This is a genomic window from Vibrio sp. 10N.261.54.E10, from assembly GCF_002877735.2.
Lineage (GTDB): Bacteria > Pseudomonadota > Gammaproteobacteria > Enterobacterales > Vibrionaceae > Vibrio > Vibrio crassostreae_C.
In genome coordinates, this window is record NZ_MCXE02000002.1 from 1325990 (window position 1) to 1383660 (window position 57671).

The 57671-nt window shown below is 43.4% G+C and carries 57 protein-coding genes and 4 pseudogenes (2 of these 61 running past the window's edge); 32 read left to right on the forward strand and 29 right to left on the reverse strand.

The window, feature by feature from the left end; all coding sequences use genetic code 11:
• A protein-coding gene (locus BCU07_RS17130) for a phage repressor protein CI (protein WP_016799972.1) crosses the window boundary here: on the reverse strand, positions 1–164 show its 5' portion. It extends 463 nt beyond the left edge of the window; only the first 164 of its 627 coding nucleotides appear in the window; it begins with the start codon at positions 162–164; the stop codon falls past the left edge of the window.
• A gap of 91 nt (positions 165–255) precedes the next feature.
• Between BCU07_RS17130 and BCU07_RS17135 the strand changes: the two genes are divergently transcribed.
• The 5 genes from BCU07_RS17135 to BCU07_RS17155 all read left to right on the forward strand — a co-directional run bounded on the left by BCU07_RS17135 (position 256) and on the right by BCU07_RS17155 (position 3444).
• A complete protein-coding gene (locus BCU07_RS17135; protein ID WP_029203682.1) occupies positions 256–468 on the forward strand; it encodes a hypothetical protein in 213 nt (70 codons plus the stop codon).
• A gap of 203 nt (positions 469–671) precedes the next feature.
• Positions 672–1094, forward strand: coding sequence for a phage regulatory CII family protein (locus tag BCU07_RS17140; RefSeq protein ID WP_318276423.1), 423 nt, complete (start codon positions 672–674; stop codon positions 1092–1094).
• A gap of 371 nt (positions 1095–1465) precedes the next feature.
• Positions 1466–1783, forward strand: coding sequence for a hypothetical protein (locus BCU07_RS17145; RefSeq protein WP_016799975.1), 318 nt, complete (start codon positions 1466–1468; stop codon positions 1781–1783).
• The gene (locus tag BCU07_RS17150) at positions 1780–2946 is read left to right on the forward strand and encodes a replication initiation protein (protein ID WP_016799976.1); all 1167 of its coding nucleotides are present in this window, start codon (positions 1780–1782) and stop codon (positions 2944–2946) included. The genes BCU07_RS17145 and BCU07_RS17150 overlap by 4 nt, the downstream gene beginning before the upstream one ends.
• A 267-nt stretch (positions 2947–3213) precedes the next feature.
• The gene (locus BCU07_RS17155) at positions 3214–3444 is read left to right on the forward strand and encodes a hypothetical protein (RefSeq protein WP_016799977.1); all 231 of its coding nucleotides are present in this window, start codon (positions 3214–3216) and stop codon (positions 3442–3444) included.
• Between the two features lie 143 nt (positions 3445–3587).
• Here the strand turns inward: BCU07_RS17155 and BCU07_RS17160 are convergent, their stop codons facing one another.
• Complete coding sequence (locus BCU07_RS17160) at positions 3588–4160, reverse strand: DUF2913 family protein (protein WP_016799978.1); 573 nt, start codon at positions 4158–4160, stop codon at positions 3588–3590.
• A 233-nt stretch (positions 4161–4393) separates the two neighbouring features.
• Here BCU07_RS17160 and BCU07_RS17165 point away from each other — a divergent pair, with 233 nt between their 5' ends.
• The 11 genes and pseudogenes from BCU07_RS17165 to BCU07_RS17215 all read left to right on the forward strand — a co-directional run bounded on the left by BCU07_RS17165 (position 4394) and on the right by BCU07_RS17215 (position 12067).
• A complete protein-coding gene (locus BCU07_RS17165) occupies positions 4394–4651 on the forward strand; it encodes a type II toxin-antitoxin system Phd/YefM family antitoxin (RefSeq protein WP_016799979.1) in 258 nt (85 codons plus the stop codon).
• A pseudogene (locus tag BCU07_RS17170) lies at positions 4639–4871 on the forward strand (type II toxin-antitoxin system RelE/ParE family toxin). The gene BCU07_RS17165 and the pseudogene BCU07_RS17170 overlap by 13 nt, the downstream one beginning before the upstream one ends.
• A 198-nt stretch (positions 4872–5069) precedes the next feature.
• The gene (locus BCU07_RS17175; RefSeq protein ID WP_240700347.1) at positions 5070–5312 is read left to right on the forward strand and encodes a hypothetical protein; all 243 of its coding nucleotides are present in this window, start codon (positions 5070–5072) and stop codon (positions 5310–5312) included.
• Positions 5313–5776: 464 nt separating this feature from the next.
• Positions 5777–5911, forward strand: a pseudogene (locus BCU07_RS17180) (ParA family protein); the annotation flags it as partial.
• Positions 5912–5955: 44 nt separating this feature from the next.
• On the forward strand, positions 5956–6549 hold the full coding sequence (locus tag BCU07_RS17185) for a ParA family protein (protein ID WP_413286174.1): 594 nt from the start codon (positions 5956–5958) through the stop codon (positions 6547–6549).
• Positions 6550–6565: 16 nt separating this feature from the next.
• Positions 6566–6865, forward strand: a complete 300-nt coding sequence (locus BCU07_RS17190; RefSeq protein WP_016799982.1) for a hypothetical protein — start codon at positions 6566–6568, stop codon at positions 6863–6865.
• A gap of 508 nt (positions 6866–7373) precedes the next feature.
• Entirely contained in the window at positions 7374–7883 is a 510-nt protein-coding gene (locus tag BCU07_RS17195) for a hypothetical protein (protein WP_017059569.1), read from the forward strand.
• Between the two features lie 8 nt (positions 7884–7891).
• On the forward strand, positions 7892–8209 hold the full coding sequence (locus BCU07_RS17200) for a hypothetical protein (protein WP_017059568.1): 318 nt from the start codon (positions 7892–7894) through the stop codon (positions 8207–8209).
• A gap of 403 nt (positions 8210–8612) precedes the next feature.
• Positions 8613–9098 carry a RadC family protein gene (gene radC / locus BCU07_RS17205; protein WP_017059566.1) on the forward strand — a complete coding sequence of 162 codons (486 nt, stop codon included), beginning with the start codon at positions 8613–8615 and terminating at the stop codon, positions 9096–9098.
• Positions 9099–9503: 405 nt separating this feature from the next.
• The gene (locus tag BCU07_RS17210) at positions 9504–9746 is read left to right on the forward strand and encodes a hypothetical protein (protein ID WP_017091124.1); all 243 of its coding nucleotides are present in this window, start codon (positions 9504–9506) and stop codon (positions 9744–9746) included.
• Between the two features lie 5 nt (positions 9747–9751).
• Positions 9752–12067: an AAA family ATPase gene (locus BCU07_RS17215; RefSeq protein WP_017091125.1), complete on the forward strand. Its 2316-nt coding sequence runs from the start codon at positions 9752–9754 to the stop codon at positions 12065–12067.
• A gap of 330 nt (positions 12068–12397) precedes the next feature.
• Here BCU07_RS17215 and BCU07_RS17220 read toward each other — a convergent pair whose 3' ends face one another.
• Positions 12398–12880 carry a MepB family protein gene (locus tag BCU07_RS17220; RefSeq protein WP_017091126.1) on the reverse strand — a complete coding sequence of 161 codons (483 nt, stop codon included), beginning with the start codon at positions 12878–12880 and terminating at the stop codon, positions 12398–12400.
• A 270-nt stretch (positions 12881–13150) separates the two neighbouring features.
• Complete coding sequence (locus BCU07_RS17225; protein ID WP_102429049.1) at positions 13151–13972, reverse strand: NAD-dependent epimerase/dehydratase family protein; 822 nt, start codon at positions 13970–13972, stop codon at positions 13151–13153.
• A gap of 540 nt (positions 13973–14512) precedes the next feature.
• Between BCU07_RS17225 and BCU07_RS17230 the strand changes: the two genes are divergently transcribed.
• From BCU07_RS17230 to BCU07_RS17240, 3 genes and pseudogenes are all read left to right on the forward strand, one after another.
• Positions 14513–15163 (forward strand): hypothetical protein, encoded by a 651-nt coding sequence (locus BCU07_RS17230; protein WP_016800250.1) that lies wholly within the window; start codon positions 14513–14515, stop codon positions 15161–15163.
• Positions 15156–15911, forward strand: coding sequence for a DUF3307 domain-containing protein (locus BCU07_RS17235; protein WP_102429048.1), 756 nt, complete (start codon positions 15156–15158; stop codon positions 15909–15911). Before BCU07_RS17230 ends, BCU07_RS17235 begins: the two co-directional genes overlap by 8 nt.
• Positions 15912–16155: 244 nt before the next feature.
• Positions 16156–17010 (forward strand): annotated as a pseudogene (locus tag BCU07_RS17240) (Rpn family recombination-promoting nuclease/putative transposase); the annotation flags it as partial.
• Positions 17011–17100: 90 nt separating this feature from the next.
• On the opposite strand, the pseudogene BCU07_RS17245 reads toward BCU07_RS17240, so the two are convergent.
• Positions 17101–17531 (reverse strand): annotated as a pseudogene (locus BCU07_RS17245) (IS5/IS1182 family transposase); the annotation flags it as partial.
• Positions 17532–18000: 469 nt separating this feature from the next.
• On the opposite strand from BCU07_RS17245, the gene BCU07_RS17250 reads away from it, so the two are divergent.
• From BCU07_RS17250 to BCU07_RS17270, 5 genes are all read left to right on the forward strand, one after another.
• Positions 18001–18357, forward strand: coding sequence for a hypothetical protein (locus tag BCU07_RS17250; protein WP_017060516.1), 357 nt, complete (start codon positions 18001–18003; stop codon positions 18355–18357).
• A 38-nt stretch (positions 18358–18395) separates the two neighbouring features.
• Complete coding sequence (locus tag BCU07_RS17255) at positions 18396–18782, forward strand: hypothetical protein (RefSeq protein WP_102429047.1); 387 nt, start codon at positions 18396–18398, stop codon at positions 18780–18782.
• A gap of 78 nt (positions 18783–18860) precedes the next feature.
• On the forward strand, positions 18861–19196 hold the full coding sequence (locus BCU07_RS17260) for a hypothetical protein (protein WP_050651850.1): 336 nt from the start codon (positions 18861–18863) through the stop codon (positions 19194–19196).
• A gap of 54 nt (positions 19197–19250) precedes the next feature.
• On the forward strand, positions 19251–19694 hold the full coding sequence (locus tag BCU07_RS17265) for a lytic transglycosylase domain-containing protein (protein ID WP_016800257.1): 444 nt from the start codon (positions 19251–19253) through the stop codon (positions 19692–19694).
• A gap of 554 nt (positions 19695–20248) precedes the next feature.
• Complete coding sequence (locus BCU07_RS17270) at positions 20249–20608, forward strand: hypothetical protein (RefSeq protein ID WP_029224421.1); 360 nt, start codon at positions 20249–20251, stop codon at positions 20606–20608.
• Between the two features lie 20 nt (positions 20609–20628).
• Here BCU07_RS17270 and traI read toward each other — a convergent pair whose 3' ends face one another.
• From traI to BCU07_RS17300, 6 genes are all read right to left on the reverse strand, one after another.
• Positions 20629–26409 carry a conjugative transfer relaxase/helicase TraI gene (gene traI / locus BCU07_RS17275; RefSeq protein WP_102429046.1) on the reverse strand — a complete coding sequence of 1927 codons (5781 nt, stop codon included), beginning with the start codon at positions 26407–26409 and terminating at the stop codon, positions 20629–20631.
• Positions 26410–26596: 187 nt separating this feature from the next.
• Complete coding sequence (traD, locus tag BCU07_RS17280; RefSeq protein WP_016800260.1) at positions 26597–28636, reverse strand: type IV conjugative transfer system coupling protein TraD; 2040 nt, start codon at positions 28634–28636, stop codon at positions 26597–26599.
• Between the two features lie 342 nt (positions 28637–28978).
• On the reverse strand, positions 28979–29437 hold the full coding sequence (locus BCU07_RS17285) for a hypothetical protein (RefSeq protein ID WP_102429045.1): 459 nt from the start codon (positions 29435–29437) through the stop codon (positions 28979–28981).
• Positions 29438–29529: 92 nt separating this feature from the next.
• On the reverse strand, positions 29530–30144 hold the full coding sequence (locus BCU07_RS17290) for a hypothetical protein (protein WP_102429044.1): 615 nt from the start codon (positions 30142–30144) through the stop codon (positions 29530–29532).
• Between the two features lie 117 nt (positions 30145–30261).
• Complete coding sequence (locus BCU07_RS17295; RefSeq protein WP_102429043.1) at positions 30262–30726, reverse strand: hypothetical protein; 465 nt, start codon at positions 30724–30726, stop codon at positions 30262–30264.
• A 573-nt stretch (positions 30727–31299) separates the two neighbouring features.
• Positions 31300–33615, reverse strand: coding sequence for a hypothetical protein (locus tag BCU07_RS17300; RefSeq protein WP_102429042.1), 2316 nt, complete (start codon positions 33613–33615; stop codon positions 31300–31302).
• Between the two features lie 388 nt (positions 33616–34003).
• Between BCU07_RS17300 and BCU07_RS17305 the strand changes: the two genes are divergently transcribed.
• Both BCU07_RS17305 and BCU07_RS17310 read left to right on the forward strand, forming a co-directional pair.
• Positions 34004–34156, forward strand: a complete 153-nt coding sequence (locus BCU07_RS17305) for a hypothetical protein (RefSeq protein ID WP_016800262.1) — start codon at positions 34004–34006, stop codon at positions 34154–34156.
• Entirely contained in the window at positions 34146–34745 is a 600-nt protein-coding gene (locus tag BCU07_RS17310; protein ID WP_016800263.1) for a Fic/DOC family protein, read from the forward strand. The genes BCU07_RS17305 and BCU07_RS17310 overlap by 11 nt, the downstream gene beginning before the upstream one ends.
• A 200-nt stretch (positions 34746–34945) precedes the next feature.
• Here the strand turns inward: BCU07_RS17310 and BCU07_RS17315 are convergent, their stop codons facing one another.
• The 4 genes from BCU07_RS17315 to BCU07_RS17330 form a co-directional block, all read right to left on the reverse strand.
• On the reverse strand, positions 34946–35407 hold the full coding sequence (locus tag BCU07_RS17315) for an RES family NAD+ phosphorylase (protein ID WP_017093449.1): 462 nt from the start codon (positions 35405–35407) through the stop codon (positions 34946–34948).
• Positions 35404–35847 carry an antitoxin Xre-like helix-turn-helix domain-containing protein gene (locus BCU07_RS17320; protein WP_016800265.1) on the reverse strand — a complete coding sequence of 148 codons (444 nt, stop codon included), beginning with the start codon at positions 35845–35847 and terminating at the stop codon, positions 35404–35406. The genes BCU07_RS17315 and BCU07_RS17320 overlap by 4 nt, the downstream gene beginning before the upstream one ends.
• A gap of 432 nt (positions 35848–36279) precedes the next feature.
• A complete protein-coding gene (locus BCU07_RS17325; protein ID WP_016799983.1) occupies positions 36280–36732 on the reverse strand; it encodes a hypothetical protein in 453 nt (150 codons plus the stop codon).
• Positions 36733–36818: 86 nt separating this feature from the next.
• Complete coding sequence (locus BCU07_RS17330; protein ID WP_342203004.1) at positions 36819–37556, reverse strand: hypothetical protein; 738 nt, start codon at positions 37554–37556, stop codon at positions 36819–36821.
• A 309-nt stretch (positions 37557–37865) separates the two neighbouring features.
• Between BCU07_RS17330 and BCU07_RS17335 the strand changes: the two genes are divergently transcribed.
• From BCU07_RS17335 to BCU07_RS17355, 5 genes are all read left to right on the forward strand, one after another.
• Complete coding sequence (locus tag BCU07_RS17335; protein ID WP_102360602.1) at positions 37866–38435, forward strand: hypothetical protein; 570 nt, start codon at positions 37866–37868, stop codon at positions 38433–38435.
• 61 nt (positions 38436–38496) lie between these two features.
• Positions 38497–39423, forward strand: a complete 927-nt coding sequence (locus BCU07_RS17340) for a hypothetical protein (RefSeq protein WP_102360601.1) — start codon at positions 38497–38499, stop codon at positions 39421–39423.
• 27 nt (positions 39424–39450) lie between these two features.
• Positions 39451–40359, forward strand: a complete 909-nt coding sequence (locus tag BCU07_RS17345; protein ID WP_102360777.1) for an AbiJ-NTD4 domain-containing protein — start codon at positions 39451–39453, stop codon at positions 40357–40359.
• 137 nt (positions 40360–40496) lie between these two features.
• Positions 40497–41375: a hypothetical protein gene (locus BCU07_RS17350; RefSeq protein ID WP_102360778.1), complete on the forward strand. Its 879-nt coding sequence runs from the start codon at positions 40497–40499 to the stop codon at positions 41373–41375.
• Positions 41376–41693: 318 nt separating this feature from the next.
• On the forward strand, positions 41694–42422 hold the full coding sequence (locus BCU07_RS17355) for a zeta toxin family protein (protein ID WP_017091786.1): 729 nt from the start codon (positions 41694–41696) through the stop codon (positions 42420–42422).
• A gap of 432 nt (positions 42423–42854) precedes the next feature.
• Here BCU07_RS17355 and BCU07_RS17360 read toward each other — a convergent pair whose 3' ends face one another.
• A complete protein-coding gene (locus BCU07_RS17360; RefSeq protein ID WP_413286175.1) occupies positions 42855–43253 on the reverse strand; it encodes a hypothetical protein in 399 nt (132 codons plus the stop codon).
• Positions 43254–43297: 44 nt separating this feature from the next.
• Positions 43298–44119: a restriction endonuclease gene (locus BCU07_RS17365; RefSeq protein ID WP_016799990.1), complete on the reverse strand. Its 822-nt coding sequence runs from the start codon at positions 44117–44119 to the stop codon at positions 43298–43300.
• A gap of 331 nt (positions 44120–44450) precedes the next feature.
• Between BCU07_RS17365 and BCU07_RS17370 the strand changes: the two genes are divergently transcribed.
• Positions 44451–44723: a helix-turn-helix domain-containing protein gene (locus BCU07_RS17370; RefSeq protein WP_102429245.1), complete on the forward strand. Its 273-nt coding sequence runs from the start codon at positions 44451–44453 to the stop codon at positions 44721–44723.
• 166 nt (positions 44724–44889) lie between these two features.
• On the opposite strand, the gene BCU07_RS17375 is transcribed toward BCU07_RS17370, so the two are convergent.
• The 12 genes from BCU07_RS17375 to traC all read right to left on the reverse strand — a co-directional run.
• Complete coding sequence (locus tag BCU07_RS17375; protein ID WP_017091788.1) at positions 44890–45333, reverse strand: hypothetical protein; 444 nt, start codon at positions 45331–45333, stop codon at positions 44890–44892.
• A gap of 85 nt (positions 45334–45418) precedes the next feature.
• Positions 45419–48127, reverse strand: a complete 2709-nt coding sequence (locus BCU07_RS17380) for a conjugal transfer protein TraG N-terminal domain-containing protein (protein WP_280604886.1) — start codon at positions 48125–48127, stop codon at positions 45419–45421.
• Between the two features lie 12 nt (positions 48128–48139).
• Positions 48140–49426: a conjugal transfer protein TraH gene (locus BCU07_RS17385; protein ID WP_241904846.1), complete on the reverse strand. Its 1287-nt coding sequence runs from the start codon at positions 49424–49426 to the stop codon at positions 48140–48142.
• A gap of 71 nt (positions 49427–49497) precedes the next feature.
• A complete protein-coding gene (gene traF, locus BCU07_RS17390) occupies positions 49498–49935 on the reverse strand; it encodes a conjugal transfer protein TraF (protein ID WP_016799993.1) in 438 nt (145 codons plus the stop codon).
• Positions 49936–49950: 15 nt separating this feature from the next.
• The gene (gene traF / locus BCU07_RS17395) at positions 49951–50760 is read right to left on the reverse strand and encodes a type-F conjugative transfer system pilin assembly protein TraF (RefSeq protein ID WP_170962434.1); all 810 of its coding nucleotides are present in this window, start codon (positions 50758–50760) and stop codon (positions 49951–49953) included.
• 12 nt (positions 50761–50772) lie between these two features.
• Positions 50773–50976 (reverse strand): hypothetical protein, encoded by a 204-nt coding sequence (locus tag BCU07_RS17400; RefSeq protein ID WP_016799995.1) that lies wholly within the window; start codon positions 50974–50976, stop codon positions 50773–50775.
• Positions 50977–51000: 24 nt separating this feature from the next.
• Complete coding sequence (gene traN / locus BCU07_RS17405) at positions 51001–52761, reverse strand: type-F conjugative transfer system mating-pair stabilization protein TraN (protein ID WP_017061844.1); 1761 nt, start codon at positions 52759–52761, stop codon at positions 51001–51003.
• Positions 52758–53444, reverse strand: coding sequence for a type-F conjugative transfer system pilin assembly protein TrbC (gene trbC, locus BCU07_RS17410; protein ID WP_016800267.1), 687 nt, complete (start codon positions 53442–53444; stop codon positions 52758–52760). Before trbC ends, traN begins: the two co-directional genes overlap by 4 nt.
• Positions 53445–53456: 12 nt before the next feature.
• Entirely contained in the window at positions 53457–54458 is a 1002-nt protein-coding gene (gene traU, locus BCU07_RS17415) for a conjugal transfer pilus assembly protein TraU (protein WP_220503519.1), read from the reverse strand.
• A gap of 11 nt (positions 54459–54469) precedes the next feature.
• Positions 54470–55192 (reverse strand): type-F conjugative transfer system protein TraW, encoded by a 723-nt coding sequence (traW, locus tag BCU07_RS17420; protein WP_017061842.1) that lies wholly within the window; start codon positions 55190–55192, stop codon positions 54470–54472.
• Between the two features lie 4 nt (positions 55193–55196).
• Complete coding sequence (locus tag BCU07_RS17425) at positions 55197–55544, reverse strand: TrbI F-type domain-containing protein (RefSeq protein ID WP_016800271.1); 348 nt, start codon at positions 55542–55544, stop codon at positions 55197–55199.
• Positions 55541–57671: the 3' portion of a type IV secretion system protein TraC gene (gene traC, locus BCU07_RS17430; protein WP_016800272.1), read on the reverse strand. The gene runs 413 nt beyond the window's last position; 2131 of the gene's 2544 nt are visible here — the last part of the coding sequence; the start codon falls outside the window, past its right edge; its stop codon occupies positions 55541–55543. Before traC ends, BCU07_RS17425 begins: the two co-directional genes overlap by 4 nt.

Below are 57671 nucleotides of genomic sequence, written 5' to 3' on the forward strand. Positions count from 1 at the left end.
GTAAGGTTTCTCTGTCGCCAAGTCGCGATTGTTGATTTTGGGATGCCAAATACGTCTGCTACGTCCTGTTGGCGGTCTGAATTCGTGATATCTATCAACTTCTTGATAATATCTCTACCTCCCAAATACGATATTTGGTCTATTTTAAGTTGCTTGTTATTCATATGTGATCAATAATCGCAATTGAGTTCGAAATGGTGGGGTGCAACTCGTCATTCCGAAATTAAACATTCAATGACCAAGCAGGATATCATTATGCTCTCATATCAAGTAGTCCTAAATACGCCTTTCATGACGTACGACCAATACTCTCAGTTCTCCGGAATGCCGAAACGCACCATCATGGATTGGGTAGCTGATGGTCGCTTACCTATTAAAACTAAAGCAAAAGGTAAAGAAACCCCTCTCATCAATATGGTCATGTTGCTAGAAATGGCAACGCGTGAAACGTTGGAGAGAATGGGGTAAATAGCCATGCGTTTATCTTTCATAACTTCGACCAAAGAGCTTTGTCCGTTGGGGCTAACATTCTTGGTTGGAGTTTCGTTGTCATCTCGTCTTTCTTCAATTGAGTATTGGTTATGAACGGAATTGACTCAATAGGCGAATTTTCTCGCACAAAACAAGGGGCCTTTAATGAGGCGTGTTGCGTGTTCGCTAGGTCAGAGAATATGGCTAGGCTGGCAGAGGTCATAGGGATGAGTCCGACCATGCTGCGGAATAAACTTAATCCTGATCAGCCTCATGTCCTGAGTTGTGTTGAAGCCATCACTCTCGCCAAAGTGAGCGGTAATCACATTATTGTAAACAGCTTACTTCTTGGACTTGGGGTGGTCACCGCTTATATACCGCCCAACACTACCGATGATGCCTTTGTTTTGTGCGCACTAGAGAGCTCGACCCATTCGGGTGAGTTGTCTCGAATGGCTTTGGAGTATGCAGGAAAGCCTAGGCTTACTCGGGCACAGAAATATGAGATTGTTCAGACCGTACACGCGAATATCAGCGGTCAGGTTTTGCTCCTCAATAGTTTGGAAAAACTGAATCAAGGTGTTGGTCTGCTCAAAGCGATAGGGCGGAAAGGTGGGCGCTAGTGGTATATCAGTTTCAAGTATTCATTCGGAGGGGTGATGCTCATTGCTCCGGATCATAAGCCATCTTCTGAAAGGTCTGGTCATGGATTAACAGAGGAAGATAAGCGAAGAGGCCTTCGCTATATCAGGCGCATCCGACGCGAGTTATGTGACCGTCAACTTTCGCCATTATTGGTTGAGTGGATGAGGTTAACGTATCAATTAAGGCATTCGAATCGGGTGTTTGAACAAGTACGGCTGCGAATTCGTTTATTCGGTCTTGAAAAGCGAATGCAAAGAATCAGACAGCGTTGGCTTTAACGCGTTGTCCTTAGCCTGAGTAACGTCATTGGCTGCTCCCAAAGGAGAGCCTGTTAGCCAAGGAAAACGTGATGAATAATCATGAGTGGGCGGTCATAGGCGGTAAGGTGCTTCAAATAAGCCAAGAAGCGGTCTTCTATCTAGCGGTAGTGAGCGAAGACCAATGGCGTGATGCATTCCGCTGTCCTGTGAAAAGCGGGGTGAGGGGAAATGACGAACACTTAACAATTGAACGCCTGAATGGAAAGGATTCATCAGGTTCGACAGGCTTATTGGGCGCCACTAAGAGCGTCAACTCGGTCGTAACGTACGAGGCCTTGGAAAGGGTGTTTATCCAGAGCGAGTCAGGAAGTCAACGTGGACAAGGGACGGTGAGGGCGAGCCGATGACGGCTCATTCTGAATACGCTGCGTCTTCGTCTATGTCGTGTTTGAGCCGGTTGCTTGAGGAAGCGCCTTATTTGTCGAGGTGCAGTGACAACAAAACCGCGATGCTAATTCGACCTCGAAACTACGCCGTCAGATGGCCCTATATGCAGGTCAATCGAAAAGAGATGCAGGCGTGGATGGTTTTCGATATTGATCATGAACACCGAGCTTTCCCCAATCCCTACATTTGGCAAGATGAAGGGTTGCCGCCCCCCAATATGATTGTCCGAAACCGTACCAGTAATAAAGCCCACCTTTTTTATGCCATTGTACCGGTTTGCACCAGTGATCAGGCTCGCTCCAAACCCATTCAGTACCTCAAAGCCATTTATCGCGCGTTAGCCTTGCGATTGGAGGCGGACTTGAGTTATTCAGGGCCTGTTGCCAAAACGCCCTTTCATCCTTGGTGGCAGACAACCGAACTTCACCGCAGTGTCTATGAACTTAACGAGTTAGCGGATTCGCTTGAACTGGAGAGTACGCGGCCGTGGCTTCGTCAAGAGAGTGACGTTTCTTATTCCCGGAATTGTACTTTGTTTGAACGTACTCGCCGGTTCGCTTATGACATCGTCGACGAAGAAAGGGAAAAGGGCAGCTATACGAATTTTAAAGGCCGTGTAGAGAGCTTTGCACATATCAATAATGCCAATTTGGTGGGTAAGCCGTCTTTGCCATGCAGTGAGGTGTTAGCGGTGGTAAAAAGCGTCTCTCGTTGGACCTGGGATAAATATTGTGCTCGGTCAGACTGCCAGCGAGGTGTGATGAGGTTGGATAGTGGATTAAGTTTACAGGAAAGGCAGCGTAGAGCGGCCAGAAGAACTCATAACCTTCGTCGGACGAAGACCACTCGCCGAATTATCCGCGCCTGTCTGTTTCTGTTACGCAAAAATCAGGAGCTCACGATTGGTTTGGTGGCGCGTAAGGCGAACTTGTGTCGCCAGACCGTCAGTCGTTACGTCTATCTGTTTGAATGGGTCAAGTCTGCTTTATCCGAAAGTAGGCGAAATGGGCCAGAGCCTCGTGGTAATTATGCTGTTCATCAGATATCTGCCCCTATAACGTTAGAGAGGGCGGAGTATGAAGTAGGGAAAAAGAAGGCGGTGCTTGAGTCGGCTTTTCCTTGAGTTAAATAATAATGAGTAACTATCGACTAAAAACGAGGTCCCTTAGTAAATTCAATTATGGAGTTGAGACTAGGTTGCATTTATTGGACACCCGATCATCTCCTCTCTTACTTTTTGTCCGCGAGCTCCTTTTTAAAGACATGAAATGTGTTCTAAGGGTGAGTCGACATGACCCTGTTCAATGTGATTGATGTCTCAATTTGTTTAAATATGGATTCACCCGCTCCATATTGCTGTATATTTACACAGTAACTTAAGGGAGGAGTTATGTCTTTTAAAGATAAAGAGACACTGTCAACAGGAATTGAATTCATTGTTGAAGCCGTAGCGGTGAAGACGAATGGCCAAGATCATTCAGCGTTAGGCTTATATCTGATCAGCTTACTGTTAGAAGATCAAAAGATTGGCCTTGATTGTGATGAAAAAAGGACGGTAGTACCGCTTGGTAAATCGCGTACAACACATCTTGATTTGGGCTGGAAGTGCCCAACGTTTTAGATTTGGTTGTGTTAGTTGGCGCTTCATATAGCTGTGGGACAATTACTAAGGTACAGGATAGACAATTGATGGAAAAGTACAGGTAAGCACTCACAAGAGTCTTGGACCAGTTAAGGCTAAACAGTGTGTGATAAGCAGTATGGTTAGCTAATTGGGTGGACTTTGTAATGATAGTTATTCAACTCTTCACTTGCTTGGCACAACTCATATGTGAAATAAGGTTGGGTTGCTAAGCTCTTAGTGAATCTGTCTAATTCATTCGTATGTATAAACAGCGAAATGGGTGCAATCTGACGGTTTTCATTATCGAAGCAATGATCAATATGTGCTCTGTCGATATAAACAACGTCCATTTCCTGCTTAGGGGTCTCTTCAATAAGTTTTGTTTCTAATCCGCTCTTCTCAAAGCGTTCTAACAAGGCATAAAGCTTATCAACGTCGTTTTTGCTCTCTATCGCTGAATATTGAGATAAAACGCTTTCTAAGTGTTTTTCGATTGAGCCAAATTTACTCTTCATCAAACAAACAGTTTTAAGCTTTTTCTTGATAAGGCTATATCGAGCTTGTTTGATTTTTGGCTTTAAGAAGTCAATGATGATCTTGTTTCGTTGCTCTTCTTTAACAAAGTGACTGGAAGTTTTTACTTTGAAGTAAAGGTGAAGAAGAGTGTTTTCGAAGGTCGACTTAAGAAGTTGATGGTATGAATGTTCTGACATTGTTCACATCGATTATTTTCTGGTGAGGGTATCTTATCACAAGAATAGCAAGGCTCTAAGGCCGAAACCCAAGTGACGCCATTTGCTGTTTGTGTGTTGTTGAGTGAGTTTCCTACTCATAAGAAGCATGACTTAAGAGTGATTCTTAACGCTCAATATCTCTGCGCTAAACCTGGCACCTTGAAAGTGATACGACAGTATCACTTTATTACTCTTATTTTGGAGTTACTCTTATGAAAGTCGAGATCGTTACTTCCCTCAAGCGTCAAGCGTCCCAAATCCTAGCGGACTTACACGACACCAAAGAACCTGTGCTAATCACCGAACACGGTAAACCTTCTGCGTATTTGGTTGATGTGGACGACTATCATTTTATGCAAAACCGTTTGGTTATCTTTGAAGGGATCGCATGTGGTGAGCGCGCCATTTCACAAGGCAAGTCCTTGAGTCAGGATGAAGCTAAGGACAAGATGTCAAAATGGCTGAAGTGATTTGGAGTGAGCCGCGTGATCGGACCTCAAGGATATCGCGAAATACATTGCCCTTGAATATCTGGTTGCGGCCAAGCAGATGATTCAAAATATTTTCGACAAAGTTGAACACCTCAATTACCGAGAAGTTGTGGTCAACCCTTGTCGTGTTTTTTGCAAGCAAGACGGGGACAAGGTGTACATCTTGTTTGTGATGCGCGCGGAGCAAGGTTTATGTTGATTTTTGTATGAGCAAACAGTCAAGCGTCTGTGCCACCTCTGATAAGCTGATGGTCTACATCCGTTAAGACTCGAGTATGGCGAAAAAGAAAAAAAGGAACGCCAATCTAGGCGCCTCGCCAAACCAGTACTTTCATGGACGGAGGTTAAACTGATCACCAGTCGACGACATCGTATCGAGGGCGCATTAAGCTTCAGGGTGTCGACCATCTCTAGACAACAAGTCTTACCCGAATACGAGCGTATTTGGGAACAAACCATCGTCGAAGAAGCTTACCAACAAGCGATGGGCGAGTTATTAGATCAGGGCGATGTCGTGTTAAGAGTAGAAGACTCAATGGGCTTCTCATTCATTATGGGTATTTTCTTTTGGGAACACCTTTCTACAAACAGCCGCAATGAACAGTGGGATTTCACTTCCATGACTCTGCCCAGTGGGTGACTCAATCTTGTCGTGGCGTTCAACCAGTTGGCGCTGCTCATCACGCCAGTAGGCAAAACTTAGCCATTCTTTGGGTTTAAATTCGCGTCTTTCTGGTGTGAGTCAGATAGCTCCAAATATCGATGGCGCGTCGGGACTTGATGAATCCGATTCATGCTTAAACAGTGTCCCCCGTCGTAGTCACAATATTTTCAATTTCAGAACTGACTTTGATTCTAGTGTTGGGATTAACTTAACCAAGAAGTTTTGGTTGGTGAGGAGCCTAATAACTTGATTCATACGGATAGTGATCTCGCGGCTGGTGTCACTTTCTTTAGGATTTTTAGTGTCTTGACATCATCGACTGGTAACGGGGGAATAACTTTAAGTGTTGATAGAAAAAGTGTATTACATATGTAATACATTGACAGTGTGCTTTTTGTTTTTTATTGTGTATTACACATGTAATACATGAGGTGTTTATTATGAAAACTAAGATCATCAGCGCGGCGAACCAAAAAGGTGGCGTTGGAAAAACCACGACTCTTGTCAATTTAGGGGCTGAGCTTGCACGAAAACGAAAAGTGTTAGTTATTGACCTCGATCCTCAAGGAACTGCTCTAAAACGTTAACCGGACAACGTGATTTTAAGTTTGAAGAGACGGTGGCTGCTTTGTTTGATAAGCCTAAAGTTGTGTCCATTGTCGATTTAATTCAACCTGCACAGATTAATGGGAACTCTATTGAAAACCTCTATGTCGTTCCCGCTGATGTTCAGTTGTCACGTGTCATCGAAACATCACTGACAAAGATTAATCGTGAACGAATTTTAGAAAAGCAATTAGCGAAGTTAGGTGATACCTATGATTTCATTCTTCTTGATACTCCACCAAACTTATCCCTAACGACTCTTAACGCAATCCAGGCTTCAGACCTTATCTTGATCCCTGTAGATTCAGGTGCATTTTCATTAGACGGCATTAGCTCTTTACTCGAAGCTGTCTATGAAATTAAGGAGGATGAAGGCAATTATCTGATCTTGAGGAACGAGGTCGACTCAAGAAACACTATTATTAATGAGTTCATTGATGAGGAATTGGAGGTAGTACAAGATAAATTGCTACCAGTATCTGTCCGTCGTTCTGAGCATGTTGGACAAGCTAATGCCGTTTCCTCTCCTGTGCGCTTTTATAAATCGGGATCTCTTGTTAATAACGATTACCGAAAACTGGCTGCGTTTCTTTTGAATTTGATGTAATACATAGGTAATACATATGAGCAAGTTGAAAAAACGAGGAGCTATAACAGCTATCTCTACTGACAAGAACGAAGGTTCAAGTAAGTCGACTGGAATTACGACTGTCAAAAAGAAAGTGACGACATCTTATATGGTGCCTCCTCTGACTCTTAGAATGTCACTTACTGATAAAGAACGGATAACCGATTGGGTAGCAAATCTGCAAGAGCAGACAGAGAGAAATGTGTCTGCAGCGAAACTGTACCGAGCTTTGGCTTTATATCGAGACAAGATAGATGATGAAGAGCTCGTTGAGTTGATTAATAAAATGAATTGAATATGTATTACCTATGTAATACATATTTGCTTTTAAGGCTCTGTATCTATTTTAAGACATTTCATAGAGCCTTAGTTTGGACTTAACTTCTAGCACGGATGAACATGACACTTGAAGCGTCTTATTACCTGTTCTGGGCCTTCTCTCCTTGTAAAGACTAACACTTTAAACGTGTCTTTAATCATGACTCTTATCGTTGCCTTGGTTCCCCTGCAGCTAGGCCTTGTTTGAACCCCGTTATTGTCCTAAGAGTCATAGCGCCTTGTCGTTTCCTCCTCGTTGTTCTCTCTGTCTTCGAATAAGTTCGTGTAAGGGCTTGTTTTCTTATGCGCCGATTTTCTTTCACTCGCATCATTTTCGGGCATGCAGGCTGTTAACCGTTTCTCCCCACAACCTGCTTTACAAGGGAGGCTTCGCCGCTGCGCGCCCTTGCAAAGCAGAACGATGTTGAGAGAGCGGACAGCCAAGCGGCTCCGAAAAGTGATACTCAAACAGAAAGGAAACTCTCATGGCGCAACAAAACTCAACCCCAACTCTCTCTAATTCAAATTCATCGACCAGCGTTTCGCCGCTGGGGCACGAAAGCTCACCAAAAAATGATGTCTCTAGTCCTTTGGCGGTATTGAAGTTGCGCTCTCAAGTCAAAAAGTGTCGTGATGAGGCGAAAAGAAAGTCTGATTGGGTTTCCAAAATCCAGCGTTTGAAAATGTTCAGTCGTCGCCAGTCGCCAGAGCAGCAGGCTGATATCGCAGCGTTAAAAGACCAAGGGTTCGTTGAAGCTATCAAGCAGCAGTTTCCGCTATTGGGATCGCGTCGTTTTGCTTTCCATGAAATCCGTGATTTTTTCATCGAATTAAATGGTGCTGGCTTTGGTGAATGGTTTCTTCACGAGCGAGTGGATCACATCATTCTTTACACCACTTACGGTTCTGTGTTTCCCGCGTTGCGCTTTGTGACAACGGGAGAGGGGACGTTTAAGTGCTCAGGGTTTTGTTTTGATGTGCGTTTTGGCGCTTAGGGGGTCACATGAAAGTGCGTTCTACAGTATCCGCTGACATATCCATGCACGTGATTTGGGTGAATTCGACCGACTTTGATTCCACCGTAAAGGCCGTCAAGGTTCATGAAATTTTGGTGAATGAGTTTGGGTATACCGACGCCTTAATACTAGAGCAAGGCAACCGAGGCAAGGGGGTGAGTATCAGTGTGTGTGACCTGACTACCACCATTAAACAGATGCGAGAAGACTACGGCTACGCAAAGAAAGCAGAAAGGACGATAGGAACAACCTCTGAGCATCGCACGTCGGCTAAGGCTTTACTCTCTTGTCTGTATGACGACTAAAGTCGGCAGATGCGTGACGGCTCAAATACTCATCAGATCATCAATCTGTCTGAATTTTGTTTCGATATTCCAACTGTTTGCGGTATTCAAGCGGTTCGTGTTTATAGACGAGCAACGCCCTGTTCGGTCTTGTCCTAAGTAGCCAAGGTTATCGAGTGGCGCAAGTCGAGTAACCAGCAGGGCGCTCTCTTGGTGGGGAAGGGACATTTCTACCTGGGCGACGTACTTTGGGTTGAGATATTGGCTTAGGCTGTCCTTTTGGCTTGTTGTCGCGACTTCCTTTAAACCGTCCCATTTGAGAACCCTCACGCAAGGGAGGCTTCGCCGCTGCGCGCCCTTGCGCTGCAGAACCTGCAACTGGGTACGGACAGTCAGACGCTCACCAAGACCGAAAGGAAATACCATGTCAGCACTTGTTCAATACTCAAATGTTTCGTTATTCACATCAGAAGAAAAGGGCACCCTTGACCAGGCCGCAAGCATTCTCAAATCCAAACTGTTTATTTCAGAACAAACGCCATTAACCTCGCCTGAATTGGTGAAATCGTTCTGCCAAACGTCCTTGGCCGCTTGTGAGTCTGAAGTGTTTGGGATTATCTTCCTCGATAATCAACATCGAGTGTTGCGCACCAAAGAGATGTTCTACGGTACCGTTAATGCCGCTTCGGTCTATCCGCGTGAAGTCGTGAAAGCGTCGCTGGCCGCGAACGCGAGTGCGGTTATTCTCTATCATAACCACCCAAGTGGCGACGCCACCCCAAGTCAAGCTGACCGACGCATTACCCGTCAACTGACGGATGCGTTGGCATTGGTTGATATCCGAGTACTGGACCACTTTGTGGTTTCATTTGAGTGTGTGGTGTCTTTTTCTGAGCGAGGCTGGATTTAAAAAAGCGGCTTATGGCCGCTGATTGAAACAGGGTAGGAGACTACCCTTTAACACATTTTTGGACAGAAATGCGTTAGAGCAAGGAGTCTAAAGTTGGGTCGTAGGATGAGGAAAAATATGGTACTCAAATAAAGTTTACCCTGCACCCCACATATCCATGTTATCAATCAATATCATGAGTTCGGTAACTAGGAAATAGATAAGTAACTGATACCGAGAAGCTCAAGAAAGAGCTTGAGCTATTGACTGATGATATTCAAGACTGCCTAGATTTAGATGATAAACTACCTACAGTTGTGACTTTTTCACAAAGTCCTGATTTTTTACAGGGCTTTGTGTTTTCTCCTATTGAAATAATATACAACGGACACCATATCGTTATTGTCTATTTCACAGGATAATATTATGAATACTAAGAAAACCTCTAAATCAGTTGCTTCAAAAGCAGCTAAGGCCCTTTCTGATCCTAATGCTTCAAAGATTCAAAAGTCACTAGCTGCTAGCGCAATGGCTCAAGCTAGTTCATCAAAGCAAACAGGCAAAGACATGGAGACTAAAGCCTCAAAGGTTCTTCAGTCAGACAAATACAGTGACGATACCAAAGAGTTTGCTGCTTCGGTGCTAGCTCAGTCAAACAAGAAGCGATAGGCAATATGATTAACGGCATTAGTAAAATCAAGAGTCTTCGCTCATTCGGAATTTATGAGAATTACATCAATGATGGTTGTGATGAGTTTGCGAAATTTAATCTTATCTATGGTTGGAACGGTTCAGGTAAATCGACATTATCTCGATTGTTCCGTTGTATTGAAAACAAGAGCTTAGATGGCACCAACTACACCGAGTCAGCATTTGAAATCGAGTACAGCTTGGATGGTCAAGCTCAGAGTGTCCTTACTCAACAAAACCTCTCTCAGAATCAGCTAAACATTCGGACATTCAATAATGATTTCGTTCGTGAAAACATCGATTGGAGTGGCACTGTTAAGAGTATACTGCTTGTTGACCAGCAGAAAATCGAAGAACGAAAGCAATTAGATGAACAGAATAAAACTCTCAAACTAAAAGAATCAGCTTCAGAAAAAGAAACAAAGATAGCTGATGACCTCGATACCGAGATTAACAAATTCCTGTCACGCACAGCGAAGAGTATCAAGACGAGCTTAAAGGTAATTGGGACCGAAGATAGTAAGTACCTTAACTACAACAAAACCTCACTTGAAAATTTGATTAGAACTAGCTCTGCGGAAGTTGTGGATTCTGCGTCAGTTCTTACCGATGAGCAAATCATTCTTCATACCAAGTCAGCTTCTCCTGTCGAAAAAGATAAAATTTCATTTGCAGCAAATACAATCAGGCAAGATTATTTTGAGTCGGGCTTCAATGCGCTAACTAAGTTGCTAAGTAAGTCAGCGGTTAATGAAGTCATTGAGTTTCTTAGAGACAACCCCGATGTTCAAACGTGGGTATCAAGTGGTATGGCGGTTCATGATGAGCATAAATCGGAAGAATGTCACTTTTGTGGAAATAAGATAGATGAATCAAGGCTCACTAGTTTAAATAATCATTTTAGTAATGAATTCAAACTATTGAAGCAGGAGATTACTGAGGCAACAAAGTACTGTTGTGATTTACCTGAGCTTACTTTACCTGGTGTTGAGTCATTTTTTGATGAGTTTCAGACTGAGTACAAAGAAGTAGTAGCTCCTTTGGAGGGTGTTGTAACTGAAATCAATATTATCGTAGAGCAGTGGCGAGAATGTATCGATAAAAAATCAAATAATCCATTTGATATCTCTCAAAAGATTTCGTCTGTGACAGTGGATTTGATAGACCAATATAACAAAGTGATTCTTGATATCGCTGCTTGTGTGAAAAAACACAATGACAAATCAGGAAACTTCCAGGCTGTTACGACCACACATAAAAAAACACTTGAGCTCCATTACGCCGCTGATGAAGTTATCGATTTTGATTACAGTAAAAAAGTAGAAGATACAAAGGCCGCAAATGGTACTGTGCTGAAGTTGAGTGACGAAATTTCTGCAATTAAGAAAGAAATACAGAGACTTGAAGCAGAATTATCGAATGAGTCAATTGCCGTAGATGCTTTCAATGCTGAGCTAGCGAAGTTTATTGGTAGAACTGAGTTAACTTTGAAGTTTGATGCAAAGCAGAAAGGTTACCGAATTTCACGTAATGGATCCGATAGGCACGCTCAAAACCTGAGTGAGGGTGAGAAAACCGCCATAGCATTTGTCTACTTCGCGACGAAACTCGAAGAGCACGATAATGATATTAAGAATACGATTGTCGTGATTGATGACCCAGTTTCTAGCTTTGACTCTAATCACTTGTTCCACTCGTACTCATTCTTGAAAAAACACTGTGAGCAGGCAAAGCAGTTGTTTGTAATGACGCACAATTTTTCCTACTTCAAGTTGGTTCGTGACTGGATGCTGAAGAAAAATAAGATGCGTAAACAACCGCCAGTGATTAAAGCAAGAGCATATACGATTGAAAGTAAATCTGACGGAGTGCGTCAGTCTAAATTGGTTAATGCTGGTGGTTCATTGACTGATTATAATTCCGAGTATCACTACCTGTTCTCTAAACTTTATTATCTCAAAGAGAAACAAGAGCTTAATCTTGATGAAGTGTATTTGTGTGCGAACTTGTCAAGAAAGCTGTTGGAATCTTTCTTGTGCTTTAAGTTTCCTAAAAAGAGAAGTGATTTTAGACAGTTGGTTGATGATGGTGTTAGGCATTACCCAGCAATCAAACCTGAAGATGTTGAAAAGGCATATCGCTTCATTAATAAATATTCTCACAACCAAGAGATCGAGTTAGAGGATAACGCTGATAACTTGCTTGGTGAGTCGCCTGCGATTCTCAATATCATATTAGGTATTGTTAAGACTATCGATGAGGCACATTACACTGAGATGGAAACAGTAGTTACTGCTTGATAGTATCAAAAGGGAGTCTTAACGACTCCTTAACTTATCCGTAATACCTTTCTCGATAAGGCGTGTTGTCACTCTTTCGTGAAAAGGGGGAGTCAGAACCGCAATTTTTACTCTAACAAACTTCAGGTCGAACGGGCACTTTCGTGTTGCAATGCCCCCAGAAACTGTGAATCTCGCTGACTCAACGCTGGACAAAAATGAGCCAGTAAATTTCCTATATTAGCAACTGATCAATAACTTTTTGTATGGAAAAACGGGTTTTAGAAAGCTAGTGTGACGAATAAAATCGCATCACACCAGTAAAAATGTTTGGTCTAGGGGGGAGTAAACCTAACTTAAATTACTGAAAATATTATTGAATTTTTCTAAGTCAACAATCTCATTATCTTCAATCCATAAAAAGAAATTACTCTGCCACCTCTGAGTTTTCTTTGCTGAATCGGAAAAAACTTTAGATTTCAACTCTCCACGGCTTGAAGTCCACGGCGGAAAAACTCTGAAGGCCATTTTTCCTTTAGCTTTGTTTGAGGTTACAACTCCCTTATCAATCAAAGCAGTCAACGGGAAGATATAAATACCTCTCTTCGATATGTCGTAATCACTAACCTCAACAAAAAGATAATCTAAATCATGTTCTTCGTAAGGCATCGTCCTTCTCGGATCGGTACTATTTTCATCAGGTCTCTTCCATATTGATAGAAAATTACCTGGTCTATCTGGTGTAACATTCCCCTTTCTATAAAGTATTTTTTTTCCATCTATTGAGAACTCAAGAGCTTCATACTTACTATTCTGAGGATATCGATCTAACACGACGTGACTGGTTAACTCGCATCCTTTAGAGATGAAGTTATGACGTATAAACACACTTACCTGATTAAGATACTGACACTGAGACAAAATGTTCCCCCTTCAAAAATTCGATCCAACATAGTACACGTTAATGAGCCGTTATCTAGTGAAGAAAGTTACACAAGTAAAGAATCAGCACAAATGAAGGTTCTAGACATAAACGCGTTAGATTAATGACTCTAACGCGTGTATCTAAGATTAGATAAAGTATCTTGAAACCTTAAACGCTTGTTATGTGTAATTTTCTATGTACTTCCTTAAGGACTCTTTCGGTTCAAACAAAGGGCTAACTGGAAGTTTAAGATTCAGTTTTTCTATTTCTACTGCCGAAAAGCCAAAGATATTTTCAAACTCACGCCAATTACTTTTGCTGACTTTTTTTATGATTCGAGAGTCCAGCAACAACTGGGAAAACTCTTCAGGGCTATACCCCTTAGTCTCGGCAATAAAATGTTGTGCTGAGGAAATTCGACCTTGCACCAACGATAAATAAAACCTTGCGATGTCATTGACGTGGATGTATTGGTTATGACCTTGAGATGTTATAGCTACTTGAATCGTTTGGTCAGATAAAGAGTCGACAATTCGCTTTAGCTGACAGTTTTCACCGCCATAAACCAAACTAGGACAATAAACTACATGCCACTTCTTTTTAATAGCACTACCTATTGTAACTGCGTCCAGTTTCACCACATCTAAAGGCTTCAACCTAAACACTTTGAGGTCGTTGTGAGACGCATTACCGAATAGCCAAACGCCCGAAGTGTGAATTTTGGTCGCACCTTCAGCCGCTAGCCTATCCAACTGCGTTAGCAGCTTGGACTCTATAGCAACTATTTCCTCTGGCGAAAATTCTGACCAATGTGGACGAGCACAATTTACAACAATATCAAAGTAACCAGATAAATCTGCGGGCACTTTAGTGAGCTTTCTAGCATCAGGTAGGACACCGCTAGCCCTGCTGTATGTCGAAACTTCAAAACCACTTTCAACAAACATCTTCGTCACGTGGCTACCAATATATCCATTGGCTCCTGCTATAAGTACTTTCATTCTTTCCCTGAACTTTGGATTACACATAACACTTTTTATACGGCTTTTAGCTGCTTTTTATACTCCTATCATGCAGCCTTTTTAATCATTGATCAATTTACAATCAATGGGTTAATGATAGATATTGTGTATTAGATTGCAAAATGACGCATAATTTTTAAAAAGCTTACTTCGACACTCCCTCGGATAACTACAGGTAAGGCAAACGTACAATCACAGATTGTGAGTAAACTTTCGCGCTGAAAAGGAATGGGACACAAACGTGCTAGAAAATGCCACGGGTAAAAATTCAGCCTACGAAGGTTCTGGACAAAAGTGAGTCAGTATCCATTATTGATGGTGCAGATCATATTGGATCACTGCCACAGTAGTCGAACGGCACTCGTAAAAGTGATTACAGTCAAACTAAGGTAATGACAAGCTTCATGAATCGTTTAGCCCTAAACGGCTAATTTCCACCTATTAGCCATAAACGGCTAAATTTGCATTATTAGCCATAAACGGCTAAATTGGCATCTACATGAAAGAAGGAGTTTTAATGTGGAGCCTACCTCTAAACCTATCGCAGTGATCAGCGGCGATATTGTCAACTCAACCAAGCTAACATCTGAACAGTTTGAACAACTTCTTAAACGAATCAAAGACATTCAGAGACTGATCACCGCAGGAAATTCATCAAATGCGCACAGTATTGAGCGTGGCGATGAATTTCAGACCGTGGTGCATGATATTGAAAGCGCTCTGAGATACACCATCATTTATCGTATTGGCATTAAAGCGCTTGGCAAAGAGTTTGATAGTCGCATTAGCCTTGCTATTGCCTCTAATGCCGATTTGCGTGAGTCTGTCTCTGAATCGATGGGTGAAGCATTTGTTCTTTCTGGGCGTGGACTAAAAGCCTTAAAAAGCGACAGGTTGTTATTTAACTCTGACCGTTTCGAACTCACTGAGCACTTTGACTTACTCTTTAAGTACCTCGATAGACAACTAACGGAATTAACCTCGCGCCAATGTGAAGTTATGCTTCCGATGCTTCGAACCAATGAAGGTTTGTCTATTAGTGAGTTAGCAGAAAAGCTCGATGTTGCTACTGCCACTGCCAGTAAGTCTCTTAAAGCTTCAGGTTGGCCGCTAATCAGTGAGCTAAATTGGCGATTCATAAACCAAGTGAAGGGACTCAAGTATGTTTAATTTTTTTGATGTTCTAATACCGTTCTTGATGATTCACATCATCTGTGATTTTTACCTCCAGCCGAACCAATGGGTAGAAGCAAAGAAAAAATACACTTACCGTTCAACTGAACTGTACTTTCACTCACTATTACACGGTGTCGCGTTGTTAGTTCCTGCTATAGCGTTAGGTATTGACTGGCGCTCAACTACTTGCTTGGTAGTTATCATAGCGGTAAGTCATTTTATTATCGATTTGTGGAAAGTAAGAGCACGAAATGGTGGTAAGTTTTCCTATTTTATTATCGACCAGACTTTGCATGTATCAGTGCTAGTAGCCATTGCCTTTCACATGGCAGATGGTGTAATGATCGATGCCGTACTACAAGATGAGAAGTTCTCAGATGGTGTTATGGTGGTATTTGCTTACTTACTAATTCTCAAGCCAACTTCGATTGTGATTGGCAGCGTCTTAAGGAAGTTTCCAATATCAGATCAAGATACTACTAGTATTAGTGGTCTTATCGCAGGTGGTGAGTTGATCGGTTATTTAGAGCGAGTGTTAATACTGACCTTTACGCTTGTGGGGAGCTATGCAGCTGTGGGTTTTGTATTGGCGGCTAAGTCAATATTTAGGTTTGGTGAGTTGAATAAATCAGACGACCGAAGCATGACTGAGTATGTGCTGATTGGTTCATTGATATCGGTGGTGATCACAACACTGGTAGGTACCTTAATATCACTTGGTTTGGGTGTGAAAATTAAATGACCAAAAAGGTATTCGGCAGTTTATTACTAGATAAGCTCGAATTTTACGGGATAACGATCAATTACAGGGAAGAGAGTTGCCCTTCTAATGTAGTGGATTAGCAGATTTGGTCACATAGTTAGAGCTCTAGACATAAGAACAAGTAGGTCAAAATTGGCGGCTGCATTCTGTGATAGCTAGCTGCCGAAACGCAGAATGGGGCAAAGATTACTTAGAGTAAATGAACTAAATTGATGTGTAGAAAGAAACCAACATGGTGCAGAATTTTTATCATGGTACTGATTTGACGACCTTAAAGCTCGAATCAGGCAGCTTTATAGAAGAAAACTTACGGCCTTACTATTCGGATGTCCTTTATTCTCTTAAAACGTCTCAGGGGGAAGGGTACGTCTATGCGTTAATCGAGCACCAGAGTCGGCCAGATAAACACATGGCGTTCAGACTGATGCGTTACGCTATCGCTGCCATGCAACAGCATATTGAAGCGGGTCATGAGCATTTACCCTTGGTGATCCCTTTGCAGTTTTACCATGGCCAAGTCTCGCCCTACCCATATGAGATGAATTGGTTAAAAGGTTTTGCTAACCCTAAGATGGCTAAGGCTCTCTATACTCAAGATTTTCCATTGGTCGATGTCACTGTTATCTCCGATGATGAGATAATGCAACATCGCCGTATCGCGTTACTTGAACTTGTACAAAAGCACGCTAGGCATCGCGATATCATGGATTTCCTTGAGCCTCTGGTCACATTGCTCTTAACCGATTACACTACAGATAAGCAAGTACAGTCATTGATGAGCTACCTACTCCAAGTGGGTGAAACAAGTAACCTAGAAGCGTTAATTACGTCACTGGTCTCATCAGTACCGAAACACGAGGAAACACTTATGACTATTGCAGAACAATTGCGCCAACAAGGCGAACAACGTGGTCGCCAAGAAGGGCGCCAAGAAGGTATACAATTAGGTGAGGAAAAAGGTCGTCAAGATGCACTCAAGGAGATGGCGCGTAAGATGCTGCTTAATGGTCTAGATCAACAAACCATTATGGATGTCACGGGATTGAATACAGACGAACTCGCACAACTTTCTCATTAGCTGCTCAAGCATAAAGGGTTGTGTGGCAAAGTGGTGGTGTTGATAAAATCTGCCTGGAGATAAAGCTACATCGTCTATGGCTAACCGTTGGCTTCTAACTGGCATAGCCAGAGCTATAATTTTTGTTTGTAGTTTTGACATTTACTATCATTTCACCTATCTGAGCGTTGTAGTATTTCAAACTCGTTTTACCGCTCGTTAGCGCCTTTTCCGCTTCATTTATTGCTCCACCCTCTTCCCAAAGCATTACCTTCTTTCGAGGTGAGTTTCAGTGAGGGACAACCTTTCTTTTTTAGAGGCTCATGGCACAACAAAACTGACTTCCGCACTCATGGTTTCGGGTGTATCGACATGAACAGCCAAGTGCAGCTTTTGCCATGCTCTGCGTTTCTTTGCATCAAGCTTTTTCACTTTCCACTCTCCCTGACCAAAAAGATGGAGGCTAATTGAGTTAATGGCTAGACGGCGAATAGCCCTTTAGATTTATTGTGATATTTGACTTGAACCGCGTTCGAACGCTTACCCTTGAAGATTGAGTACGGACGGTTCTTTTTCTAACGCCAATCAATCTATAAAGTACGTATTAAACTTAAATATTGGGCGTTCTCCCTTCGGTCGGCTCATTCCGTCGCTTCACTCCTCTCGCGATAACTTATGGCACTGTTATCGAGCAAGCTCGATGTGACATTAAGTTACTGCGAACAATCACCCAACGCCTCCGCTACTGCGTAGCTGCGCTTCGTCGTGCCTCCTTATTGCCTTTCACTGGCTTCAATTAAGTTCGAGTAAGGGCTTGTTTTCTTATGTGCCGATTTTCCTTTCGACTCGCATCACTGGATGGCGCTCGCAGACTGTTCACCATCCTCAATCAGAACCTTCTCTGCAAGGGTAAATAAACGCTTCGCGCCCCTGCAGAGAAGAACCCTGTTTGAGGTCTGGACAGCCAAGCGGCTCCATAAAAGTGATACTCAAACAAAAAGGAAACTCCTCATGGCACAACAAAACTCAACCCCAACTCTCTCTAAATCGAATTTCAGCGACCAGCGTTTCGCCGCTGGGCACGAAAGCTCACCAAAAAATGATATCTCTTTATTGCGTATTCCTCAGCGTACAGAGGAAGAAGAGCACGGATTTTCTCTTACGCCGTGTAGCGACATTACCTTAGCTGAACTCAAAATCGCGGGATTTACTTCGCGTGATTCTAAGTTCTACCCATCCACTCTGGCTGAGGTTGAGAAGAGTATCTTACACCACTTTAAAATAGGGGACTTAACTGACAATTTTATTGTGAAGGATGTATCAACCCCTTCGAGAGCCCTCTTTTCGTTCCATCGTTGCCCGTTTTAATTACTGGGATATTTTTGTATTAACGTCAGGAGTAAGTCATGAAATATCTCTCTCACTATATTCAAGCCAAACAAACGCAAGCATTTAATGAAGCTGGGGCATTTTTTGCCTTTTCCACTAAACAGTTCGATGAAGCAAAAAAAGAGGGCGTGAAATATGCGTCGTTAGGTATGGGCTTAATTTGCCCTGTTGATAAGGCGAAGCAATTAATGAACCGTTTAGATTCTATTGCTCAAGAAGGGATCGTCGAAGACATCGAAGAGAATGGTAAAAAATCGATCATTCGCCGTGAGCTATTCAATCACGAGTGTTTCTATACCAATGACATTTGTGATTGTGTCGAAAAGCTCGAAGAGTATGGCATTTCTTACGATGAAGTGTATGAGGTGTTTAATCACATTCGTAAAACGGAAGACGTTTATTAAACGCTAAAAGTAAAGCGCCTTGATATTTGCTGTATCAAATATCAAGGCAAATTCAATTTAAATACAGGGGTAAATAAAATGAACATTAAAAATGTTACATCAGGTAACGAAGAAACAAAAGAAAAAAATTATGTTTGTACGGCTGTGCCGTTTGATCTTGGCAAAGTTGTTTGTACACAAGGCATTGCTGAACTGCTAAATAACAATATTGGTGTGAATTTACCGATTTACTTACATCGTCACCAAAATGGTGATTGGGGAAATATCTGTGTTGAAGATAAAATTACCAATGACGAAGCCACCAAGACAGGCGAGCGGGTTTTATCAAGTTACACCATTTGTAATGAACAAGTCTGGATAATTACCGAGCGTGATCGTAGTTGCACTACGATTTTACTCCCTAATGAATATTGATGACGTCAATTCACGCGATATAATGGAGTTCCTTTAGACTCCATTTTTTAGCTTATGAAAAAACTAATCTTATTTTTGTCGGTCTTTCCAAGTGTCGGGTATTCGTTTTGTTTTGATGAAGCAGGACAACACTATAATGTTGATCCAGATTTGCTGCGATCGATAGCACAAGTTGAAAGCAGTCTTGATCCTAATGCTTATAACGAAAACAAAAATAAAAAAGGTCAAGTAACCAGTCGTGATTTTGGACTCATGCAAATTAACTCTAGTTGGTTTCCTCGACTGGCTGAATTTCATGTCAATGAAACCAATGTCTACGAACCTTGTTTTAATGTTTCATTAGGTGCGTGGGTATTAAGCTCTAACTTTGCCAGCCATGGCTATAACTGGAATAGCGTAGGCGCTTATAATGCAGGATTTCTTAAACGTACCGAAAGCGCCAGAAAAATATACATCAAAAAAGTTCAAAAAGTCTATTATCAGTCGCCATTAAAATAACCTTTCTTGCACCGTAATGGTGCAGCGCTAGTTGTGTCACGATCTTCTTTTTCCGTTTTACATTCCTTCCCTAATGGTCTCAATCACCCTAGGTTCAATCGCCAACGGTTCGGCTTTTGAGCTCGACGTTCCTAAAACACCCCCCAAGAAAACAAACTAGATGCAGACTCATTGGAGGTCATTGTTACCGCTTGGGAATCATCCACACCCTACGGCGCATTGAAATCAATGCAAATGGTTGTCTGTGAAAAACATAAAGATAATAAAAACAGAAAGTTAAAGATATAATAGTCGCTTAAAGTAACGTGGAAAAATTTTCAGAAATTACACTAATTAGCCGATTAAATTTCAATGGATAAATATATTTTTTCAATGATTATTAATTGCTCCCTTATAGGTAAAGCGATGAGAGCGTTTTCAAGGTCCTTTAATTGGAAATCATTGAATGTTGATTGAGCCCTTTATTGACAAGGTTCAATGGGTGTTTTATAAAATTAATTGATTGAAATTTCATTTGAATAACAATGCTTTTAATTGGGATTGAGGAGGGCAATATGACACGTTCTTATCCGCTACAAAGCTCATTACGTGGAAAGTTAGCGCAAGATTTTAAGACGTTTAGGGATAAGGAAGCGTTAAGTGATGCAGAGGCCACGCGGCAACTTTTGATGTTGGCACTGCGCATTAAACTCAATGACAGTGAGGATGATAGTCCATCGAATCGTGCGTTGATGGAAGAGATTTATCGTGTCGTTCGTGGTTCATCTGCGATCACTGATGTGGTTCATGGACAAACCTTTGATGGTGAAAAATTATTCCGAGAACAAAAAGAATCCAAACCCTTTAGGCAACAGGTGAAATCTGATATCGATAATAAAGTCGATGAGTTTCTGGCAGGCAAAAAAAAAGGGTAGTCCATTGGACACCCCTTTTTCTACCGCTCTAACTCTCTATCTAGTTTATTATATTGGTCATTGTTGTTGTCACTCTCCTGATTAAAATCAAACGTTTTTTGAGGGGAGGGTTCTTTGCTGTCGAAGTGTTCAAGCTCTTTATCTTTGATTTCTTTGGTGTGTTGATTAATATCAGTGTCCGGCTTGTTGGTTAATGAATCATGGTCTTGAGTGGGGGTGTCGAATTCCTCTTTTTGTTGATGCGTTTGTTGATGGTATTGTTCAATACCCTGTTTAATTTCCTCAAGCATATCGTCAGGTGAAACAAACTGAATATTTCTCCCTGAAAATTTGGCCATGATTTTTTCAACGTTGTTGGGATTTAAATCAGTATTGCCTTGACTCAGTACAATCACAATGTTCTGTCTGAGTTCATCGGTGGAGATATTCTGAATGTCATTCTTATGATTGACATTGATAATGTCGTATTGGCCTTGATGCGCTTGATTAATAATAAAAGCATTCTCGATTGAGGTACTGATGATGGTGGTGTGCAAATCACTGCCTTGATGAAATCGCGTTATTTGTTTGGATTTCGTGCCTAATATCCGTGGGTTGATGTCGAGTGCCGGATCTTTATTTCCTTGCCCGTCTAAATAAGTCACTTCAATCGCTTTTGTTTCTCCTTTTTTATCGTGAATGTTAGTTATCATTGCCGAGTGAAATGTCTGGTCCTCCGAGGAGTACACTGCTTGATGAAAATGAACATGGTCATTCTTAGGGTGTTCAATACCTAATTTATTGAGGTAAGTTTCGGCTAATGTGCCTGTGAGTGGCTGACTGGTTTGTATATATTCTTTCGCTCTCTCTTCAAATTGTGCCATGTGTTTTGGCGTAGTAGTCAGTAATTGTTCATGTTTAGGGTTGGCGGTGAGTTGGTATTTATTAGGATCATTAAGGATGTTGTGGGCTTCTTTCATTGCCTCCTTATAATTTATTTCCTTATGACTCATCATCAAATTGATTAATGAGCCTTTTTCACCGGTGGTATAGTCTTTAAAATACCCTCGATATTCCCCCGTTAATGACACTTTTAGAGCCGATTTACCGATACCAAAGGTTAAATAGTCACGGTCTGATTTAGATGGGTTCGGTTGTCCTAATAGGTTGATGGCTAAGCTTTCGGTGTATTTAGGGAGCGCTTGGTTGATGTGTTCTTTAAATTGGTTGTAGTCAAAATCTCCGTTTCTATTTTGATAACGTACGTCTTCATGAGGCAGAGCTTTGTCATTAAAGTAAGGGGTACTGTGTGGTGCAATGTTTTCGATGGTTTCAATGGCACTGTGTTTATTGACCTCTTTTGATAACCAGCTCTTCATCATCTGTTTTGGGTTATCGGTAAAAAGTTTGACATGAGTGCTCGCTCGGCTCAAATCGATGTAAGCGCGTCTTAAGTTCGTCAGTGCGCCTTTGCCTTTGAGAGTGGTAATGACGTACTGATACGTCGCTCCTTGCGCCATGTCCGCAGTTCTGGTGTAAGCGTAATCCCAATGCCCATCTTTGAGTTGGTTTGGATTGAGGTTTAACGTTTGCCCTTCTTTCGAAAGCGCGGTGATTTCTTCCTTGGTGGCACGGCTGATGGTGTATTCCACATTGGCTTTAATGCCTCGCGCTTTGTCGGTAAAGCGGGTCATGATTTTATCACCGGTTGAAAGCGGCTTTTCTGATTGAGCGAAGAGTGACGTGTATTTGTGGTCTTTGTTACGTGGCAAAAACGGTTTTGTCTTACCTGTATTCACGTCTTGAAGTGTCACCACTCCGTGCTCCGAATCAATGTGGGTAATGATGTCGTACTCTCCTTGCTTGGTGCTTAAAATGAGCCCTTTCTGATAAGGCATCATGGTGGCTAACTCTTCTTTGCTCTCACCTGTAGAGCGCAATCGGGTGGTGATGATGTTCTCTTGGCCTATCTCTTGTGTTTTCATCAGTCCGACACGAATGTGCTCAGTGATGTGGTCACGCTCATTATTCGTGTAAGCAATGATAAGCGTGTTTTCTCGCGTTTCGGGCGTACGGGCAAGGTAGTCCTGTGCTACAGCGTAAGGCAGCTTTTCGGTGGCAATAAGCTGTGCTTTGCTTTGGTCTTTCGCACTCTCATCGAGGGTGGAGATAATATGTTGCGTGCTACCGAGTGTATCAGGGCTTTGCTGAGAGAGTTTATCGAGGGCGCTGTGTGGCTGCTTATCCACAATGTTGTGTACGGCACCAAGCAGTATTTCATTCTTCTGACGAATGATGTCGGTCATAAAAGCCGTATCGATGAGTCCTTGTCTCATGCTCAATTCAAACGGTTTACCGGCATTAAGAGAAAGCAGCTGCTCTTTATCCCCAAGTAAGGTGGCTTTGGAGCCGCTTTGTAATACAAGGTCGGTGAGCTCTTTGGCTTGTTGGTTGCTGACCATGGAGCTTTCATCGAGGAAGAACAGCGTGTTTTTGTAGTCCTCTGGTAAGGTGATGCCACGTCTTAGGTCGGTCAGTAAGCTTTCCAGCGTTTGCGCTTGTATCCCTTTGCTTTCCAGTTCGCTGACGGCGGCGTGCGTTGGTGCAATACCTATGATTTGTGAAGGTGAGTGTTTACTGGCTTGGCTAGCGTGTTGAATCAATTCAATGTTGGATTCGAGTAGGGTGGATTTACCGGTGCCCGCTAAACCTTGCACGGTCACAAAACTGTCTTTGGTCGTTGAGATAAGGGTGATGCCGTCCTTTTGCCCTTGGGTAAGGCGAGGCTGTGCATCGAGATAATCTCTGACTTGTCTGTGGGTGGCAAACGGCTTGTGTTGATTTTTCCCTTGCTCAATGTTCCGCAAGATGTGCTTTTCGGTATCGAGCGCCGCTTGGGTGGTCCAGCGTGTGCCGTCGCTGTATTCGGCAGAGAGGGTGTCACTGCGCTTGGCGAGCTCTGTTTCAATTTGATCTTTGATTATCGGTTGATTGGCCTCTTCAAAAGCGTAACGGATCGCTTCGACGACTAACTCTTTTTGTGTAAACGCCGCTTCTTTTTCAGAAAGATGACTCAGGGCAAAGTTCAACGCTTTCTCTTGCAGTGGTGAATTTTGCTCTTTGTTTAAGAGAGTGAGGGCTTGCTGGATGTCGCTTTTGACGGTGATGGCGGTGGTGTCAGTCAGGTAGCGGTCGTTGACGCTTTGAGTGTGCATCACTCGCTCGATGGCAGAAAGCTTCACTTCGCTTTTCTCAAGCGCGGCCTGGGCTTTATCGGGGTTGTCGGTAAACACATCGATGCGCGCGCTTTTCTCGGTCAGATCATGGAAGAGCGCTTTGGAGAGCGTAAAGGTTTTGCCTGAAATAAGAGTGTGCGGCCTTGGTTCGATATGACTGGCGGAATGCACATAGTCGTATTTTAGTGGTGCGTCTTTCAGGGCTTCAGCGGGGATGGTTTTCGATTCGCCTTGCGTGTCCGTTAACGTCAGGGTTTCTTTAGATAATCCTGTGACCACGTAACGTTCATTGGCGTTCAACCCAGATGGAAAGTGCTTACTGGTGGTTATGAGGCGTTCACCTTGGTTAACTTGCAACGATTCAGGTTTAAAGACCTGCATGTTGAGGGCTTTGAATCCGGTGGAAGCGGGATCGAGGGTGTATTCTTGTCCATCGGTTTTGCTGAGTACATGGACTCGATTGTTTGTCTTATCCGATGTGGAAACCACTAACTCTTGAGGTTTTCCGTCTTCCCAATGGCGAAGGGTCATGCCCGGCTTGTAGTGTTGCGCTAACTCCTGTTGGGGTTTAGACAAATAATGAGGTTGCTGAGTCAACAAGGTGATGCCGCTGCGGGCAAGTTGACCCTGGTTCTGTAGAGAGGTCCGGATCGCGTCCGTCAATCGTCGTTGTTCAACGTGAGAAGTCGCCAGCACTTGTGTGTCTTCTTTGTTTGATAAGTAGGTATAAGCTCTGGCGAGGGTGCGCGTATCACTGTCGTGCAAGGCAACCTTACTGTCTATCTGTTTGCTGTCTACCCAAGAGTGCGAGACGACGTTGCCTTTGCGGTAAAGCTCGATGGCGTTATAGGCTTTAAAACCTTGGCGACTGGACGTGTTGTTCAGCAAGATGACTTTGCTCCCCGATCCCTTAGCTTTTGCGTTTAAAGCGATCAACTCATTCGCGCTCATTTTGTGGGCGCTGTCGACGAGAAGGACATCTTTGTTGGTCATTGGTAGGTCGGAGTGCAACAAACTATGGACAGAGTGACGATGCTCTTCTTGAAACCGGTGTTTTACCCAGGCTGCGACCGTATGACTTTCACGTTGGATGGTTTGGCTATGACGGTGTTTGTCTTTGGCGTTTTGTGACACTAAGTGGACACGTTTACCGACATGGTTGCCGACGTTCAATAGGTTTTGCGCGATTTGCTCACTGTTGCCAAACACATTGACCACATGAAACTGTTTGGTGGACTGGTAAATGTCCGCCACCTTTTGGCAGTTGCCTTGAGTGAGGGTCAGTTTATCTAACGTAGCGTCATTGACGGGAGTACGCATATGGTGCGTACGCCCTTTGCTGGCCGCCATTAACGCTTGTTCGGTTTTCAGCATGGTGTGAGTGGTGTATTGACCTTTCATGGAAAGGGGGAGAAGCGCCCCGTCTTTCACCCATTGGTCTGCGACCACTTTAAGGTCGATTGCATTGGCTTGTACGCCGCCCTTGGTAAACTCGGCCGCGGCTAATTCTATGATCTTTTGCAGTTTTAGTGCCGTGTTGTATTGCCCCAAGTGTTCAACGGCGCGACTAAACGCGTCTTTAGCGATTTGTTCAGGGTGATGCTCTTGTTGAGCGATGCCGAGGGCGTTTTTAACCAAGTCTTTGGGCTGATAGCCTTTGTTGCACACCGTTTGTTGCCAGCGAGTATTGAGCTCGGCCTCACTTTCGTAGGTTTTGGCTTTGCGAGTATCGAGTGCGGCTACATCTTTTGCCGCTTGCGTCCCCCCAAAATCTAAGGCTTGTTGGTCGAGCTGTTGTTTGCGAGTAGAAAACGTATCAAGGAGGATTTGAGGGAGGCCTTTGGCTTCAAATTGGCCGTTACCCAATCCTTGCATTTGATAACCCATTTGTTCGCTCTCTTTGGCAAGCTGACTCTGGTAAAGAGCGGTGTAGTACTTTTGGAAGTGGTAAATGCGCTCGCCTGTTCCATTGATGACGCCGCCTTTTTGTTTGAGAGAAGAGGCGAGTGTACGCAGTTGCCCTTCTTTGTCGCGCGTCATGTTTGCCGTCAAAGCGTGGGAATGGAGTTGTGGGTCGTTTTCACGACTGGTTTTATGGCGCACGACCGCAAAGGCCATGGATTCGGTATTGATGAACTCACGAGCGCCTTCGTCATTGATGTGCGTGGCTTGTGCTACGTCTTTTTCTAATTGCGAGAGCGCGAATTTGACCGCCGTGTTATGCGCATCGATTAAACGTGTGTCACCCCCGACGAGAGCAAGTACACTGACCGATTTTGGCGCAGAAAAGGTTAGGTCAAACCCCGATTTATGATCGTCGCGTTTGCCTTTGATGGTTTCATGGCCTAGGTGTCCAGATAAAACGGACTCTAACGTTTTTTGGTCAACCGGTTTACCGAGTAGGCCTGCTTCTTCGGCTAACTGACCATGCCAAAAGGTGTTTTCATTGGTACTGTTTTCTTTGAGGTAGTAGTTGTCGTTGCTGTCTTTTTCGAGAGAAATGTCAGGGGTCTCTTGGGTGTTTTCTTCGTTTAAGTAATACTTGGCGGCGCCAGAGGCGGATTTAAGAGGGCTAATGGACATCATAAGGTGTTCTCCTTTTTTTGGGGCGCAGCAAAGCCGCCACGTCAGCGGAATGCCGGTGAGTTGGGTGTGGTACGAATGGGTTAGCGGACGGCGTTGATGTGAATGAAAGGGTGGTAAAGGGTTTTTACAGGGGAGGGTAAGATTGTGTTCGGTCTCTAAATGTTCCTTGATGTTTCATTTCGTGTGGTTAATCGTACATCTCGCCCGTTTCTGCTTGTGTCATGGACGCCTCTTCGGTTTCTCGCTGTAGTGCATTTTGTGTGTTTTCAGCGAGCTGTTGGTTTTGGGCAGCGTTATTGGTCGGGTTTTCCTTTTTCGGTGCTTTGGCAAGGGTTTGTTTTTGATGGGTTCTGGTTTGCTGCTGCTCTTCTTCGTTTTCATAGGTACTTTGCTGAATGGCGAGTAATCGGTTTCTTTGGGTTTCATCGAGTTCATGCAAAGCAATTAACTCATGAAAAATCAAGGCTTGGTCGATACTCTCCATTGCTTTCCCGCCTGGTAGGTTGCGTTTGATGAAGGAGGGTTGGAGATTGCTCATGCGGTCGTACTTCAGTTGCAGCTTAGTGATGAGCATGGAGTTAGGGGTGCGTAAGTAACACTCTAAATCATCCAAACCTTGGATTTGAGCAGGAGAAACCACAGGACGCGTTTTGTTTTGGTGGCCAAGTGAGACACCGTCACGCAGTGCGTTCGCCCCGTAAGAAATATTTTCTCGTGAGATATCGATTTCTTGCTCACCAAGATCATCCGAGGAAATGGTGGCCATCGCTTTTGAAGGGGCGCGGAAGAAAAAGCGCGTGTTGAGCAAATCAAAAATGACTCTCGCCGCGTTGCGCCCGTAAGTGGTTTCTAATTGAGCGTAAGATTGCAAACCCAGTAAATAACATCCTCCAAATTTACGCACTTCAGAAATAATGTGCGTGAGTTCAGGCAGTTTATGTAACGTAGGCATTTCATCGATGATCACCCAAATTCGGCGGTCGTCATCGGGCTCCATTCCTAGAATGGCGTTGGAGGCAATCGCAAGCCACATCGAGATCAGTGGTCTGAGTGCGGTGTGTTGTCTTGCGTTACTCGATAGGAATAAAAATCCTTGCTGGGATTCATCTTGCACCCAATCTGTGATCGAAAATGGCGCCCGTTTATGGTGGCCTTGTGCGTCTTTTTCATCCAAACCATGTAAGTAACGTAATGACTTAATGTAAGTCGCTAGTACCGATTTGATGGAGATAGCTGTCTTCTCGATACTTTTCGAGACGAGGGAGCTAGCTTCGGTGTCTTTTAAGTGTTCACCTAGCGTGGAAAGCTCCGACGTTAAGATAATGTGCAGCAAATTTTCAATGGTACATTTGTGTTTGTCATCGATCATCATTTGATAGGTGGTTGCTGCGAAAATGGTTCGTGCGGAATCCACCCAAAACGGGTCGCCTTCGCCGTGTTGCGGAATAAGCGCGGCCGCGAGCGATTCAAAGTCAGGGGCTTCTTTGGCATCACTCCAAATATCCCATGCAGCGCAACGCTCATCGAAGGGATTTAAAATCACGTCTTTATGAGGGTCATAGAATTTACTGACAAAATCGCAGCCTTTATCGTAGATGATGGCTTTATCGCCTCGCGCCCGTATCCAGCGCAATAACTTGCGAATCGCAACGGATTTACCTGCGCCTGTGGTGCCGTCAATCATTAAGTGCTTGACCTCAAACCTATCAACAAAAAGCTTGTGACCATCGAGTGCAAAAGGAGAGAGTTTTTTCTTCTTTTTCAGCTCTGCGGTGACGGCTTTAGGCTCAGCCAATTGAAAGCCGCGAATGTGGTTATCTTCGCTTTGCTCTTGCCCTTTTCTCTTAAACCAGTGGTTGATAATCACAAACAGCACGGTGGAAGTGGCCACAGAGACCAGTAGGCCAATGAACAGGGCTTGCAGCAATTCTTGGTAGCACTGTGACAAGATGGGGTTTTGCAGTTGTTGGCCAAGGGTGCTGCTGTAGCGTTGATCTTCCCATTCGACCACTACGTTGCGCTTTAGGCTAAAACCTAATTTGTTGAATAGCCAAAATAGACTGTAGTAGTAGGCACCGGTTAATGTGCTGGCCGAGGTGAGGAGGTAAGTAGTGATAAGCCCGAGCAAGGCCGCGAAGATATTGAGGTACTTGATTGTGGTTACGTTCACTTGCCACCACATTCGAATGTTATGGAAAGTGATTTGACCACCACGAGTCGTAGACATAGAAAAACTCCTTGTGAAGGAAAACAAAAAAGCGCCCACACTGAGTGAGGCGCTTTTGTTCGGTAGAATGAAATCAGGAATAAGGTGACAGGTTACAAAGGAGGTGTATTACGAGTGCCAAGGCTAAGGGACGACAGAATTGTTTGGTGCTCGCATTAAGATTGACCAGTTTCAAAACGTTTTTGGACAGAAGTGAGTTGGCGGTCATATTCACAATCGCCTACTTCAGATTAGCTATGTTTAGGAAAAGCGAAGTAGACGGCTTTGTTGTTCGAGAACATGAGTTTCGTTGGCAGTCTAATAAATGTTATTCCCTATCGATTAGAGGGTATCTCATATGTATTATATCGCAGGTGTCAGATTTCGAATTCGTTCGTTAACTTTATGTAACACACCAGATATTGGTGTTTTACCTAAGCTATCATAATTTATTTCGTGTCTATCAATTCTAGAAAAACTTTCGTGGAAATCACTACTTGTGGAGACAATCACCTTGTCTAGATTGTAACCAATGGAGTTAAATTGGTCTGCTGTTATATCAATAATGTAGCCATCGCAGACCAACCAAGCATGGGATTGTTCTCGATTATTACCTAAGCCCTTACCTGAAATATACGTACTGTCTTTTCCATAAGCATTTTTTAGAAATAGACCTAAAAGATTCGATGTATCACCGCAACATCCAGAGGGAAAACCATTTAAGCACTGATAAAAGCTAGTGTTATAATGGAAATCTGACTTATCAAACGATTCAAGGGCAGCCCTGATCTTTCTAATGTCCATAATAATTGAATCTTTCAAATTACCTCCATACTAGTATTGCTCTATAACGCAGTGCTCAAAATAAAATCTAAAAGCAGGTATTGTATCTTGCCGATCGTTGCTCGGCATCCTTAACAACTTAATAACTGAAATATGATAACTCCTTTCTTTATCTCCTCACTAACTTTCGGTCGAGATTTAAAATCAACTAAAACTTCATACTCATGCCCAAGCTCAACATTGCCACCAAACGGGGCAACAACGGCTTTAATTGTAGAGTCTGTCTTAATCTCAATTGCATATATTTTTATGGGCTTGGTGTATCCATTTTTCAATGCGTGATAAGTTGCTATATAGGGGGATAAAGTTGTAGATACAGGCAGCTCCCAATTGTCATTACTATTTTCCGAGCAAACTCCACGAAATAGAATCTGTCCTTTTGACAAAAACAGTCCATTTTCTTGTATTTCCATTCCTAATGCTTTGAAATCATTGTTATTGAAAGTTCTATATTTTTTCTGAAATGACTTAAATACAGGATTTTTAACATTATTAGCCTTACTCTCTTGCCATTTACTCAAAGTGTCAGAGGATTCAAGAAGGGCCTCAAATTCTATACACTGTTCAGGCTTTCTATGTTTATTTGGGGCTAATTGATAGTTAATAAGTTCTGAAAATAATTCAGAAACACTTTGAAAACTACCATTCCAACCAGTTTGTTCAATATCAAACTTACCTAAGGCCATCTCTACTCCGAATATATAATGTTAGCATACCGCACGTTTACTATGCTTAAGATGATTGAAATGGCCAAATAACCATCTCTTAGAAAATTAACGAGAAACATTCCGTTAATACTCATGTTATCCCCGTGCTGATAGTCTCTCTAAGACGGTTGCATAACAGGATTTAAAGTCACTTTCCAATCCCGGAGATGAGTACTTTTTTAAGTGGATACGATAATCGGCAATACCATTGTCTTGAGCCTCGAAAGTAGACAGAAAGTCATTGTGTTCGGCAATTATTATTGGCGGATTCCTATAGCCATATTCGTTGAACTGATCGCTCGTAATGTCAATGTGGACACCATCCAAGTTGAGCCAAACGTGAGACCCTAACTCTTCATTAAACCCACCATTTTCACCACGAATTAGCTTTGCATTAGAATATCCGTTGTCACTCAGATATGCAGCTAGTAGCTGCGAGCTATCATCACAACAAGCGTCAGGAAACTTACTAACAGAAAGTGATGTCCCATCAAAATCACACGGATTTAGATTCTCCATTGCAGCTCGAAACTGATTTACCAAAAGTGTTAGTCGCTCCATTTAACCTCCGAAATACATAACAATTTATTTGATCCAAAAGTGGGACATCCACACAAAATATCAGCTTGAAACATCAACGTAAACTTATGTTTTAAAGCGGTTAACATCAAAAACACGTTAGTCGATAGAGGAGGAGAACGACTGAGAGGAATATTTCTACACGCCTCGCATTGAGCATTAGAAAATCTAACGAAAACTCTCGGAGTAAGACTGATATCCTTGGCTTTCACCAACAAGGAATGGGGCACAACCTAGTCAGCCGAGATCCATTGACTCGTTGCTGGACAGAAATGAGTTTTCGATTAAGCAAATATTGAATTAGCACAAGTATTGCAAATCAAAGTGCCTATTTATTGACATGCCTTGATGATCAATCGTGACCCAGTGATGGTAACGCAGACCTAAGAACTCGATAAATCCCTCGTTCGTGACCCAAATATCACCGTATCTATTAGCCCTTTTTCGAGCGCTGGCTATAGAAACGAGCAAATTATCCACACTAATACCGTTAAATAGCGAGTAATAAACGCCTTTCATGGCAAAAAGGCGTTTTGTAAATCAGTGGTGAGAGCATTACCTTTTATAATGAGCTACAGCGTTATACACACTAGCAGTATCAATATTTTTAGCTATTACCATAACGTTATTAACATGCATAGCTTCCAACGCAGAATTTACAGCATGTTCAATATAATCTTGACGTTTTGAAGAGTTATCATTTTTATAAACGATAATACAAATAGATGTATCAGATAGCTCATTAGGTGTATAAATAATCATATTATTATGCGTCTCTATATGAAATGTTCTAGGTACATTCCTTTCAAGATCTTTATACATTCGAAGCAACGTTTTTTGCTCATCTAAATTTAGCATACATAATGAGTTGCCTAAATCTGTCCAACCTTTAAATGTACGGCTTTCTATCTGTGCCAGTATGTCTTTAAAAAATGGGATCATCTCAGGTCTTGGCTTTACACAATCAATACCCTGTTCTTTTAACTGAAAGTACTGGTCAATTTTAGATGACATCCCCGTAATTGTTACTTCTGTGCTTTCATCCATCATCTCATTGCTAAATGACAATCTATCTTTACAATAAAGCCCTAAGTAATCTAACTCATCTCCCAAGACATTTACTCTATTTGACAAGTTAGATCGTCTAGTAAGATAGTTTATTATTTCTATGGGGTGTTCTAAGATATCTGTAATGCATTCAAAATCGGATACTGTCATAGAGACGCATGGCTCATAGTCGTTAGGCATCCAATCCGTTTTGTGGAACTTATCAATGTTTGTTTGCATCGTCCCAAAATCTTCAAGTGTAATTGACATTCTAATAACATTATTAATATCATCTAATGAAACTGGTAATTGCTCTCTTAGAGTATCTTCAATATCTGAATTATCTTTGAGATATAGGATCTTATCCCTTAATCTCTTTGACTGTATATTTGGCTCGATTATCATCTCATCGAACTGCCGCTTAACTGTTTTAGGAGCACCACGAAGTGCGGCCTTATTTACCTTGTGAGATTTGGCTTCTATAATAAGCATAAAACCATCAATAAATGTTACCAAATCAGTCTCATACTCCCTACCGTCTTGTGACCACTCAAGCCCACTCTTTGTTTGTGACTCTGGAAATCTTCTAAGAATAATTTCTTCAATCTTATCCTCTAAGTATTTAGCTTTAGTACGCTTTACTTTTTCTTTATTTATTCCTTTTGTGAGCTTTATAAAACAATCATGAGAATAAGCAAAAAATAACTGCGGGATATAACAAATCAAAGCATCATCATGCCTGATTATTGGTTTACTCCATACTGGGTTATCTAAGAAGAAAAATTCTTTATTATTTCCCGTTAAAGAGGAAGTGTTAAAACTAAATTCATCGACTATTTTATGAATAATTTCATTATTCAAACTGGTCAAAGTTGATAATTCTTCAATACTAAAAGTATAACAGTCCCTTAACTTTAATTGGTGATGAGCGAATACTAGCATCAGTATTTCTTCTTTTTTCATAGATGGGATGTCAAGCTGTCTGTCTGACATCATCGAAGAAGTATAATCACTATCAAAACCCATTAACTTACAATAATCAGGAATTAGCTCATTCTTATTTTTTGATTTTCTTAGTTCTTGTATAACATCTAACCATGAATCAATTCTGTCTTGAATAGAGTTCATCAGCATCTCAAATAGAGATATGACATCATTTGGTTTAAATTCAAAGTTATTATTGATATCGACCTCAAGCTTAGAATAAAGCTCGCTGGTTAGATTTTTCATCTTATCCTGATAACTCCAATTGCGAATTGATTGTGTTGAGGTTCGCAATAATACCTGAATACTCTCAATAGCTTTTTCTTCAGTAGTCGTATCATTTATTGATGTTGGAAATCTACTAATATTAGCGTGACTTCCTAATGAAGTGATTTTTTCTGTTAATTCATCAGTTACATTTGGTGTGGGTGGGAAATAACCAAGCTCTTCATTTGGTATACTGAGAAATATAGCCTGTAATATTTCTATGTGAAATTGATGTATTCCATCATTTTTTTCAACTAAATCCCCCTCTTTAGTTACACCTGTAACTAAAGCTTGCATTGAGAGTATTGCAATTAGTGATATAGGGTCTACTTTCTTAAATATTTCAACAATATCATCAATTAGAACTGAGGTTTGTTCTTTGGCATTCTCTATCATTTTAGATAGAAATTCTTCTCTTTGCTCATCGGACAAATCTTGAAAAGGATTAGGAACATTATAGGTTACAAAATCGTTATCACTCTTCGTGTTTTTTATCCCACCATGACTTGGTTTTTTCTTTTTATTAAGATTTCTTTTATTTGTTTTTCTTGGTTTCTTTGCGCTTTTTTTCATAGCTAAATTCCGAATTTTGTTACAATGAATCAATCGTAATGGTAAGAGACTACACCCATTAGGAAAACTAGGTCAAATAGCGCTTGAATGAAGTAGGATATCAAGCCGTTTGTAAATCGCTTTGGGGCATTTTCGAGCTAGAAAATGCCACGTGTTAAAATTCAGATTGTGACGTTTTTGGGGCAGCTCTGAGCTAGCTGGCACTTTGAGAGACAAGTGCCACGGGTAAAACTTTAGGCCAATGAAGCCTCTGGATAAAACTTTGCCAGTGACATTACTAGAATAGAATGCTGCTGCGCGGCTCACTTGGCTTTGCGAAAATCGCTACTTCATGACATTAGCTGATTAGTCATGTACAATTAATGCAACCAACAAGAGGAACATTGATATGGCCAATGTCTCAAATCCGAAGCGCCAAAAAGCTACATTTACCCCTAGCTTAAAGAACTTCAAAACCAGTTTGGGTTATGAAGGCATGACGATAAATAAGAAATCGAACGTTCAAACCATTGAAGATTTAAAACGCAAGTATGCGAGATAAATATGGTGCTGATCAGGACAAATACTGTTACTCAAATTCTGATGTTTTAATTAACAGATTGAATATACTTGACTCGGATGAACTTGAAAAAGCCGAAGTTGAGTTTACGAGTTATAGGTACCTTTCATACAAAAGTAATGTTTCTGAAATCAAGCATTTAGACTTCAATCACCTCAAATGTCTACATCACCATCTATTCCAAGATATTTTTGAATGGGCAGGTCAAGTTCGAGAAGTGGATATATCTAAAGGCTACACTCGATTCTGTACCGTTTCTAGGATTGAAGCTGAAGCTTCAAAATTATTTGATATTATCCCTTCGTTAGACAATTTGGCTTTGCCTGATCTTATCCAAGAATTAGCCAGTCTATTTTGCGAATTAAATTTGTTCCATCCTTTTAGGGAAGGTAATGGCCGAACTTTACGTTTTTTCTTTGAAGAACTCGTATTTGTCCTTGGCTACACCATCGAGTGGCCTAAAATTACTCAACAAGAATGGATTGATGCAAATATTGCAGGGGTATCACTCGATTTAGAACCGTTAATTACAATATTTCGTTTAGCTCTATCTAGTGAAAAACAAGACTGAATTTTTGTGCGATTGCATTAGTTTTAATCGCCTAAACTCAGCTGAGGAGTGTTGAACCGCTTTTTTCTGTGAAAAATAACGGGGCGAAAGTGGTTTAACTTATCTTCGCCGTCTAACTTGATGTAGCCAAAAACAGATCAAACTAAATTGGAACTGACAAACTTTAATGTCCTCGGACAATTACAGTGGGAATAGCTGATTTATAGAAGCCGCGTATCGAAAGAAATTTCGTGTTTTTTGGCTGTTTTGATGAGTTTTGGATAACCTGGATGTTTTGTGTTGAGCACATAGTTTTGTTCGCGAGGCACAATCACCGATGGGGTCGCCAGCGCCAAGCTTGAATAGCTCGATAACCATTGATCACCTATTTCGGCTGTCTGAAGCGGGGCTGGCTCTTCATTCCAGTTGTCCGGTAAGTCGTCATTTTCAAGGACCAAAGCATCGGCTTCATCCAGTTCCAACGTAAACAAGACATAATTTTCAAGTACTTTGGTATTTTTGAGATGAACCAAGATTTCTAAAATGGCAAGTGACTCTGACGCCGCAACATAAACCGCAGACCGTCCAATAGAATTCCAACGCCCTCCGTACAGTCTGGAGCCTTCGCCATCGAAAGCTGACTCTTCCCACTTTTCCTTTACGATTCGGTACAAAGTGATCAAGAAAATACCCCATGCTCTAATCGTCCAATTAGGTTTAGCACACCCTCTGATTCAGCAGTTGTGGCAACCATATCGATAGGGCGGCGATTACCCAAACCAACCACAGGGGATTTGATCCATTCACACGCGGCCAAAATATCACCTTCAAACAAGTTGATGGTTTGGTTGAATATCTCAGCAAAACGGTACAAACGATCACTTTCGTCTTTGTTAAAACGTCCCGCTTTCGATCTGCGGTTTAGTGTGGCTGGTGGAATTGTAACAGCGGTAGCCAACTCTTTCTTTTCCAATTTAGAGTGCTTGGCTAGTTTGTCAAAAACATCAAAATCCAGACCTTTATGAACAGACTCATAAAGGGTTACCCCTCGCGATGGAATACCTACTTGCTGCCAAAAGCTAGCTGGCTGTTTAACAGGCTTGAATGCTTGCATTTGTGACATAACAATAACTCCTTATCAGATGGTAGTGTCATTATGTATCAGATGATTGCGGTAGGCAAGTTTACAAGTACATAGCTTGGAAAATTGGAGAGCGACAAGTAAGTTAGAGCCTTGTCTTCTGGCTTTTAAGTCCCTTCGCTTGTATCGACAACAACATATTGAAATTCAAGAGGCTGCTAGGATGTTGGGGATCAACAGGGGTAGTTTCAGCAAAAAATTAAACCAGATTACAAATAATGAACTTGGATTGGTTGAAAGCCTATAGATATATATCAAGCCTATTAGGACACAGCAGAGGGCGTAGCCATCATTACCTTGAAAAACGCCAGCCAGTCAGTAGCTTGGTCTAATTTACCCCCGTGATACATCACGGGGATTTACAGCGAACAGCATGATAAGAACGGATAACTTTTGGCAGGGTAAACCAATAGCTTAAAATTGCTTTTGCACTGGGCAAGGGTATTGCTCTTTTAATGCGGCGGTTAGATAGCTGGCGATGCTGCCACCAATGCCTGCTTTGCCGTATTTTTTTAAACGAGGATCGTGTTCAAGTCTGTTGTCGATAATTGTCATCAGATCTTTGGTTTTCCATTCCCATAATGTTTCGCGATTGGCTGCATCTTTCATTGGCAAGCAATAATCAATGCGTTGGCCGCGAGTATCTAAACGGGTGGTATAAAAGTTCACGGCGTTAGCAGCGACACGAGTACCAATCAATAAATCTCGATACTCAGGACTCCCCGGATTTTGATAATGTTCAACATAGTAACTCATATCTGCAGGGCTGTTGCCACTGCTGAGTCGGTCGATTTCTGGAATTTGACTATTGGCTAAGCTCAAAAAAGAGAAACATGTGCCTAAGCCTAATACGAGCCATTTCATCATTAATCCCTCCATTTAATACTGTGTATCTTACTAGGTCGTTACGATTTTTCATTTTAATTACTCAATAATTAACCATTATTTATAGGTTAAGAGCGGGTTTGATCCTCCTTCTGTGTTGGCTGTAAGGTTGATGGTGGCTCAACACGGTTACTGGTACTCTCAAATTGTTCACGTGTATCCTCCACGATTTGCGAGTGGTTGTCGGGGGTGTAATAACGCTCAGTGCCTCCGCGTTGTTTATGCTGCTCAATCACCGTTTGGCTGGTGTTGCCTAGAGCCTTACCTTTGTATTGTTCGCCCACCATTGTTTGCCACTCGGATTGGGTCGGCTCAGGATTAAAGGTACGTTCGTGCTCTTCTTGAGTGGGGACGCTGGCGAGCACAAAATCTTTAAACGTGTCGGTTGTTTTAAATTTTTCCCATTCATCAGCGCGGGCTTGGCGTGATTTATCATTACTACCGGTAAGAATCTGTTCTGCTCGTCCTACTTCAGATTTATATTTCTCCTCCACAAAACCTTGGAATGGTATTTCCAGTTTCTCAGTCAGGCTGGCCAGATGACGTTGCTCTTGGCTGTTGACTTGACTGAGTGTATCGACCTCTTGTTGAGATTGTGTCGTGGACGTTATCAAGCCTTGCGTCTCACTAAAGTTCGCCGTAAAGCCAGTGGCGTAAGTGCCCATCTCCGTATTACGTTCGTCGGCCGTGAGGCGGTTGCTCGCATCGATGGTTTGGTTGGCACCAGAGCGGTAGGATTCGATAGCGGCTTGCATTTGGCTTTGTTGCTCATGCTGCTGAGCGTTTCGCGGTCTTCCTGTGTCCATTTTTGTCCCGAACCTTCGTAGGCTGAATTTTTACCCGTGGCATTTTCTAGCACGTTTGTGCCCCATTGTCGTTTAGAGCCGTTGCTCATAACATTCTAACTATGGTTCTTTTTGACCTAATTCTACTAATGACAAGACCTTAGGTTACTAGACGGCATTTTAACGCGATTTATCCAGTTGTATGCACGCAAACTCTCATAACTCATTAATATGGCTTGAATTGCTCATTTGGCTTAAGCAAGATATACGGAGGTGAAAGACGGAAAAAATCCGTCTATAAAGCGTTATGCATTTTATGAGACAGAGTAGATGACAGATAGTGATTCAATAACATTATTTATAGGGCTTGCGACGGTTGCTGGTGCAATTATTGGGGTGTTTTTGACCGCGTTGTTGTCTAGAGCAAGTTTAACCTCAGGGCTTCGACAGAATTGGATAAACTCAGTAAGAGAAATTTTCTCAAAATATCTAAGCCTCGCCGAAAAATGGACAGATATTCCAGATAGAAACAGTGAAGAAGCTTACTGGGCAAGGCTAGAGCTTATTGAGTATGTATATCAGGCAAAGCTGCATTTAAACGAAAATGAGAGTAAGTCAAAGGAGCTCATGAAGCTCTTGGAATCAGTACCAGAAACGTACAAAGATATGCAATGTGCGGCAAAGAAATTTCAATCGGAGAAAGAAAAAATAGCGACTTTAATGCAAGAGGTGCTAAAAGAAGAATGGAACAGAGTAAGGGATGGTGAGATTCTCTGGAGCATTAACAAGTTCATTGGATTACTGCCTCTTCCTAAATGGTTTTACGTCTCTAGAATTAGCTTTTTCTGGTTAATTTTTATTAGTTTTTTCGCTTTAATTTCATATCTGCTTTTCTACTAAGCAAATGCATAACTAGACGTTAGTTGCCACAAAGGTTCAGATACTACAGTAGGAGCTTTAAATGATCACAAATTTGCCAGAACCAAGTGAGTTCAAGAGTTTGAGTGTTCAATATTTGGTTCAGGCTATTGACCATATATTAAAAACTGAGTTGGCAATAGCCCCCCTTTCACTGCTAGATGATTCATTTGAATTAGAAGAAGAATGGGAAAATAGGCAGGGAATACTTGGTAACTCTCTAATAATGCTATTTCTGAGTATCGAGAACTATTTTAAATATAAAGTGTGTCTTAAATGTCCTACAGAACTTTTAACAGAAGAATCTAGTAGTCACTTATCAACTCCTGACTCTATTGATTTTGAAGAACTCTATATAGTGGGGTTAGAAGAACTCACAAGTAAGTATCAAAAAATAGAAGGCAACGTTTTATCTGGCTCTGCGCTAGATACGTTAGAGCAGCTCAGAATTAGACGAAACAAATTTACTCACGGATTACATCGGGAGTTAATAGAACCGAAGGATATTGTTCATGCTATTTCGGTTTTTTTAACAGAGATCTGGGGTAATAAATGGGTTTCAGACTTGAAAGAAGTGATGCTAACTGAGCCTCTCTATGGAATGCTTCGGGACGAAGAAGAGGACATGCAACTTCTTCAGTATTATAAGTTTTTTGAAAAGTACCTTTCTAATCGAAAATTTAGAAAGCTAATAGGTATGCCAGAACGCGGAAGGCGTTATCTTTGCCCACATTGTCAGGACAGTTCAATAGAATCGGGTAGTTTGCTAAATGCGGATTATGCATGCCTTGAACCAAATACGCCTGAGTCCACGGAAGTTCACTGTTGGCTGTGTCAAGAGTATGCTGAGGTTGAGAGAATTTCGTGTAACGATGAGAAATGCCCTGCCAATGTAATCTATCCAACTGATAGTTTTAAGTTGCACATAAATAATTGTTGTTTAACCTGTTGTGGTGAGCAAGGCAACTAACAGGGCGTTAACCCAACTTAGGAAATTATGAAGTACTTTAGTGATTCTGAAAGAGGCGCTTTGCCTCGAACAAATAATGAAATTCCTTACAATGTTTGGTGTGGGTTAACTGCGTATATTCAAAAGTTAATCGATACAGGGCATTTCGGAGAAAACTTTCCAGATCTTTGTCCTGACGGGCAAGGGTGCTGTGGCACCGATGAAAAAGGATTCTCGTTAGCTTTAAAAGCTGAAATATTGGGAATTGAATATCCATTTATTACAGAAAAAGAAGACCCTGATGATTGGATGTCTAAAAAAGCCCCTTTCACTCCTGACTACTTAGACATACTAGACTTAGTTCAGTTTTGCTATGCGAATGTATCTAAGCCTACGTTGGGGCAGTTTCATCCATTCTTTGGACATCACCACATAACATCATTTGACAGCTCAACCGGGCAAGCTGAATTTTTAGATAAAATTGACACCATGTTCTCTAGAAATGGTGTGGCTTATCAATTACACGCAGACGGACAAATCACAAGAGTGCTCAATCCATCATTAGGTTCGGTTACTGGACAAGTAAGCAAGACGCTTGATCAGGAACTTGACGATCTGATTGCAAGAGCAAATACGAAAATATGTAACGCGGACGTCCAAGTACGTTATGAAGCACTGAAAGAGCTTTGGGACGCTTTCGAGCGTATAAAAACAGTATTCAATCCTAGTCAAAGTAAAAAACAATCAATGACACAACTGCTCGACGCCTGTGCATCAGATAAAGAATTCAGAGTTCAACTAGAATCTGAGGCTACAGCTCTGACGACAATTGGTAACTCGTTTTTTATTCGTCACTCAGAGGTTACTCAGGTTAAATTAAATGATAGTGACCACATTGAATATCTTTTTCATCGCCTAGCAAGCTTTATTTTCTTATTGGCGAAAAAATTGGGTTAACAAAGCATTTAAGAGAGATTATCAACGCTTGGCATTCTCAGTTTAAATTGGCTTTTGTGTCTAAGGTACAAAGAGTTAGGCTCGGTGGTAAGCGTTGTTCTTGATTTAATGCGGCGTCATGTACTAGAGGAAATTGAATGATCATCAGTAGTAAAACGAGCGAAAAACTTCGAGATCTTATCAATGAAGAAACTGAGTATCGCTCCGGTCCAAACTTGGTTAAGTTTTTTAACGCATTAGGCTTTAACCATTCTTATGGGCAAGGCTTCCCTTCTCGTTGGAAGTATACGGATGATTGCTTAGAGGCTATCAATGGTACACCCAACCTCGATACTTGTATCAAAAACGTATTTAATCCAGTCAACTTTATCGGGCGTATTGGAGAGCTAGACGGTTATATTGCTGACTTCAATCAGTATATTGCTTTCGATAAATGGCAAGTAGTCAGAAATGAAGCCGAAATTACCTTTAAGAAGCTCCAAAAAGTAGAATTACATGAAAACGAAACGAATGCGCCCAGCCTGTCTGAGTCTGATTTCTTGAGCCGAGAGTTTAGCGGTTTCTCAATCTCTGATTTAGGTTTGGATCCTAATGTCACAGACGTGCTAAACAAACGACTAGATGAAATTGAAAAAACCTACAATTCTGGAGCATATTTTTCGACTATTTTACTCGCGGGTAGCTCGTTAGAGGGAATATTTCTTGGACTTGCATCAAGTAATCCTAGGGCATTTAATACCGTTAAATCATCGCCGAAAACCCGCGATGGTAAAGTACAACAGTTTCATGATTGGACATTGGCAGCGTTTATTGATGTTGCAAAAGACTTAGAGTTGATTCAACTGGATACCCATAAGTTTTCGCATACGTTGAGGGATTTTCGAAACTACATACACCCATATCAACAAATGTCGTCAGGTTTTACACCCAGAGAGCATACAGCTAAAATCTGCCTGCAAGTTTTAAAAGCTGTAATTATGGAAATTTCTCAAAATATCAACAAGCTATGTACATAACAAGTGTTGATGGCTTCAAGATACTTTTTCTCATCTGAATAGAGAGCGTTAGAGTGATTAGTCTAACGTGCTTTTGTCCAAAAGCTTGTTTCGATACCTACCAGTTTGATGTGATCACCAAGCGATTCTGTCGCCCCTAAGTTAGCCAAATTTAGCTCATGGTTGGTTCCTAGTTTTGTTAGGCGAACTTTTTCATAGTGCTCAACTCCATATTTCACATGAATTTTTTATACGTATTGAAATGCACTTGAGTTAGAGCAAGTTATGCCTTTAGGCGTTAATTATTGTGTATAATGTGCGAAATATATTAATTTTGAGATGGTCATCTTGGATCTTAATGACGAAGAACTTGCAATCAGGGACAGGGCAGTCATCTTTGCCAAGAAAAACAGGACTAAGATTTGTAGAAGGCTTACTGATAAAGCAGTCTACCTTCCAGAAGAGGCTCCTGTATCTGTTTTTATGAGTGGCTCTCCAGGGGCAGGGAAAACAGAATCATCTAAAGAATTAGTTGCTTCCATCTCTGATGGTCATGTGCAAGTTCTTCGCCTAGATCCTGATGACTTGCGCATTGAATTTGAAGATTACGATGGTTCGAATTCATACCTATTTCAGCGTGCAGTTGTTATTCTTGTTGAACGTTCGATGGACTATATCTTTAAGAATGGTCAGAGTTTTTTGTTAGACGGAACGTTATCAAGCTACCATGTAGCGGAAAAAAACATTCAAAGATCTTTAGACAAAGACAGAGATGTACTGATAATATTTGTGTATCAACGCCCTGAACTAGCATGGGAATTTGTTAACGCGAGAGAAAAAGTTGAAGGTCGAAAAATTCTCCCTGAACACTTCGTAGAACAATTCTTTGGTTCTCAGACAGTTATAGAGGCGTTGAAGGAAAAATTCGGTAAAAAGATCCAAGTCGACTTGTTGATGAAAGATAATGATGGCAGCACTAGAACTTATCATAGTAACGTTAGTAGCTTGAAACCTTATCTGAAACCGAATTATACTGTAGAAGAAGTAAACAAAATTGTGGGCATTTAAAGGTTGATAGGAGGCTTTATGTTTAATTGTAGCAGTAAGAAGGTTGCTTCATCACCATTGTCAAATTTCGTGAAGCGTACATCTTCAAGTGAAAAGAAAAAAGTTTATAAAAGAGTGATCGTCGCTGCTTCAGAGTCTCAAAACTCAACAATTGAGAAAGCCAAAGCAGTTGCATAATCGAATATGCTCTTGCTCATCAATTTTTTAAGCCGATTCAAACTAATACAGTTGAATCGGCTTTTTTACACCTATAACTTTAGCGTATGAACAAACAAAGGTATAACAATCGCTTAAGGCTCCAAGATACTTTTTCTAATCTGATAGAAACGGTTTAGTGTAGTGGTTGTAAATCATTTATATCCAAAAACGTTTTTAAAACTGATCAACCTTTGTGTGATCAGCTCTAGCATACTCTCCCTGGACAAAACCTATCTAGAGAGGGTTTAAAAGAGGTAATTGCCCCAATATCTCGCCAGACCTAGCTTTGTCTTCTTGCTTGTAAGCCCCTTCGCTTGTATCGACAACAACATATTGAAATTCAAGAGGCTGGTGGATGTCTTCTTTCGTTAGAGAGTCGAGCTTGAGGTCTCCGGAAGCAAAGCGAGGGGGTTCAGATGGTTTCAAACTAGGAATCACCAAACAGTTCGCAACGTACCCAAAAAATTGGTCAACACTTAAGTGACCAGAAGCATGACTTTGAATACGTGTGATTAGACCAAATTTGGGCTTATGACTGTTCTTTTCGATTTGTCTTCTAGACATACCGCAATAAATCAGTTGTTCGCCATGCCAAATAGCAATAGATGCCAGCAGCAACTTTCGGGATATCAAAGATTACTTTCTACAACAAGCGTGTATTGCGAATAGATTAAAACTCAGCAGTCGCAAGTATAACGACACTTTGGATACGTAGAGCAACCATAAAAAGACATACCAGATTTAGCTCCTTGCTTAGCAACACGCATTACAAGCTTAGATTGGCAACTAGGGCAAATCATAGATTCGACGCCTGCCCTGTGTGTTTGGGGCGATATTGATGGTTTATTTTGAAAGCTGCGCCCATCTTCAATCATATGTACTAGTTCGCTGCCATTGACTAGCCACAGACGCTTATCTAGAGAAAAAGCGACAGCCTCAGAAGTAAAGCCTCCTGAAGTTACGATAATCATCTTACTGGCATTGTTCGCGATCATGACACCGTACATTTCCCTTAGAACTTGCACACCCACTTTGCGAGTTTTCCAATGCTTACATTGTACAAGGCTTAATTCACTATCTTTTGTAAGCCAAATATCAACACCGCCATCAGATTTTTGAGCGAAAGACTGTTTGACCGCATACCCTTGAGACTTAAAGTATTCTCCGATGTAACTTTCAAATTCGATCCAAGTCAGGTGATTTAGTGGGGAAGTATTCCTCTGAATTTTAATCTGATTGTTCGTCTTGAGATAGTTTCTTTTCCTCTGATATTGCTTGAAAAACGCTATCGGTGCGGGGAGAAGAAATAAGAACGTAAAATATGGAGCCATCAAGGGCAAGTTTGGAGCAATAGCTTCAAAGATGAAATTATTGCTATCCACGGCCAAGCTAGGCAATAGGTATGAAAGCCCAAAATAAATACAAGCAGAGAGTACTACGCTTAACCACCATGGAGCGTCCATTAAGTGCCATATGATTCCATCGTGTTTTCGTGCCATTTGAAGATTACCCGATAAGCGTTTAGATGCATTAAAACACAAGCGATAGATGATGGGTATAGTTTGTAAGGTGATATTTATCAGGATGATAGCTATTGATGAGCTAGGGCAGGGAAGGCAACGCTTGAAGTCGGATTCCTTGTTCGGAATCCGAACACTTCTAACTCATAATTGTCGAGTAGACGACATACTCAAGTCAAGATGACTGTGCCCACCAAGCGACTACAAACCAAAGCCTGCATGACATCAAATTTGGGAGTGAGCGGATTTTAAGGCACTTTCATGATAAATTTGCCAACATGATAAAATCGATTATCAACCTCCAATTTATATGAATGACCAACTAACCCCAATCAACAAAGACCATTTGAAAAAACTTATCCGAGCAGAACTGGAGCTAACATGGTTTGATAATAAATCAGCTAGCCCGGATATGTCTTGGGTTACTCCTACGGTGCTAAAAACATTGTTTACTGAGTTGATAACTCATACGCGTGGTAATCAATCAAAGGCTACTAGGATGTTAGGGATCAACAGGGGGAGTTTCAGCAAAAAATTAAACCAGATTACAAGTAATGAACTTGGATTGGTTGAAAGCCTATAGGTATATATCAAGCCTATTAGGACACAGCAGAGGGCGCAGTCATCATTACCTTGAAAAACGCGGCAAGTCAGTAGCTTGGTCTAAGTTTACCCCCGTGAGATATCACGGGGGTAGTAGCGAACGGCATGATAATAATGGATAACTTTTGGTAGGGTAAACCAACAGCCTACAACTGCTTTTGTACAGGGCAAGGGTATTGCTCTTTGAGAGCGGCAACAAGGTAGCTTCCGATAGAGCCCGCAAGCCTATTATATTTTTTTACACGAGGATCATGCTCAATTTGGTTATTGATAAGATCTATTAGCTCTTTTGTTTTCCAGTTATATAAAGTGTCGCGATTGGCTGCATCTTTCATGGGCAAGCAATAATCAATGCGCTGATCGCGAGCATCTAATCGAGTGGTATAAAAATCTACCGTATCTGCAGCAGCACGAACGGTGGCTAATAAGTATTGATATTCTTGATTATTCGTCTTTTTATAATACTCCAAGTAATACGTCATAGAGGCTGGATTGTTTTTACTGCCTGAAAGTTCATCAAAACCTTGTGCCGTAGCTCCTGAAAAAGAGCACCATGTGAATAAGCCTAATACGATCCATTTCATCATCATTATTCTCTCCATTTAATATTGTGTATAATACTAGGTTGTTTTGATACCTTACTTGGGTTACTCAATAATTAACCATTATTTATATTTAAGTTCGGGTTTTATCCTCCTCATTCTCTGTTGGCTGCAAGGTGGAAGGTGGCTCAACACGGTTACTGGTGGCCTCAAATTGTTCACGTGTCTCCTCCACGATTTGTGAGTGGTTGTCTGGGTTGTAATAACGCTCAGTGCCGCCGCGCTGTTCATGCTGCTCAATCACCGTTTGGCTGGTGTTGCCTAGAGCTTTACCTTTGTATTGTTCGCCCACCATCGTTTGCCACTCGGCTTGGGTCGGCTCAGGATTAAAGGTTTGTTCGTGCTCTTCTTGAGTGGGTACGCTGGCGAGCACAAAATCTTTAAACGTGTCGGTTGTTTTAAATGCTTCCCATTCATTTGTTCGATCTTGGCGTGATTTATCATTACTACCGGTAAGAATCTGCTTTGCTCGTCCTTCTTCAGATTTATATTGCTCCTCCACAAAATCTTGGAATGGTATTTCCAGTTTCTCAATCAGGCTCGCCACTTGACGATGCTCTTGGCTGTTGACTTGGCTGAGCGTATCGACCTCTTGCTGAGATTGTGTCGTGGACGTTATCAAGCCTTGCGTCTCACTAAAGTTCGCCGTAAAGCCAGTGGCGTAAGTGCCCATCTCCGTATTACGTTCGTCGGCCGTGAGGCGGTTGCTCGCATCGATGGTTTGGTTGGCACCAGAGCGGTAGGATTCGATAGCGGCTTGCATTTGGCTTTGTTGCTCGTTGCTCATGCTGCTGAGCGTTTCGCGGTCTTCCTGTGTCCATTTTTGTCCCGTGGACGCGTTCACACTCCCATTAAACCCTACGGCGTCACCGAGAGCGCCGCTTGACAGTCCTGCATTCACGTCATAACCGCCGTACGCAGAGTGTAAGAAGGCATTCGCTTTCTCATGGCTCCATCCGGTTGCTGCACTGACTTGCTCAGTGGCGGAGTTGACCTGCTCTAAGCCTTTTGAAGCCGCAGCAGTTGCACCGTGTCCATGAGTTAAACCGTAACCTTGGGTTGAAGAATAACTCTCTTTCCAATCGGCCATCAGTTGAGAGCCACTTTGTGTGCTTTGCGACAAGGCCGCTTGTTGTGTCGAGAGGTTCGATTGAGCATTGGTGTGCAAGTCTTGCACCGCTTCACTGTATTGACTGGTTGATGCGACGTTCCATTGGAAATTCGACGCGGTAGGGCTAGTGTCATACACCGTTCTATCACCGTATTGCGTTGAAAGCATACCGTCTTCGCTTTGAGTGGTACTGCCGTGTTGTTTCAGCAATGTCGACGTATCAAACTTATTGCCATTGACGTTATTAAACGTGTGGGTCTGCATTTGCGTATTACCGTGGCTGATGTCACCGCTTGAGGCCGCTGCCGACGTACGGGCATTGGTTTGGTTTATCATCCCCGCCAGTTGGTAGTTTAAGCTGCTCATCATGGCCGCTGCGCCCTTGGTTAACGCCAAAGCAATCGCGGGGGTGGACATCATCAAGTATCCGGTAATGGAGGCGTAACGCGTGTTGACGTAATCAATGCCGCTCATGTTCGAGAGGGTAATGCCGCGTAACCCTTGTGTCGCGCCCTGGGTCGCCCCTTCTAAGAACCACATCATTATAGCGTTGAGGATGGTGAATATCATAGGCCAAGTGGCCAGATAGAAAAAACTGCCAACGTAGTTTTTAAGGACAGGCAGCGCCATATGTGGCAGCAAGGCAATGATGGCAATGATCGCCCCAAAGCAGACAAACAAAATCACTCCTATCGAGTGCATCATTGGAATGAACTCTTTGGCTTGCAGCCCAATGTTGGCCCACATGGTGGTGGTTTGCATTTGGTTGGCGGTGTAGGCGTAGTTGGCCGCGATACCTCGGTGCGTGTTTTCGATGTTCCATCGCGTCATGTTGATGACCATGTTCTGTTTTAAAATATCGACCGCGTTGTTACTGACCCCAATTAAATCTTGGTGACTATTCTCGATGGCGTTTCTTAAGAACGTTGATTGGATGTTGCTCTCTCGTCCCAAGATATACGCGCCCAGTTTATTCATGGTTTGATTGGCCTCTTCATCAAATTGTTGAGTGAGTTCAGGAAACGCGTCGCGGCAGGTTCTGTATTGACCCTGGGGGTTATAGAGCCCACGAATGGGGGACATCGATTTTGTGGCGAGAAAACCCAGCAAATCCGGTGCTTGCAGGATGTTTTGCATGGTGTATTTTTTGTTAATTCGAATGTCTCCGACGATGCAGTTGTGATAAAAGTCTTTCCAATAGCGTTGCAGATCAATGGTTTCGGCGTTGGCGCTACGAAGCAACGTGTATAAATTCGAACCAAACACCATGCCTGAGGAGCTGTAGCTTTCATCCTCTGTACTGCTAAAGACGATTTCAATGCCTTCGGTTAAGCCGTGCATGAACGTGGTGGCCGCCCAACCGGGTATTGCGACGATGTAAGGCACGTTATTCACGTAATAAATGCGCATAGGATTTTGCGCGTCATTGATATGGACGGTGGCTTTCATGCTGATAAGAAAAGTGGGGATAGCCAAGTAAATGAACATAAAACGCATCACATGTTTCGCGTCTCGAGACACAAAAAATAGGGTGGCACTGATGATAAAGGCCAGTTGTAAGGCGATTTCGATTAACGAGCCAAAGGTGTTGGTGGTAAAAAAAGTGGCGACGGCGTTCAAGGCTCGTTGTAATTGAGGGCCTGCGCCATAGAGATAAAAGTCTAAGGTCATTGGGGATCTCCTTTAATGGCCAAAGGTGAGGTTCGATAGGGTAGCGTCACTTGCCGATTGGCTAAGGAGCTTTCGTTTGCGTTTTAAGCGCTCAGTGAGGGCTAAGTACGCGTTCAATTTTGTTTTGTGACGGTCTCGAATGGTTTGTAAGTAATCCCTTGCACTGTTGATGCCTTCGAGAGTGCGATTGACGTCGGTTGGGTTAACCGAAGCGAGGTTGGTCATGGATTGATTGACGATCATCAGCATGTTGTTGAGATAGGCATGCAAGAGATCGGCGGCAATATTTTGAGCGTATAAATGGCTTTCTGGTTGTAGGTTGAGGTGCGCATCATCAATGAGCATTGCTAAGATAGGAATGTCACTGAGTTCAACAAAGCTCTTCTCTGAGTCGGTGATAGGTTGGTCAGATTGTAAGTGGGCATAGAGCGTATCGACGGTGTGGCGCACTTTGGCGTTAAAGGCTTGGCTTTCATTTAGGCTGATGGCGCTTAGGCTCATCGAAAGGCAGGTCTCGGTGTTGTCGCATCGATACACCTCCAAATCCCCTCCGGTCAAAAGGGCGTTAATGGCGGTGTCGTTACCCACTAACATGGCCGGAATGTAGCTTGGCGTCCCCTGCGCGTCGTAAATGACGGTGCCAGTGAGGCTTACGATAAACTCGGCGACCTCTTGATTGTCTTGAAGGTAAGCGCTTTTCATGAGCGCATCCCACACCACATTTAAGTTCACTTTCACTGCGTGCGCCGTGGCGTCATCGGTGTTGCTAGCCAGTGTGCTCTGGTTGGTACGGACGTTGCGACATTCGTGTTGCGCTTCTAACCAATCAGCGAAAGCGTTGCTTTGCGTGCCTAGGGTGGCGCAGGCATGTCGCTTGGCTTCCCCATCGGTAAAGGCCGCTAAACCAGAGACCGCCGATTGCGCTACTTGGCAAGAGTTCATCGAGGTGGTGAGGAACTGATCAGCAATGGCTTGCAGTTTGTCCCGATTCTCTTTGATGCTCGGCGCCCAAGTTTGCAGCGCTAAATCCACCGCGAAGGGCACGGCGTTGGCAATGACGGCTTTACCAAAAGCCACCAGTTGGTCAGAGTTAATATGAGAAAAGCCGCCCATAAAGGCGTCAATGCCACCGCACCCTGCGCTGACAGAAGGCAAGGTGATGGCGGCCAGTTGAATGTTTTTGATGTTGGTGCGAGCAAACAAACTGCCCGCATTATAGTAGGTGGCGGATTGACCCTGATAGGCACTTGGGTTCGTGATGTTGCTGTTAAAACTGCTGTCATCCCAAAAGCTGTTCATGGCGTCGCCCAAGCCGCCGGCATGAAGTGAACATGAAAGACTCATTAAGAGAGCCAGGAGGGTAGGTCGCGTCATTGTAAACTCTCCATGATGGCCACATCGGCGCGCAAGGCTTGGTAGCTCTTAAGCAGCTCAGTGTATGGAACATTGCCTTCACTCAAACGCACGTACTTACCATTGCTGACGTTGATTAAGAACGTGGCGGGCGTAATGGCGTTTTTGAGATCCCCAAAAAACGCAGCGGTGATGTCAGAGTTGGTCGGTATAGGCGTCGCGTAACCGGGGATGGGTTGTCCGTCAAAGGAGAAATCGTACACAGGTAGTTGAGTAGTTTGCTCTAGCCGCTTCATGGTTGGGGCAAAGTGGTGACACTCAGCGCACTGACTAAAATGGAAGAACACCAAGGCGTATTGGCCTGTCATCGCATGAGGGGGTTGCGCTTGAGTGAGGGAGGTTGAGGCGAGCGTCATCAGCGTACTCAACAATAACGTGCGGATAAAAGCGTTCATCGGGGCGTCCTTAAGTTAAAAGTCGCTGTCTTGGTAATTGGTCGCGACGTTGTGAAAGCGAGAGAGCAAGTCTTTTTGTGAAATGAAGCCGTAGGCGAGGGGCTTGAGTGCTTTGGTGTGGATATTGGCCAGCATTAAAGCCGGTGTGTAGCGCACCTGTACACGCCCTGTCTTATCAATACGGTTTTCATTAATCGTCTCAAAGGTCTGACCGTCTTTGCTGATCCCGACCAGTTCGATGTGGTACCGGTGGGCAAAGTCTTGGATTGAGGGTGCTAGGGTTTGAGATAAGGCGTCTTGCCCTTCGTAGATGAAGTAGAGGCCCCAACCTTCTTGTACCAATTGACGCACAGTGGCTTCGTTTTTGAGTTGGATACCTTGATAGTACGTCGCTCTTGCGGCTTGCTCTGTGGGGCGGTCTTTGGTGTACGAGTATTCGGGGTGTTCGTTGATGAGCTTTTTGAAGGTCATGCCCGTTTGCGTGGTCTTGCCATCGATGAATTTTTTCAGCTTCATCAATTTTAGATTTTTCTCTTCATCGGTTGGGTTAATGGTGGCATCGTTTAACGCTTCATCAAACGCGCGGTGGAACCATTGCATCTGCTCGGTGGCGCTCATCACGGTAGAGACGCTGTTGGGGGGGAGGCTCTCCTCCTCTTTGGGAGGGACTTTGGGCGCTTTGGTCTCGTTATACCAGCGCCACCCCTTGGGGGGCTCATCGGCGATACTGTGAAAGGCCAATAAAGCCAACAACATTAACGGTAGGGATTTGATTGTTAATCGGTTAATTGAGTTGTTCACCGTTTTTGTGGATAAGTCCTTCATGGTGTGACCTCATTATTGCCAGAAACTCAGCATCTTGTGGGTGCGCGTGTGAAATAACGTCCAAAGTGCTTCATCAATGCCACGCTGTTGTTGGTGCCTCATCATTTCTTGCTTGAGCTGATGGAGTTTTCGTTTGAACAGAAGATGCCGAATAAGGGTGATGGCAAACCCGGTTGTCGACAGGGTGGCCACAAGTAAAGGGAGTAGGGGATCCATATCATGTCCTCATCATTGATTAAGTTAATGGCGATAAGCGCTGTGTAATCGCTCTTGGATTTCTGTGGCCGAAGGCAGGTTGGTGTTGCCGTGCATGTCGTCGTAGAAGTCCGAAAAGTCGAGGCGTTCAAAATCTATGTCTTGAAGCTGCTCGGGGGTAAGGGCGCCGCAAATGGGGTGTTTGGCGGTTCCCAGACTGATGCCAAGTTGACCTTTCGAGCCTTGCTCTTGGATGATGCGCGCCAATTTGCTATCAAAGACGCAGTAGGTCTTCTTTTCCCGGATACACGCGCCTAAGACCTTTTCTGCGCAATAACGGCCAAGGGCTATCGTAATGCCTTGCTCTTTGGCTTGACCGAGCGCTTTCTCTTCATCATTGCATTGGGCTATGCCAATACTCGTGCCCCAACCGCCGTCTTTACAGCAGTCGGCAAAACCAAAAGCGGCGTCTGTGCACTTCATGCCTTTGCCTGTAAATATCTTCGGTGGGTTACCCATACCGTCAGCGGCTTCTGCGAGCGCGGCTAAGGCTGAGGTGCTTTCATTAAAGCGGTTTGAAGTGGTCGCCATGGCTTCAAAGCAATCGCCATCCAGACAAAAGCTCTCTTCTCCACAGATTAATTGGGTGGCACTGCAGCGCCGCTGTGGGCAGGATTTATTGACTTTCTCCTCAATGCACACACCGTTTTGCTGGAGGCTGCAATGGGTTGACGTCGTGGTGCAATCGGCGGGCAGGACGTTGCACGTATTGGGTCGAGTGCATTGGTGCTCAACCCGATACTTCCAGCAATCAAGCGTGGTCGGTATGCCATTAATGATGCGGGTGGCTCGACCTTCAATGCATTGCTGGCGAGTGATCTTGCATGAGTTCATCAGGTTGCATTCTGTTCGCCAAGTAATGTTGTTCTTGATGCAGTTCCCTCCGGATAAGGAGAATCCGTTTGAGCAGCTCAAGGTGACTTTTTTCGTTTGTGTGGTGGGGCGACAAATCTGGTAGCGTTTATACCAGGATTCGTTACTTTTCCAGACAATGTGGTCGGTCTGTTTTAAATCGCCAAGCGTGTAGCCTTGGTTGGGAGAGACAACCTTCCCATCCCAGAAATACGTGGTATCTGACCCTGTAAACCCTCTTGTTCCCCCCGTTTGCCTCACGTAATTGTGATTATCGTGTCGGCATTGTGAGAGAGGGCGTTGGCAATTATCCCCTTGCTTTGTCCAGCCGGATGGGCAGCGGTAGATCACTTCACTAAGGCTCACGGAGGCGACGGGGACTTTGTCACACGGGACCGGGTTGTGAGTTGGTCGGTAGCATTGCTTTGCGATGTTATCAATGACGCATTGCGTGGCGTTGTCACAATCCACGTACTGATTAGACTGACCATGACTGATTTCATAGGCGTTCTCAATGCCAAGGGTGGCGAATCGATACGTGTCATCATTGGGGTTAATGGTGGCACTATTATTGTCAAACCCCTCTTGTATCGCTTGAGCGTGTTCGTTGTTGCCAAACTCCGACGTGGATTGGTTTGTGATTTGTGCATCAGTCATCCCGGCTTCATCAGGCTGTCGGATTTTGCTTTCACACCCTGGATTATTGTCGCTGCAGAAGTCTGACAGGTTAAGCGTCATTTCTGAGTCATTGTAAGCCTCGTTCGGGGTGTTTTTCGCCCACTCCACGTTGTCGTAGAATGTGTTTTCTTGAGGGGCGGCAAGGGTATGAAGGGAGAGTAAGAGAGCAGCGCTGAAAGAGAGAAAAACAAAAAGTAGTGAAAAGGGCGAATTCAAGGGGAACTCCTATTGAGCACTTGTTTGGCGATGTGTCCTACATCGCCTTGGCTTAAAATCGTTAATGCGTTAGGAAGGGAGAGGTTGCCGTGAACCATGTCGTAATCACTTTGCGGGCAAGACGCTTCATTGCACGCTTCTCCAATGGCCACAAACACGGGGACGTGGGTGATGTTAAATTGACGAAACCACTGTGGACTGATGGCAAAACCGCTATCAATGGCCATTTCTTCGTCGTCCGCTTCTAACAAACTCAGTATTCGAGAGGCTGTCGGTACCATGCCTTCTGGCAGTACCCCACGTATCACGAGAGGAACCTGATATTGCTGACTTTGTTTGAGTAGCTGTCTAAGCGCGTTATCTGGCATGGAAAGCGACACAAACACCATCACACCTTGCGCCTTTTTGTTTGGATTTTCCTGAGGCACCCCAAGAACACTCGCCAGTGGCGAGTCTTGCAACACGTTATCGAGGTGTTGATTCATCGACAACGCTTCTTGCTTATGTTGCTGACCTCGTTCAAGAAAGGTGGTCAGTTCACTGTGATTGGTTGGCGCTGCAATGGTCTGCTCTTGCTTGGCAAGCGCTTTGAGCTCTTCTTGAGAGTAACCCTTCTCGGCTGTTGAGAGAGGGCTAACCAGCAGAATAAGTAACAGCCATGAGGCTCTTGGGCTAAATGACATCGTCTCATTTCCTTATAAAAATACGCAATTACGTTTTCGCCAGTTCACAAAACCAAAGTTACCGCCGGTGGTTGGGTTGTCTTTACCTTGCTCCCAAAGTGACGAGGTGGTGCCATAGGGATAACAATGAGCGGCATCACCAATCGGTGCCGACAATTGATAGCGATAGCGACTTTTCGGCAAGATAGGCTCTGGCCATTGGTAACAGATTGCGCCATCTTCGCCCCGGGTTTCCCACACAATGCCTTGCCTGTGCATTTTAAAATTAAAACGCTCTAACATCAGTGTGCCAACTTGAGGGCCGGTATGAGAGTAAGCGCTATTACCGGTTAATGGGTAGACGCTGCCTTGTGAGCCTAAACACCAAAAAAGCGCATCAAAAGGCAAAACGCGCCCGGTGGTGGTCGCCATGGCTTCGGTGATGCAAGAGAGCTGCGTGATGGGGTGGCCAAACAAAATGGCTTCGGGGTTAAGAATGAACGACATCTCATCATCATCCCAAAACGGGTCAAGCTCGGTGAGGTAGGCCACATCGAAATTATCCGTGGCCATGCAGGCGGCCGACTGCATCAGTTGTAGCCAGTAAATCACCGGATATTTGTACCAATGCACGTGATAAAAAGCATTGCCGCTGGTTTTGCTGCTTGAGTCGTGCTGCGAGCCTCCTATTTGTTGGCTATTGTCATTACTCAACTGCATCCCCATGTTGACCATGCAATAAGGGACTCGCGTCACGTCCACCAAGGAATACGGCTCCCAATACCCAATATTTAAGCCAATTTGCATAAAAATGGGCGGGGGTTTAGGACAATAGGAGATCGGCATGCTTGGGTTGGCGGTGTCAGGGTATGTCGAGCTAATGAGAGGCACACTGCCCAGTGTCATAGGAAATAGGCAGTCCCAACAAATATCAGACAATGGATTTAAGAAATGCCCCGTACAAGCGGCGGATTGAGCTTGGGTTTGCCAAGGAAATAGGAACAAACCAAGCAGTAATAACCCATGGGATCTCAAGGTCTTTCTCCTTATTTTGTGTTCGTCGCACTCTTGTTTATGGTGGTGAACGGCGTCACATCGATCTCTGTGATCTTCCACCGCGCTCCGTCTTGTTCAATCAGAGCGGGAATGTGTGAGAGTTGAAATTGACGGCTGTAGTGACCTTGTTGGTCAAAATAAATTCGGGCGTCAAACTCCGTGGCGACGTTTTCTGGACTGCCGTTGGTGAGGGTCCATTTTATCGGCTTATCTGCGCGGTATTGTTTAGCCCAAGCGCGCTGGCTTGGGTCGTCACCATCAAGAAAGACAATCACATACGAGTAATCGAATGATTGTTTGGGAATGTCGACTGGCCAAGTGTCGGTATCAAAAGGGTTGATGACGAGGCCTTTAGCATAAAGGAGGTTACCTTGTGCATCTTTGATATCGGTGGCCAGCTTTAATGATGGGTCGATGTAAAAGGTGTTGGGCGCGGTGGTGGCGGTCAACCCTTTAACGGGAGGGGGTCTTCGCACGTTATTTTCTACGTTCTCCACAAACTGCTGTTGCATCTTTGCGGTTTCTCCCGTGGCTTCTAAGTGTGTCAATCTGCTGTTAATCCATTGCAACATGTCTACCTCTGCAATAGGGAAAAGTTCGCCTTGACGCCCAAATTGTTGACTAAGAGCGGTGGGGGCGATGGCAAGTAAAGTGAGACCGAGCACCTTTGAGAGTGCTGTTGGTTTGATGAATGAATGCCCGTGAACAATCATAAGATCATGACTCCTTTTTAAGCGCCTCAATAACGTAATGTTGGATCTCGGTGGTTCTATCCGGTGCGCCGCTGATGAGCGCGCCTGGCACGATAATCACGAGATGGTGCGCTTGCGCGTATTCTTTCAAGAGCCGCCTGAGTTCCGTATCAAAGGTCGCCAATTGCGCGCTGTGCTCCTGATCGCTGAGGTTGGCTTCAATGAGTTGGTCTTGATATTGCGCTAACGTTTGTTCGATATCGAAGACCACGATTTGAGGGGCGGTGTTGAGCTTGACGGCCATCAGCGTGAACATCATCAACACTATGGCAAACAGGGCACCGACAAGACGTGTGTGACGGATGGATTTCATTTGGCCTCCTTACCATAGATGAGGGTGTTGAAGATCTCAATTTCTGGTCCGTAAAAATGCTCTGCGGTTTGATTGACCGCATCCATGAGTGGGACGCCTTGGTTCATCAAGGTTTCACAGTACTCAAACTCATGCGGCTCTGTCGAAAGGCACGCACGAGTAAAAGGATCGGCAAACAAGCGATGAAAGGTCGTTACATCACCGGTTTTTAGCATGACAGAGCTGTAACCGGCGATGGAGGACTTTTCAAAACTCTTGATGACAAATTGCTCATAGGGTGAAAAGTGTGAAGGATTGTCTTTGATGAATTTCGCCAATCCACTGCCTTGACGCAGAGTGATGTGAATGTCGGAGTTATTGAACGCAGCGAGCGCTTCAGGTGTGCTGTAAAAATCCTCAATCCCTTGCGTCACGGTGCAAAACGAACCCCCAAATTTTCGGGCGGTGCGATAACCGGTATTGATGAATTCTTGTGCCTGTGCATTAGAGCCAGCCATCAGAGACCACGCCTCTTCAATGATGCACATCTTCGGCGTTGAACGAGAGCCTGAAAGGTACATCTGCTGAGTGATGCTCGACATCAGCGCAAAAATCACCGGTCGCATGATGTCCGAGGGAAATCCGTCGAGTTCAATGGTGGTAAAGTGGACATTGGGATCCAGCATGGACGGTTTATTGAAGGTGTCACCGTAGATCCCCTCTGAGCGGTATTTATTCAGTTGCATGGCGATATCAGAAAGGCGGCGATCACCGCCTTGTTTTTCGGCCGCCGCAAACAGCGCTTCTTGCACATGGTCAACCAACGTCTCGCTTTTGTGTGCCTGCCAAGCCGCAATGATGCAATCACCGAGGACCGATTTTTCAAAATCTCCCATTTCGTGTGTGGGGCAGGCCATGGTCGCAAAGAGTCCGGTGATGGTGTGCAGCGTTTCCTTGAGAGGGTTGACCTGTTCGCCTTTTTCATCGGTATAGTCATCCCCCATGGCAATGCGTTCCAGATGAGTGAATGGATTGAGGTAAATCTTCTCAGCCGTCATGTAGCGGCCGCCAAGCATCAAGGTGAGCTTTTTAAAGCTCTTTCCTTTATCTAACGCCCAGATTTTACCGTTCATGGCAAAGAGGGTTTCGGCGAGCTTTTGCACAAAGAAGGATTTTCCTGCCCCGGAGCCTCCGGTCAGGGCGATGTTGTAGTTATCTGAGCCACAATTAAACGGATTAAACCAAAAGGCTTGTTGGCGCATGGTGGGAAGCATCATGCCGCCACTGAAATTCTTTACGTCCATCACAAGAGGCAAGAGGTTGGCCACATTGCCGGTTTTTACGGTTTGAATGCGTCCAGCACGGTCGCAATCGGCCCAAAACCCATCGGTCATCATGAACGGTAAGGTCGTCATGAGCGCTTGGCTTTGCAGCATCGAGACGGTTTGTAAATCAATCCCGCCAGAGCGAAAGGCGTTAATGGCAGTAGTGCGATGCAGTCGCTCGGATTTTTTGTTGGTAAATAACGTCAGCGTCAGGTGCATGTATGCCATGCTGTTGATGCCATCCGACATTTCATCTCGAATTTGCTCGCGTTCGCTCTGCTCTTTCTTCGCTTGAGGGAAGAAAAATGCCATCGGGGACTTGAGTGTTTTTTCCAGCTCTCCAATGCGTCCGCCATTTTTGGTCGCAAAACTGCCCGATTCTTGATGGCGAAAATTGAGGGTCATGAGGTGTGGACATTGCACATTTTTGGCCACGCTCTTTAAGGACGCAAAACAATCGGGCAAGGCGTAAAGGCGGAAAGTTCGAGGTGTACTGCGTAAACCCAATGAAATGATCCGCGAGGTCACCGTTTGATGTTGGCGGTTACTAAAGCGAACGTCGGTGTAATGTCGGCGAGTTAAAAACTCGGTATCAGGAGAGAGGACTTGTTTGTAGATCAACGCTTCTGGTGCGTAGTCAGATCCGCGAGGGGCGGTTTGTGTGGGGTCAAAATTGAGAATGCCTTCGACGTAGTTGATTAAGCCTTCGGGGGTAAGCGGCGTGAGCTCCAGTCCAATTTGGGATAAAGTCGTGGTGAGCGCCTCTTTGCAATCCAACACACTATCAACATCGTCCGTACTGGAGACAAACAACCACGCGCTG

Coding starts and splice junctions, on each gene's coding strand:
- BCU07_RS17135 (WP_029203682.1), top strand. CDS start 256: ATGCTCTCATATCAAGTAGTCCTAAATACGCCTTTCATGACGTACGAC.
- BCU07_RS17140 (WP_318276423.1), top strand. CDS start 672: ATGGCTAGGCTGGCAGAGGTCATAGGGATGAGTCCGACCATGCTGCGG.
- BCU07_RS17145 (WP_016799975.1), top strand. CDS start 1,466: ATGAATAATCATGAGTGGGCGGTCATAGGCGGTAAGGTGCTTCAAATA.
- BCU07_RS17150 (WP_016799976.1), top strand. CDS start 1,780: ATGACGGCTCATTCTGAATACGCTGCGTCTTCGTCTATGTCGTGTTTG.
- BCU07_RS17155 (WP_016799977.1), top strand. CDS start 3,214: ATGTCTTTTAAAGATAAAGAGACACTGTCAACAGGAATTGAATTCATT.
- BCU07_RS17160 (WP_016799978.1), bottom strand. CDS start 4,160: ATGTCAGAACATTCATACCATCAACTTCTTAAGTCGACCTTCGAAAAC.
- BCU07_RS17165 (WP_016799979.1), top strand. CDS start 4,394: ATGAAAGTCGAGATCGTTACTTCCCTCAAGCGTCAAGCGTCCCAAATC.
- BCU07_RS17190 (WP_016799982.1), top strand. CDS start 6,566: ATGAGCAAGTTGAAAAAACGAGGAGCTATAACAGCTATCTCTACTGAC.
- BCU07_RS17195 (WP_017059569.1), top strand. CDS start 7,374: ATGGCGCAACAAAACTCAACCCCAACTCTCTCTAATTCAAATTCATCG.
- BCU07_RS17200 (WP_017059568.1), top strand. CDS start 7,892: ATGAAAGTGCGTTCTACAGTATCCGCTGACATATCCATGCACGTGATT.
- radC (WP_017059566.1), top strand. CDS start 8,613: ATGTCAGCACTTGTTCAATACTCAAATGTTTCGTTATTCACATCAGAA.
- BCU07_RS17210 (WP_017091124.1), top strand. CDS start 9,504: ATGAATACTAAGAAAACCTCTAAATCAGTTGCTTCAAAAGCAGCTAAG.
- BCU07_RS17215 (WP_017091125.1), top strand. CDS start 9,752: ATGATTAACGGCATTAGTAAAATCAAGAGTCTTCGCTCATTCGGAATT.
- BCU07_RS17225 (WP_102429049.1), bottom strand. CDS start 13,972: ATGAAAGTACTTATAGCAGGAGCCAATGGATATATTGGTAGCCACGTG.
- BCU07_RS17235 (WP_102429048.1), top strand. CDS start 15,156: ATGTTTAATTTTTTTGATGTTCTAATACCGTTCTTGATGATTCACATC.
- BCU07_RS17250 (WP_017060516.1), top strand. CDS start 18,001: ATGGCACAACAAAACTCAACCCCAACTCTCTCTAAATCGAATTTCAGC.
- BCU07_RS17255 (WP_102429047.1), top strand. CDS start 18,396: ATGAAATATCTCTCTCACTATATTCAAGCCAAACAAACGCAAGCATTT.
- BCU07_RS17260 (WP_050651850.1), top strand. CDS start 18,861: ATGAACATTAAAAATGTTACATCAGGTAACGAAGAAACAAAAGAAAAA.
- BCU07_RS17265 (WP_016800257.1), top strand. CDS start 19,251: ATGAAAAAACTAATCTTATTTTTGTCGGTCTTTCCAAGTGTCGGGTAT.
- BCU07_RS17270 (WP_029224421.1), top strand. CDS start 20,249: ATGACACGTTCTTATCCGCTACAAAGCTCATTACGTGGAAAGTTAGCG.
- traI (WP_102429046.1), bottom strand. CDS start 26,409: ATGATGTCCATTAGCCCTCTTAAATCCGCCTCTGGCGCCGCCAAGTAT.
- traD (WP_016800260.1), bottom strand. CDS start 28,636: ATGTCTACGACTCGTGGTGGTCAAATCACTTTCCATAACATTCGAATG.
- BCU07_RS17290 (WP_102429044.1), bottom strand. CDS start 30,144: ATGGCCTTAGGTAAGTTTGATATTGAACAAACTGGTTGGAATGGTAGT.
- BCU07_RS17295 (WP_102429043.1), bottom strand. CDS start 30,726: ATGGAGCGACTAACACTTTTGGTAAATCAGTTTCGAGCTGCAATGGAG.
- BCU07_RS17300 (WP_102429042.1), bottom strand. CDS start 33,615: ATGAAAAAAAGCGCAAAGAAACCAAGAAAAACAAATAAAAGAAATCTT.
- BCU07_RS17305 (WP_016800262.1), top strand. CDS start 34,004: ATGGCCAATGTCTCAAATCCGAAGCGCCAAAAAGCTACATTTACCCCT.
- BCU07_RS17310 (WP_016800263.1), top strand. CDS start 34,146: ATGCGAGATAAATATGGTGCTGATCAGGACAAATACTGTTACTCAAAT.
- BCU07_RS17320 (WP_016800265.1), bottom strand. CDS start 35,847: ATGTCACAAATGCAAGCATTCAAGCCTGTTAAACAGCCAGCTAGCTTT.
- BCU07_RS17325 (WP_016799983.1), bottom strand. CDS start 36,732: ATGATGAAATGGCTCGTATTAGGCTTAGGCACATGTTTCTCTTTTTTG.
- BCU07_RS17330 (WP_342203004.1), bottom strand. CDS start 37,556: ATGGACACAGGAAGACCGCGAAACGCTCAGCAGCATGAGCAACAAAGC.
- BCU07_RS17335 (WP_102360602.1), top strand. CDS start 37,866: ATGACAGATAGTGATTCAATAACATTATTTATAGGGCTTGCGACGGTT.
- BCU07_RS17340 (WP_102360601.1), top strand. CDS start 38,497: ATGATCACAAATTTGCCAGAACCAAGTGAGTTCAAGAGTTTGAGTGTT.
- BCU07_RS17345 (WP_102360777.1), top strand. CDS start 39,451: ATGAAGTACTTTAGTGATTCTGAAAGAGGCGCTTTGCCTCGAACAAAT.
- BCU07_RS17350 (WP_102360778.1), top strand. CDS start 40,497: ATGATCATCAGTAGTAAAACGAGCGAAAAACTTCGAGATCTTATCAAT.
- BCU07_RS17355 (WP_017091786.1), top strand. CDS start 41,694: ATGGTCATCTTGGATCTTAATGACGAAGAACTTGCAATCAGGGACAGG.
- BCU07_RS17365 (WP_016799990.1), bottom strand. CDS start 44,119: ATGGCACGAAAACACGATGGAATCATATGGCACTTAATGGACGCTCCA.
- BCU07_RS17370 (WP_102429245.1), top strand. CDS start 44,451: ATGAATGACCAACTAACCCCAATCAACAAAGACCATTTGAAAAAACTT.
- BCU07_RS17375 (WP_017091788.1), bottom strand. CDS start 45,333: ATGATGATGAAATGGATCGTATTAGGCTTATTCACATGGTGCTCTTTT.
- BCU07_RS17380 (WP_280604886.1), bottom strand. CDS start 48,127: ATGACCTTAGACTTTTATCTCTATGGCGCAGGCCCTCAATTACAACGA.
- BCU07_RS17385 (WP_241904846.1), bottom strand. CDS start 49,426: ATGAACAGCTTTTGGGATGACAGCAGTTTTAACAGCAACATCACGAAC.
- traF (WP_016799993.1), bottom strand. CDS start 49,935: ATGAACGCTTTTATCCGCACGTTATTGTTGAGTACGCTGATGACGCTC.
- traF (WP_170962434.1), bottom strand. CDS start 50,760: ATGAAGGACTTATCCACAAAAACGGTGAACAACTCAATTAACCGATTA.
- BCU07_RS17400 (WP_016799995.1), bottom strand. CDS start 50,976: ATGGATCCCCTACTCCCTTTACTTGTGGCCACCCTGTCGACAACCGGG.
- trbC (WP_016800267.1), bottom strand. CDS start 53,444: ATGTCATTTAGCCCAAGAGCCTCATGGCTGTTACTTATTCTGCTGGTT.
- traW (WP_017061842.1), bottom strand. CDS start 55,192: ATGATTGTTCACGGGCATTCATTCATCAAACCAACAGCACTCTCAAAG.
- BCU07_RS17425 (WP_016800271.1), bottom strand. CDS start 55,544: ATGAAATCCATCCGTCACACACGTCTTGTCGGTGCCCTGTTTGCCATA.